This window comes from Salmonella sp. 5800 (assembly GCF_046558195.1).
In the GTDB taxonomy this organism is placed as follows: Bacteria; Pseudomonadota; Gammaproteobacteria; order Enterobacterales; family Enterobacteriaceae; genus Salmonella; species Salmonella enterica.
Window position 1 is genome coordinate 1 of the sequence record NZ_JBGDOX010000011.1, and the last position, 56,664, is coordinate 56,664.

Sequence of the window (56,664 nt, forward strand, 5' to 3'; positions counted from 1 at the left end):
CCTGTTAGGGCGCGGCTGGTAAGAGAGCCTTACAGGCGCATCTGAAAAACCTCCGGCTATGCCGGAGGATATTTATTTGCATTGTACTTTTAAATCATCAGGGCGAAAGTACCGGCCCAAACGATGACCATAAATGAAATGCCCATAAAGAAATATTTCACGTTTCATCTCTCCGCGTACCTGTCGTACGCCTAAATGAACTTACACTTACCTGATTATAGAGAGTTGATGCCGGACAATACGAAATTGAGAATTATTCGTGTTTCGACCGCCTGCATCACCTCAGAATTCTGCGCGTTATCGCTCCAGACGGCGCTAATGTACGCCTAAAAATGAGGTGAAACAAGAGGCATTTTCTTATTTACTTTTAGTAACTTACAAGTGTCGGGAATCGGCGACAGTTTAATTTCTGACAGTGATGAATCGCTATTGAGCGACGCCGCCGACACAGTAAAAAATTGCCTGTAAACAGGAGACTTATCGCTAAAAGCAGGAATGAGTAATTTATGATATGAATATTATGGCAATGCGAAATGACAAAATAAAAGGCCTTGCGGCCTTTTTCAGATGTAGAGTGACGCTTCCCCCAACGGGCGAGTCTTGAAACGGCGATGGATCCAGAGATATTGCTCCGGGGCGCGCATGATCTCTTTCTCAATAATTTTATTCATATAGGCAGCGGCTTGATTTTCATCTGCCGGGTAACCTTCCATTTCAGGGGTAATATACAGACGATAACCCGAGTTATCGGATTTCCTGACCATTGTAACGGTCAACATGGCGGCACCAGACAGCCTGGACAGTACATAGGTGCCGTTGGTGGTGGCGACGTTTTCAACCGCGAAAAATGGCGCAAAGGAGCTGCCTTTAGGGCCGTAGTCCTGGTCGGGAGCAAACCAAACGGCTTCCCCTTTTTTTAGCGCGCCCACAATGCCGCGCAGATTGTTTCTGCCGATCATCGCTTTATTTGAGCGCATACGACCGCGCGTCTGCACCCACTCCATGAGCGGATTGTTATGCGGACGATAGGTCGCCATCATCGGCTGGCAGAGACCCATTACCCGGCCTCCCAATTCCAGCGACATAAAATGCACGCCAACGACCATTACGCCGCGATTTTGCGCCTGCGCACGGGTAAGGTTGTCCAGCCCGTCCACATCAAACCATTTGCGAACCCGGCTATCAGGCCAGAACCAGGCCATACCCGTTTCAAGCAGCGCCATGCCAAGAGAGTGGAAATTCTCGGCGATCAGTTTTTCCCTTTCTTCCCGGGAGAGGGTCGGAAAACAGAGTTCAATATTTTTCTGGGCGATCGACTCACGTCGCTTCAGGAAGGGGCGCGCCAGTTTACCGGTGCGGGTGCCCAGAAAACGCAAAACCGGGTAGGGAAGCTGCACCAGTAACCAGAGGACGCCAACGCCAAACCACGTCAGCCAGTAGCGCGGGTGCAAAAACGCGCGTGAAAATTTGCTTTGAGAAAACATAAAATACCTTCTGTAGATACGAAAATAATGTATCGCAGAAGAGTCATTATCCGCAGCGGTACACTCTGAAATACGCATCATCCTTCAAGTTGCGTTCGCTTATCCGAAGCACTTACTTGAGTAAGCCCATCAGGGTAACTTGAATGATTTGCGTATAGTTAGGCCATCATGTACGACAATGGTTCCCGTAAGGAGTGTAAAACTAAGTCAGTACTAAACCACGAGGGCATGAACGCCAGGCAGGCTAATGTACCACCAGTTATTTACTCGCGCCCAGAAATTCTTTATCAAGAAGCGTAAATATTTCTTCCGTAGCAAAAATAAGCTAATCATTATTTTTAATGCATTGTTTTTACAGTAATAATTTTATTTCAGACGAAGGTTATTGAAAAATGATTAGAAAAATAAAATGTGAGATAAATGTTATGGAAATGACGTGCTGATAAGGTTTATCTTAAAGGAGAAGTGAGAGGGACTGTAAGGCTATATGGAAGCCTTGCCATAGACAGGAGGTATTATAGATGATCTATTTATGGACATTTCTTGCAATAAGTATACTTGCCGTGAGTGGCTATATCGGTCAGGTGATGGGGGCTTTTTCTGCGGTTTCTTCTTTTACGGGAATGGTTATCCTTGCCGCGCTGATTTATTTACTCAATGTATGGCTGCAGGATGGCGATGACATCGTTAGCGGATTATTGCTTTTTCTCGCACCGGCATGTGGGTTAATTATTCGCTTTATGGTGGGATACGGTAAGCGTTAGTCAGTAGATACCCTTCATACTTCAAGTTGCTTATGTGTTGGCTACGGATTACTCGACCCATCCATGGGCCTCGCCCTGACGGGCCGTCGCACGCGACATTCAAATCTGCTCCCGGCAGATTTGTCGCTCACCCCAGTCACATCGTTATCTATGCTCCCGGGGACTCACTCCCTTGCCGCCTTTAAGCAACTCGAATTATTTTGGGTATATACGATGTCAGCGAATAGATAGCGCCGACAATGTCGGCGCTTCTGTTCCCCGGGAAGGCTAATCGTTTATTGCGCGTCCGCAAGCTGCAGTGAGTTCTGATTATGTAACGCATTCTGGCGCTGGCGTTCCAGTTCCAGCGCGCCGCGATGGGAGAGGTAACAGAATAGAATGCAGCACACGATGCCGCCCATCAGAAGATAAAATCCGCCGTACCAGCCCAGTTTATCCACCATGACGCCAAACAGGCTGGTGCCCAACGAGGCGCCGAAAATATAGCTCATGAACCCACGTAATCCGACGGCGGAACCTACGGCAAAGCTGGGGACTATCTCCATTGTCTGTACGGACGCGAGGAATTGCGGGACGTAAATCAGACAACCTACAATGGCGGCGAAAATCGTTACCATCAGCAAAGATTCACTTTTCCAGTATCCGATCAGACAGACAAAAATCAGCGCCATGCAAATCATGGCTAACGGCATTCTGCGGCCCTTAAACAGTTTATCTGACAGCCAGCCTGCCAGTAGCGTGGAAGGAATCGCCGCCCATTCGAAAAAGAGAAACGCGACGCTCATCTGTTCTTTTGAAAAGTGTTTTACTGTCAACAGATAGATAGGCAACCAGCTAATCATGCCAAACCGCACCATATAGACGAAGACATCCACCAGCGAAATATACCAGGCATTTTTATTGCGCAGCACATAAGTACAGAAGATTTGCCATGCGCTCATATTTTCCGGCGCTTTTGCCATATTCTTCGTTTTCAGTACGACTTTTTCTTCCGGCATCATCTGTTCCAGGGAGGGAAGACCTTCTTCGCGCGGCGAACCTTTTCCCAATACCAGAACAATTAAGGCAAAAATGACGGCGACGCAGGCCGGAACGATATAACTGGCGCTTTGCCAGTGTTCGCTGCCCAATATCGCAAAAGCCGCACCGACGATAGGCGCGACGATCCCGCCGCCAACGTTATGCGAGATATTCCAGAAGGCGCCTACGCGTCCGCGCTCCCGACGAGGGAACCAGTTTGCAATAGTAATAAACGAGGGGCCGACGCCCATGCCCTGAAAAAGGCCATTGAAGACCACCAGAGCGGCAAATATCCAGAATGCGCTACTGAATCCCAGCCCAACATTAACAATCGCGCAGAGTACCAGACCGCACGCCATGAAGACTTTTGGGCTGGCTTTATCCGCCAGACTGCTCATTACGCCTTTACTGATTCCGTAAGCAATAAGCATACAGCTACTCAGCAGGCCGATTTGCGTAGCGCTGAGATCCAATTGCTCTTTTAAATAAGGCGTCGATAATGTGAAGTTGTTTCTGACTATATAGTAAGCGAGATATCCCAGAAATACGCTTAACAATGCCTGTATACGATATCGACCATACGTAGCCTGGACTTTTTCCGGTGGGACTTTATGCGCCGATTGCCCTGTTTTTAATATTGTTAACATGGAGTCACCTGTATTTTATAGTGAGATGAACATCAGGAGGTTTTGTCGGTAGAGTGAAAGGAGTGACAATAAAATTCAAGTCGAAGAAATGTGTCAAAATTGACTCAATTGGGTGAATTTAAAGGTTATTTTTGACCCATCCTGAAGGGTGTGGTGAAACTTTAATTATTGGCATGGCCGTTTTATCGTTAGCATGTGCGGATATTAACAAATTTTCTGCCAGTGATCTGATACGCTTTATTGATGTTTTCGGGCGACGGACCCGTTATTATTCAAATAACGTTGTTCTGGATGCTAACAGAAATAAAAGGGTAAGTTTTGTCTCAATATTTTCTTTATGTGATATCGATATTTATGAACGGGATCACAAATCGACTTTTCTCATGCTGTAGTCGTTTCGCCAGAGTGGGCGCTTTTACGCTATGGCTGGCGGCGATGTTCGGTTCTTGCCAGGCGTACAGCCGCGAGCTGGTGATGGCAACGACCTTTTCACCCAGCGCGACCGCCTGGATTATCCAGCGCTGGCAGACGGAGCCGGGTTCCGTCATGATTCGTACGCTCAATCGTACCAGCGGTTCTTTAGAGCAATTACTTGATACGGCGAATGCGGAAAATGTCGATCTGATCCTGACGTCATCCCCCATGCTGTTGCAACACCTTCTGGAGCACCAAAAGCTGGCGCTATTGGATAGCGCGCCTGCCGCCAGCCAGAAGCTGGTGCCGCGTTCTATCCGCTCAACTTCAGTGGCAGTAGCGGTATCCGGATTTGGGCTATTGATCAATCGTTCAGCGCTCGCTGCGCGCCATCTTCCGCCGCCTGCCGACTGGCAGGATATGGGCCTGCCCAGTTACCAGGGCGCTCTATTAATGAGCAGTCCGTCACGCTCAGACACCAATCATTTGATGGTGGAGTCGCTGTTGCAGCAAAAAGGCTGGACGGCAGGGTGGGCGACGCTGCTGGCAATCTCGGGTAATCTGGTCACGATTTCCTCTCGCAGTTTCGGCGTAGCGGATAAAATCAAAAGCGGGCTTGGCGTTGCCGGGCCGGTCATTGATAACTATGCTAATTTGCTACTCAACGATCCTAATCTTGCTTTTACCTATTTCCCGTATTCTGCGGTGTCGCCCACTTACGTCGCGGTGTTGAAAAACAGCCGTCATGCAGACGAAGCGCGTGCTTTTATTCATTACTTATTAAGTCCGAAAGGGCAAAGGATACTGGCTGACGCGAATACCGGTAAGTATCCCGTCGCACCGCTTAGCGCCGATAATCCTCGCGCCGCGCAACAACAGCGTTTGATGGCCCAGCCGCCGTTGAACTATCGTCTGATCCTGAAGCGTCAGCAACTGGTACAACGCATGTTTGATACCGCGATCAGTTTTCGTCTCGCGCAGCTTAAAGATGCATGGCGAGCGTTGCACAGCGCAGAAACGCGGCTTAAACGCCCCTTACCTGAAATCAGAGCCTTATTGACCAGCGTCCCGGTGGATGCGGCAAGCAGCGAAGATGAAACCTGGCTGGCGCAGTTTGATAATAAAAGCTTTGCCGAACAAAAAATGATGGAGTGGCAGATCTGGTTTCTGAACAATCAGCGGCTGGCGATTCACAAACTGGAAGAGCTGAAATGAAGGGGAGATTATTGCAACGGCTTCGTCAGCTCAGTATCAGCAACAGTTTACGGGGCGCATTTTTAACTGGCGCATTACTGACGCTGATTGTCAGTATGGTCAGCCTTTATTCCTGGCATGAGCAAAGTTCGCAGGTTCGCTATTCGCTTGATGAATATTTTCCTCGCATCCACTCCGCTTTTTTAATTGAGGGGAACCTGAATCTGGCCGTGGATCAGCTCAATGAATTTTTGCTGGCGCCGAACACGACGGTACGTTTGCAGTTACGTACGCAGATTATTCAGCATCTGGATAAGATTGAGCGTCTGAGTCAGGGGCTTCAGCTTGCTGAGCGCCGGCAACTGGCCGTCATTTTACAGGATAGCCGGACCTTGCTGGCGGAGCTGGACAACGCCCTCTACAACATGTTTTTGGTGCGGGAGAAAGTCAGCGAGCTTTCCGCTCGTATTGACTGGCTCCATGATGATTTCACCACGGAGTTAAATTCGCTGGTACAGGATTTTACCTGGCAGCAGGGGACACTGCTCGATCAAATTGAGGCGAATCAGGGTGATGCAGCGCAGTATTTGCAACGTTCGCGCGAGGTGCAGAACGAGCAGCAGCAGGTATATACCCTGGCGCGAATTGAAAATCAGATTGTTGACGACCTGCGCGACAGATTGAATGAGCTCAAGTCCGGCAATAATGACGGGATGCTGGTAGAGACCCATATTCGTTATCTGGAAAACCTAAAAAAAACGGCGGATGAGAATATTCGTGCGCTGGATGACTGGCCCAGTACGATCACGCTGCGGCAAACCATCGACGAACTATTGGAAATCGGGATGGTAAAAAATAAGATGCCCGATACCATGCGCGATTATGTTGCGGCGCAAAAAGCCTTACTGGACGCCAGCCGCGCCAGAGAGGCTACGCTAGGGCGCTTTCGCACGCTGCTTGAGGCGCAGTTAGGTAGTAGTCACCAGCAAATGCAGACGTTCAATCAACGCCTGGAACAGATTGTCCGCGTTAGCGGTGGGCTTATTTTAGTGGCAACGCTCCTGGCGTTGCTGCTGGCCTGGGGACTCAACCACTATTTTATCCGTTCCCGGCTGGTAAAGCGTTTTACCGCGCTTAATCAGGCTGTGGTACAGATAGGGCTGGGGAGAACCGACTCGACTATCCCGGTTTACGGGCGCGATGAGCTAGGACGGATAGCCCGTTTGCTACGTCATACGCTGGGCCAGCTCAATATGCAACGCAGGCAGCTTGAACAAGAGGTCGCCGAGCGCAAAGAGATAGAAGCCGACCTGCGCGCCATGCAGGATGAGTTGATTCAGACGGCGAAACTGGCGGTAGTCGGCCAGACCATGACCACGCTGGCGCATGAAATTAACCAGCCGCTGAATGCGCTTTCAATGTATTTATTTACGGCGGGACGCGCGATTGAACAAGGTCAGAGCGGACAGGCGAGAAATACGCTCACCAAAGCGGAAGGGCTCATTAACCGGATTGACGCCATTATCCGTTCGCTGCGGCAGTTTACCCGTCGGGCGGAGCTGGAAACGCCATTGTATCCCGTTGATCTGCGCCAAACCTTCGTGGCGGCATGGGAGTTATTAGCCATGCGCCACCAATCCCGGCAGGGAGCGCTTTTACTGCCAACCGACACCGTATGGGTTAGCGGTGATGAAGTGCGTATTCAGCAGGTTCTGGTGAATGTGCTGGCGAATGCGCTTGACGCCTGTTCGCATGATGCGGCGATCGCGGTGACGTGGCAGACGCAGGGAGAGGCGCTGGAGGTTTATATTGCAGATAACGGCCCTGGCTGGCCTGTGGCGCTGTTGCCCTCTTTACTCAAGCCGTTTACCACCAGTAAAGCTGTCGGGTTGGGTATTGGGCTGTCGATTAGCGTGTCGCTGATGGCGCAAATGAAGGGCGACCTGCGTCTGGCGTCGACGCTGACGCGTAACGCTTGCGTGGTGCTGCAATTCTCGGTAACGGATGTCGATGATGTTGAATGATGAATGTTCTATTTTGCTGATTGATGATGACGTTGATGTACTTGACGCCTATACCCAAATGCTTGAGCAGGCAGGCTACCGCGTGCGTGGCTTTACCCATCCTTTCGAGGCCAAAGAGTGGGTAAAAGCGGATTGGGAGGGGATCGTTTTGAGCGATGTATGTATGCCGGGGTGTTCCGGTATCGATCTTATGACGCTGTTTCATCAGGATGACGATCAACTGCCAATCTTATTGATTACCGGACATGGCGATGTACCGATGGCGGTTGATGCGGTGAAAAAGGGCGCCTGGGATTTTCTGCAAAAACCCGTCGATCCGGGCAAGCTGTTGATATTAATTGAAGACGCGCTACGCCAGCGCCGGTCGGTCATTGCACGGCGGCAATATTGCCAGCAGACGTTACAGGTTGAACTGATTGGGCGCAGCGAGTGGATGAATCAGTTTCGACAACGGTTACAACAACTGGCGGAAACGGACATTGCCGTATGGTTTTACGGTGAGCATGGCACTGGACGTATGACTGGCGCCCGTTATCTCCATCAACTGGGGCGTAACGCGAAAGGGCCGTTTGTACGCTATGAACTCACGCCGGAGAATGCCGGGCAGTTGGAGACATTCATCGACCAGGCGCAAGGAGGCACGCTGGTGTTGAGTCATCCCGAATATCTGACACGCGAACAGCAGCACCATTTGGCGCGTTTACAAAGCCTGGAGCATCGGCCTTTTCGTTTGGTGGGCGTTGGCAGCGCTTCGCTGGTGGAGCAGGCGGCAGCTAACCAGATTGCGGCCGAGCTTTACTACTGTTTCGCCATGACCCAAATCGCCTGCCAGTCTCTTTCTCAGCGACCGGATGATATCGAGCCGTTATTTCGCCATTATCTTCGAAAAGCCTGCCTGCGACTCAATCATCCAGTGCCGGAAATAGCGGGGGAATTACTGAAAGGAATAATGCGACGCGCCTGGCCAAGCAATGTGCGCGAACTGGCTAATGCGGCAGAGCTTTTTGCTGTTGGCGTGCTGCCGCTGGCGGAAACGGTCAACCCGCAGTTGCTTCTTCAGGAGCCGACCCCGCTTGACCGGCGCGTTGAAGAGTATGAGCGACAAATTATTACCGAAGCATTAAATATTCATCAGGGACGAATTAATGAAGTGGCGGAGTACCTGCAAATTCCCCGTAAAAAACTTTATCTGCGCATGAAAAAATATGGTCTAAGTAAAGAGCATTATAAATTCTGATATTACAGTTACTTTCAATCTGGCTGACAACATCAGCAACGATGTCGTTAGCCAGATAACGTCACATCACCGTAATGGTAAATCATTCCATCATGATTATAGATTGCTTATTATTCACCTGAGCATCAAATTCTATTTCTTAACTTCAATATAAGGTAAAAATGCGTCAAGTTCTCTGGCGTAATAAATGTACTCTTGTCCGACGATTTGACAAGATGAAAACTTCATCACCTCTCCAGATTACATCTGAATATGAGGACAAGAGAAATGAAAAAACATGCTATTGCAGTAATGATGATCGCCGTATTTTCTGAGTCGGTTTATGCGGAGTCTACCTTATTTATTCCGGACGTCTCTCCTGATAGCGTCACGACATCCCTTTCCGTGGGAGTGTTAAATGGTAAATCCAGGGAGCTAGTTTATGATACCGACACCGGGCGGAAGCTGAGTCAACTGGACTGGAAAATAAAAAATGTCGCCACGTTGCAGGGGGATTTATCATGGGAGCCCTATTCGTTCATGACGCTGGACGCCCGCGGCTGGACGTCTTTGGCGTCGGGATCGGGTCATATGGTTGACCATGACTGGATGAGCAGTGAGCAGCCAGGCTGGACCGATCGTTCAATTCATCCGGACACCAGCGTCAACTATGCTAATGAATACGATTTGAACGTGAAAGGTTGGTTATTGCAGGGCGATAACTACAAGGCGGGCGTAACAGCGGGCTATCAGGAAACCCGTTTTAGCTGGACGGCAAGAGGCGGGTCTTATATTTATGATAATGGTCGATATATTGGTAATTTTCCTCATGGCGTGCGCGGCATAGGTTATAGCCAGCGTTTCGAAATGCCCTATATCGGGCTGGCGGGTGATTATCGTATTAATGACTTTGAGTGTAATGTACTGTTTAAATACAGCGACTGGGTAAATGCGCATGATAATGACGAACACTACATGCGCAAACTTACCTTCCGTGAAAAAACGGAAAATTCACGATATTATGGCGCTTCTATTGACGCCGGATATTATATTACCAGTAATGCAAAAATCTTTGCTGAGTTCGCTTACAGTAAATATGAAGAAGGTAAGGGCGGTACGCAAATCATAGATAAAACCAGCGGTGATACGGCGTATTTTGGTGGCGATGCCGCAGGTATAGCTAATAATAACTATACGGTTACCGCGGGGTTGCAGTACCGCTTCTAGACCACATCAGCATGTCATCGGTCATAACCGGCCGATGACGACTTTTTGCTGAACGTATGGCATGTCCGGTGATATTGCATAGGGGCAATAAAAGCAACATGAAAGGGGAACCGCTCGAAAGGCTATGCAGCAAGAAGAGAATGTCCTGGGTATCAATGGTGTCCCCTGCAGGAATCGAACCTGCAACTAGCCCTTAGGAGGGGCTCGTTATATCCATTTAACTAAGGGGACAACGCGGCGCCAGTATAGCGTTTTTTATTCGCCGGAGTAAGTGTAGCGCCGCCTGACTGGTTAAAGCGTCGCCACTCAGCGCTGTTTTTCCGCTTTTTTCCGCTCCCGTTCCAGGCGTTCGCCGCGTAGCCTCGCTTCTTCCTTACGCTTATTGCTCATATCGTTGCGGATCTGCGCGTGGCTCATCAATGCGAAAATAAAGGTGCCGCCGCAGATATTTCCGGCTAGTGTGGGAAGGGCGAAGGGCCAGAGAAAGTCGCTCCAGGGCAGCGTGCCGTTGAAAACCAAATACAAAATTTCAACGGAACCGACGACAATATGGGTGGTATCGCCCAGCGCGATAAGCCAGGTCATCAAAATAATGACCACAATTTTTGCCCCGCCTGCTGCAGGAAACATCCATACCATTGTGGCGATGATCCAGCCAGAGATAATCGCGTTGGCAAACATCTCCGTTGGGCTATTTTTCATGACCTCCATACCAATTTTGACAAAGGCGTCGCGGGTCTCTTCATCAAATATAGGCATATATTCAAATGCCCACGCCGCAACCCCGGTGCCAATAAGGTTGCCCAATAAGACTACGCCCCATAAGCGCATCAGCAGGCCAACGTTACTCAGAGTGGGATTTTGCATTACCGGCAATACGGCAGTAACGGTATTTTCAGTAAATAATTGCTGGCGGGCCATGATGACAATGATAAAACCAAAGGTATAGCCGAGATTTTCCAGTAAAAAGCCGCCGGGAACGCCTTCAAGCTGCACGTGGAAAATCCCTTTCGCCAGGAGTGATGCCCCCATAGAAAGTCCTGCGGCAATGGCTGACCAGAGCAAAGCCATCGCATCGCGTTCCATCTCTTTTTCACCATCCTGGCGAATATGTTCATGAATCGCCATGGCGCGGGAAGGAAGACGATCTTCATCCACCTCAATCTCTTTACCGCTTTGTTTTTCTTCGCTTTCAACTTCCAGGTCACTGCTGTGCCGGTTAATTTTATCGTCGTTAAGGCTATCCATGATGATCCCTGCTGATTAACACATATTAATAAAGCGTAGCGGTTTTTCATTTACCCAGGCCGGGGCATTCTCCGAAAAAATAAAAATGATCACGCTCGTTTTTATCTGTTTCGTTAGAATAGGGCCGTCACGTTGTTGCGTTACCAGGCTATGCTCAGAGCAATGAGATCGCGCATATAGACATCGTTTGACGTGCTGTTAAAATCGCTCACACCTAAACAGGCGGATACGGTAGCGTTCCGTCATGGATGGCAATCAGCGATAGCCATAATTCACAGGGAGACATCTATGAAGCTTCGCCTGTCGGCGCTGGCGCTGGGAACCACACTGCTGGTCGGGTGTGCGAGTTCCGGTACAGAACAGCAGGGGCGTTCAGACCCATTTGAAGGGTTTAACCGCACCATGTACAACTTCAACTTTAATGTGCTGGACCCGTATGTTGTTCGGCCGGTCGCGGTCGCCTGGCGTGATTATGTTCCACAGCCTGCGCGTAACGGTTTAAGTAATTTCACCGGCAACCTCGAAGAACCGGCGATCATGGTGAACTATTTCCTGCAGGGCGATCCTTATCAGGGTATGGTGCATTTCACTCGTTTCTTCCTGAACACCTTATTAGGGATGGGCGGCTTTATTGACGTCGCGGGAATGGCGAATCCTAAGCTGCAGCGCGTTGAACCGCATCGCTTTGGCAGTACGCTGGGCCATTATGGCGTGGGGTATGGGCCTTATATGCAACTTCCGTTCTACGGCAGCTTCACGCTGCGTGAAGATGGCGGGGATATGGCGGATACCTTGTATCCGGTGCTCTCGTGGTTGACCTGGCCAATGTCCATAGGAAAATGGACTATCGAAGGGATAGAAACTCGTGCGCAGTTGCTGGACTCCGATGGTTTGCTGCGCCAGTCTTCCGATCCTTATATTATGGTGCGCGAGGCGTACTTCCAGCGTCATGACTTTATCGCCAATGGCGGAAAACTCAAGCCGCAGGAAAACCCGAACGCGCAGGCGATTCAGGACGAACTCAAAGAGATAGACTCAGAATAAACGGCAGTAAATAAAAAGGTGAGCGAAATGCTCACCTTTTTGATCCGTTTCAGAAAGAGATTAGAACGCGTAGTTAAAGTTAGTACCGAACAGCCAGGCTTTCCCTTCAGATTCAAACTGATAAGGGCCTTCATTAATTTTCACGCTCTGACCATGCATATAAGAGACGCCAACGTCGACAGACGCATCTTTATTAAAGGCGTAAGTCGTACCGGCGCTCAGCCAGAAACGGTCCTGGTCCGGAATAGAGATAGAACGGTTTTGCGCTGGTACCGGGCTGTCATCGAAGGCGATACCGGTACGGAACGTCCAGTTGTCATCGTAGTAATAGGTGGTACCCAACGCAATGCGGTAAGCGTCTTTAAAGCCTTCATGCTTCTCAAAGAGCGTATCGCCGGCGGTCGATTTTGCCTTCAATTCCTGGAACTGACTCCAGCTGGTATAGGCCAGGCTATAGTGGATGGCCCACTGTGGCGCCACACGGTTATAACCGGACACTTCCCACATTTCCGGCAGATTCAGTGTCAGGTAGCCTGACTGCGTCGCGCCGCCGGTTGCCGTTGGGATAGGCAGGTTAAATCGGTTTATAGCGATGGGAAGATCGCTACTGTAGTTGCCTTTAAAGTCAATTTTGACTTCCGAGCGGTAGGTCAGCGCGTAGCGGTTATTTTTATCCAGTTCATAAAGGATACCGGCATTCCAGCCAAAGCCCCACTGATTACCGTTCAGGTGGGCAATCTTGGTGTCGCTGGGAATCTGACCCGCGACCGGCGCCAGCGCCGGATTCTGTGCCGCGACCAACTGGCCTAAATCGCCCGCAAAACGTTCGATTTTCGCACGCGCGTATACCGCATCAAAGCCGAGGCCGAAGCTCCAGGCCTCATTTAAGCGATAAGCGCCGCTTAAATTCAGGTTCATGGTTTCAAGATCGGTCGTACCGCCTACCGAGCCGCCGGCGTATGTGTCGTTAAACTCTGTCGCCAGACCATAGTTAGAGGTAATAGAAGCCCCCCAGCCAAACTGATCGTTAATCGGGGCGACAAAATGGACGTTCGGCACCCAGGCCGTCGGCGCGATGTTATCCGCATCTAACGTCCGACGAGATGGCGATGTCCCGCTAATATTAACATCAGGATCAATATAAACCGCGCCCGCTGAAAACGTCGGGCGGTCAAACATAGTAATTAACGCCGGGTTGCGGCTAACGTTACCCGCATCATCTGCGATTGCGCCTTCACCCGAATAGGCCCGGCCAAGGCCAGAGGAAGAAAATTCGTTTAACTGAAAGCCTGCAGACCAGGCTTGGGTGGAGATGATTGCCACTGCGACTGCGAGAGCAGACTTTGTAAACAGGGTTTTCTGGCTCATGACCATAACCTCATTGATTATTTTTATACAAACTATGTTACATGCTGTAACAGGAGCGCGAAGTGTAGGGTCTGCGGTACGACTTAGAAATCAGACCAGTGGCGAGAGTATAGGTCTGACCAGCTAGAATGTTGCAAGTATGTTTATAAGTTTTTTCAATTGTGATCTTAGAAACGAGATCTGGCTGGCAAAATCGGCGGGCTTAACGGTCTCCCGATCGCGCGATTTTTGTTTTAGATCATTTTTAAGTGTGATTTCGGTCACTTAACGCGTTTCCCACCATTAACGACTGGAGAGGCGAATGCCGGGAGCGTAAAATATCCCCATCGTTTATCTGGCACCCTGGGTGCAAATACAGAGGAAATCTACAATGAGTAAATGCAGTGCTGATGAAACCCCGGTTTGCTGCTGTATGGACGTTGGAACCATCATGGACAACTCCGATTGCACCGCGTCATACAGCCGCGTATTCGCTATCCGCGCAGAGGCTGAAGAGACGCTGGCGGCGTTAACCGAAAAAGCGCGTAGCGTGGAGTCTGAACCTTGCCAAATTACGCCAACCTTTACCGAGGAATCCGAAGGCGTTCGTCTGGATATTGATTTTGTTTTCGCCTGCGAAGCAGAAACGCTGATCTTCCAGCTCGGCCTGCGTTAATCCGTTCATTCACGACGCCTCCGTCATCATCTGGCGGAGGCGTTTTCTTTTTTTGTCGCTTCCCTTCACTGTGCCTTAGCTCCCACTTTCTTTTCTCTCTGCTTGGCTAAATGTAAAAAATTGGTTAAGACTGTGATCAGGTCAGACCACTAATTTATTTTTTACAGGGGAGTACTATGCGTCAGGCTTTACCGTTGGTCACCCGCCAGGGCGATCGCATTGCTATTGTCAGTGGGTTACGAACCCCCTTCGCTCGTCAGGCCACTGCATTTCATGGTATTCCCGCTGTTGATCTCGGCAAGATGGTGGTAGGCGAGCTGCTGGCGCGCAGTGAAATTCCAGCCGATGCCATTGAGCAACTGGTTTTTGGTCAGGTAGTACAAATGCCGGAAGCGCCCAACATTGCGCGCGAAATTGTGCTGGGTACGGGGATGAATGTTCATACCGATGCCTATAGCGTAAGCCGCGCCTGCGCCACCAGTTTTCAGGCGGTAGCGAATGTGGCGGAAAGCCTGATGGCCGGCGCGATACGCGCCGGTATCGCTGGCGGCGCGGATTCGTCGTCGGTACTGCCAATAGGCGTGAGTAAAGCCCTGGCGCGGGTACTGGTTGATGTCAATAAAGCCCGGACGACCCGCCAACGGCTGACGCTTTTTTCTCGTCTGCGCTTACGCGACCTGCTGCCCGTTCCTCCCGCCGTTGCTGAGTATTCCACCGGTCTGCGCATGGGCGATACCGCCGAACAGATGGCGAAAACGTATGGTATTACGCGTGAACAGCAGGACGCGCTGGCGCATCGTTCACATCAGCGCGCCGCGCAGGCATGGGCGGAGGGCAAACTGGCGGAAGAAGTGATGACGACCTATGTGCCGCCGTATAAAAACCCCTTTGCAGAAGACAACAACATTCGCGGCACCTCCACGCTGGTGGACTACGCCAAACTGCGTCCCGCTTTTGACCGAAAACATGGCTCTGTGACCGCCGCCAATAGTACACCGCTGACCGACGGCGCTGCCGCCGTTATTCTGATGACCGAATCCCGCGCTAAAGAGCTGGGGCTGCGCCCGCTTGGTTATCTGCGCAGCTACGCCTTTACCGCTATTGATGTCTGGCAGGACATGCTATTGGGGCCGGCCTGGTCAACGCCGCTGGCGCTGGAGCGGGCCGGGTTGACGATGGCCGATCTGACGCTTTTTGACATGCATGAAGCGTTTGCCGCTCAGACTCTGGCGAACTTACAACTGCTGGGCAGCGAACGATTTGCCCGTGAGGTGCTTGGTCGTGCGCAGGCGACAGGGGAGGTGGATGACGCTAAATTCAACGTGCTCGGCGGCTCAATCGCCTACGGGCATCCTTTTGCCGCAACGGGCGCACGGATGATAACCCAAACGTTGCATGAGTTACGGCGTCGGGGCGGAGGTTTTGGCCTGGTCACAGCCTGCGCGGCTGGCGGTCTTGGCGCGGCGATGGTTCTGGAGGCGGAATAATGACTACCACATCAGCTTTTATGCTTAACGTGCGTCTGGATAATGTCGCGGTTGTCGCTATTGATGTCCCTGGAGAAAAGGTGAACACCCTGAAAGCGGAGTTTGCCGCGCAGGTACGCGCCATTCTGAAGCAAATCCGGGAAAACAAAGCGTTGCAGGGCGTTGTTTTTATCTCAGCCAAAGCAGATAACTTTATTGCTGGCGCTGATATCAACATGATAGGTCACTGCCAAAACGCGCAGGAAGCGGAAACGCTGGCGCGTCAGGGGCAACAACTGATGGCGGAGATCCAGGCGTTGCCTGTTCCGGTTATCGCCGCCATTCATGGCGCCTGTCTGGGGGGCGGTCTTGAAATGGCGCTGGCCTGCCATCGGCGTATCTGTACCGACGACGTTAAAACCGTTCTCGGACTGCCGGAGGTACAGTTAGGGCTTTTACCGGGATCGGGCGGAACGCAGCGACTTCCACGGCTGGTGGGGGTCAGTACCGCGCTGGATATGATCCTGACAGGTAAACAGCTTCGCGCCAGACAGGCGCTTAAAGCCGGGCTGGTTGATGATGTGGTGCCGCAAACTATTTTACTGGAAGCGGCTGTCGAGCTGGCTAAAAAAGAACGCCTGGCGCAACGGACATTGCCGGTCCGGGAACGTATCCTGGCGGGGCCGCTGGGGCGCGCGCTGTTATTTCGCCTGGTGCGTAAAAAGACAGCGCAAAAAACGCAGGGTAATTATCCGGCGACGGAGCGGATCATTGATGTGATTGAAACCGGACTGGCGCAGGGCAGCAGTAGCGGCTATGACGCGGAAGCGCGCGCTTTCGGCGAGCTGGCGATGACGCCTCAATCGCAGGCGCTGCGCGCTGTTTTCTTTGCCAGTACCGAGGTGAAAAAAGATCCCGGTAGCGATGCGCCGCCCGGCCCGCTGAACAGCGTGGGCATCTTAGGCGGCGGGTTAATGGGCGGCGGTATCGCCTGGGTTACGGCCTGTAAAGGCGGTTTGCCAGTACGAATTAAGGATATAAATACTCAGGGGATCAATCATGCTCTGAAATACAGCTGGGATCTGCTTGAAACAAAAGTACGCCGCCGCCATATCAAAGCCAGCGAACGCGATAAACAGTTGGCGTTGATATCAGGTTCTACCGATTACCGTGGTTTCAGTCATCGTGATCTGGTCATTGAAGCGGTGTTTGAAGATCTGCCGTTAAAACAACAGATGGTGGCGGAAGTGGAGCAAAATTGCGCTGCTCACACCATTTTTGCCTCCAATACTTCTTCCCTGCCGATTGGCGATATTGCGGCGAATGCGGCCAGACCGGAACAGGTGATTGGATTGCACTTTTTTAGCCCGGTCGAAAAAATGCCGCTGGTTGAGGTTATTCCTCATGCGTCTACTTCCGCGCAGACCATCGCCACGACCGTTAAGCTGGCGAAAAAACAGGGTAAAACCCCGATAGTCGTCAGTGATAAAGCCGGGTTTTATGTTAACCGAATTCTTGCGCCGTATATCAATGAGGCGATTCGGATGCTGACTGAAGGCGAACGCGTCGAACATATTGACGCCGCCCTGGTAAAATTTGGTTTTCCGGTGGGGCCAATCCAACTTTTGGATGAGGTAGGAATCGACACGGGCACTAAAATTATTCCTGTGCTTGAGGCGGCGTATGGAGAACGTTTTAGCGCGCCTGCAAATGTTGTCGCTTCAATTTTGAATGACGATCGCAAAGGTAGAAAAAATGGTCGCGGTTTCTATCTTTATGGCGAAAAAGGGCGTAAAAGCAAAAAACAGGTTGACCCTGCTATTTATAAGCTTATTGGCGTGCAAGGGCAGAGTCGACTGTCTGCGCAGCAGGTGGCAGAGCGCTGTGTCATGTTAATGCTTAACGAAGCGGCGCGCTGTTTCGACGAAAAAGTGATTCGCAGCGCGCGCGATGGCGATATTGGTGCCGTGTTTGGTATCGGTTTTCCGCCGTTTCTCGGTGGCCCGTTCCGCTATATGGATGCTCTCGGGCCGGGTGAAATGGTGGCGACATTACAGCGCCTGGCCGCACTTTACGGTCCTCGTTACGCGCCTTGTGAACAATTAGTGCGCATGGCGGAGCGCAGGGAGCATTTCTGGACGAATGGGGAAACTGACCAGGGAAATTGAGGTCAAAGAGAATATGAATCCGCACTGAATGCCTCCTTAGTGGCGAAATAATAATCAAGGATTGACTATACTTACGCCATTGAGGTAAAAAACAGCGTTTCATTCAGTGAATGGATAAGGCACAATGCCGGCCACCGCATTTTTGCCGCAGCCAATAGGGGCATGTGGTAAGCGTGTTGGTGAAACTGGTTAACAAAAGCGGTGCAATATGCAAGTTTTTATCATGCGTCACGGCGACGCAGCCCTCGATGCCGCCAGTGATTCGGTTCGTCCCTTGACCCCTTGTGGGTGTGACGAGTCTCGCCTGATGGCGAACTGGCTGAAAGGTCAAAAAGTGGATATCGAACGTGTTCTGGTGAGTCCGTTTCTTCGGGCCGAACAGACGTTAGATGTGGTCGGCAATTGTATGAATCTGCCGGCTCAGGTGGATGTCCTGCCGGAGCTAACGCCCTGTGGCGATGTCGGTCTGGTCAGCGCCTACCTCCAGGCGCTGGCCAATGAAGAGATCGGATCGGTGCTGGTGATTTCTCACTTACCTCTGGTCGGATACCTGGTATCTGAGCTTTGTCCGGGCGAAACGCCGCCGATGTTCACGACGTCCGCAATTGCCAACGTTACGCTTGATGAAAGCGGCAAGGGGACATTCAACTGGCAAATGAGTCCCTGCAATCTGAAAATGGCGAAAGCGATTTAATCTTTGCTGCCTGATGGCGCTTCGCTTATCAGGCCTACGACAGCGTTGGCTGTTCGTAGGCTGGATAAGGCGCTTGCGCCGCCATCCGGCAATTCCGCATCAGGGTAATTCGGGCGGTTGCCACTCTTCCACTTCAATCAACACCAGCAGCGCGGCGTCGCCGCCGTACTCTTTCGGCGCCTGATGAAAGGCCATCACATGCGGATGCTGCGCCAGCCATAACGGCGTTTGCTGTTTCAGAATATGTTTACCGTGTCCATGCATGACGCAGGCGCAAAAAATATGTTCCCGACGGCAGGCGGCAATCAGCGCCCCCAGTTCCTGCTTGGCCTGAAGCTGCGTTAAGCCGTGTAGATCCAGAAACAGTTCCGGCGAATAGTCGCCGCGGCGCATTTTTTTTAGCTCGAAATGGCTGACATCTTCACGGACATACTTTACCGGCCCTTCCGTATTGAGCAGCGGCTGGAACTCATCGGAAAAATAGTGGCTGGCGTCCGCCTGTTCCTGAATTAACCTTCGGGTAGGGACTTCCGTGATTTTCTTGCGCAGCGGCCGATGGACGATAGTATCCTGTTTAATCTTTCGGGTGCCGACCATCAGCTGACGGAACAGCGCCTGGTCCTCCTCGCTGAGCGATGTTTTCTTTTTCATTCGTGGGTCTCGTCTGATCTTTTGCCTTAGTTTACCCGACCCGGAGGATATCCGAACGGTCAAAACGGATTTTTCGTATTCTCCCGCCGCGTCAATGCTGATTTATCCCTGTCTTCGTGGCAAACTAGCCGCCGAATTTAATGCGAGCATGCCCTGGAGGAATATGTGGATAAAATTTTCGTCGATGAAGCAGTAAGTGAACTGCATACCATTCAGGACATGTTGCGCTGGGCGGTAAGCCGCTTTAGCGCGGCGAATATCTGGTATGGACACGGTACCGATAACCCGTGGGATGAAGCGGTACAACTGGTGTTGCCGTCTCTTTATCTGCCGCTGGATATTCCGGAAGATATGCGGACCGCGCGGCTGACGTCCAGCGAAAAACACCGCATTGTCGAGCGAGTGATTCGTCGCATTAACGAGCGTATCCCGGTCGCCTACCTGACCAATAAAGCCTGGTTCTGCGGCCACGAATTTTATGTCGATGAGCGCGTGCTGGTGCCGCGTTCGCCCATTGGCGAGCTGATTAATAACCACTTCGCCGGCCTTATTAGCCAACAGCCGAAATATATTCTGGATATGTGTACCGGTAGTGGCTGCATCGCCATCGCCTGTGCTTATGCTTTCCCGGACGCAGAGGTTGATGCGGTCGATATTTCGCCGGATGCGCTGGCTGTCGCCGAGCATAACATTGAAGAACACGGTCTTATCCATCACGTGACGCCAATCCGTTCCGATCTGTTCCGCGATCTGCCGAAAGTTCAGTACGATCTGATTGTCACTAACCCGCCTTATGTCGATGCGGAGGATATGTCCGATCTGCCGAACGAATATCGCCACGAACCTGAGCTGGGGCTGGCGTCCGGCACTGACGGCCTCAAATTGACCCGTCGTATCCTGGGAAATGCGCCGGATTATCTGTCCGATGACGGCGTTCTGATTTGTGAAGTCGGAAACAGCATGGTACATCTGATGGAGCAGTATCCGGATGTGCCGTTCACCTGGCTGGAGTTTGACAACGGCGGCGATGGCGTCTTTATGTTGACCAAAGCGCAGTTGCTCGCGGCCCGTGAACATTTCAATATTTATAAAGATTAAAACACGCAAACGACAACAACGATAACGGAGCCGTGATGGCAGGAAACACAATTGGACAACTCTTTCGCGTAACCACTTTCGGCGAATCACACGGGCTGGCGCTTGGGTGTATCGTCGATGGCGTGCCGCCCGGCATCCCGTTGACGGAGGCCGATCTGCAGCACGATCTCGACAGACGCCGCCCCGGCACCTCGCGCTATACTACCCAGCGCCGCGAACCGGATCAGGTAAAAATTCTCTCCGGCGTGTTTGATGGCGTGACGACCGGCACCAGCATTGGCCTGCTGATTGAAAACACCGATCAGCGCTCGCAGGACTACAGCGCGATTAAAGATGTTTTTCGTCCGGGACACGCGGATTACACCTATGAGCAGAAATACGGCCTGCGCGATTACCGTGGCGGTGGACGTTCTTCCGCGCGTGAAACCGCGATGCGCGTAGCGGCAGGGGCGATCGCCAAGAAATACCTGGCGGAAAAGTTCGGTATCGAAATCCGCGGCTGCCTGACCCAGATGGGCGACATTCCGCTGGAGATTAAAGACTGGCGTCAGGTTGAGCTTAATCCGTTCTTTTGTCCCGATGCGGACAAACTTGACGCGCTGGACGAACTGATGCGCGCGCTGAAAAAAGAGGGCGACTCCATCGGCGCGAAAGTGACGGTGATGGCGAGCGGCGTGCCGGCAGGGCTTGGCGAACCGGTGTTTGACCGACTGGATGCGGACATCGCCCATGCGCTGATGAGCATCAATGCGGTGAAAGGCGTGGAGATCGGCGAAGGATTTAACGTGGTGGCGCTGCGCGGCAGCCAGAATCGCGATGAAATCACGGCGCAGGGTTTTCAGAGCAACCACGCTGGCGGCATCCTCGGTGGCATCAGTAGCGGGCAACACATTGTGGCGCATATGGCGCTGAAACCTACCTCCAGCATTACCGTGCCGGGACGTACGATCAACCGGATGGGTGAAGAAGTCGAGATGATCACCAAAGGGCGCCACGATCCGTGTGTGGGGATTCGCGCAGTGCCGATCGCAGAAGCCATGCTGGCGATCGTGCTGATGGATCACCTGCTGCGCCATCGGGCACAGAATGCGGATGTAAAGACAGAGATTCCACGCTGGTAAGAAATGAAAAAAACCGCGATTGCGCTGCTGGCATGGTTTGTCAGTAGCGCCAGCCTGGCGGCGACGCCGTGGCAGAAAATAACCCATCCTGTCCCCGGCGCCGCCCAGTCTATCGGTAGCTTTGCCAACGGATGCATCATTGGCGCCGACACGTTGCCGGTACAGTCCGATAATTATCAGGTGATGCGCACCGATCAGCGCCGTTATTTCGGCCACCCGGATCTGGTCATGTTTATCCAGCGGTTGAGTCATCAGGTGCAGCAACGGGGGCTCGGAACCGTCCTGATAGGCGACATGGGGATGCCTGCCGGAGGCCGCTTTAATGGCGGACACGCCAGTCATCAGACCGGGCTTGATGTGGATATTTTCTTGCAGTTGCCGAAAACGCGCTGGAGCCAGGCGCAGCTATTGCGCCCGCAGGCGTTAGATCTGGTGTCCCGCGACGGTAAACATGTCGTGCCATCGCGCTGGTCGTCGGATATCGCCAGTCTGATCAAACTGGCGGCACAAGACAATGACGTCACCCGTATTTTCGTCAATCCGGCTATTAAACAACAGCTTTGCCTCGATGCCGGAAACGATCGTGACTGGCTACGTAAAGTACGCCCCTGGTTCCAGCATCGCGCGCATATGCACGTGCGTTTACGCTGCCCTGCCGACAGCCTGGAGTGCGAAGATCAACCTTTACCCCCGCCGGGCGATGGATGCGGCGCTGAACTGCAAAGCTGGTTCGAACCGCCAAAACCTGGCACCACAAAGCCTGAGAAGAAGACACCGCCGCCGCTGCCGCCTTCCTGCCAGGCGCTACTGGATGAGCATGTACTCTGATGGACAATTTTTATGATCTGTTTATGGTCTCCCCGCTGCTGCTGGTGGTGCTGTTTTTTGTCGCCGTACTGGCAGGATTTATTGATTCTATCGCCGGGGGCGGAGGGCTGCTCACTATCCCTGCGCTGATGGCCGCCGGGATGTCGCCGGCAAATGCGCTGGCGACCAATAAATTACAGGCGTGCGGCGGCTCCCTCTCGTCTTCGCTCTATTTTATTCGCCGTAAAGTGGTAAACCTGGCCGAGCAAAAGCTCAATATTCTGATGACGTTCATTGGCTCGATGAGCGGCGCGCTGCTGGTGCAGCACGTGCAGGCGGATATTTTGCGCCAGATCTTGCCCATCCTGGTGATTTTCATCGGCCTCTATTTTTTATTGATGCCGAAGCTGGGCGAGGAAGATCGCCAGCGCCGCCTGTATGGATTACCGTTCGCGCTGATAGCCGGGGGATGCGTCGGGTTTTACGACGGTTTTTTCGGGCCTGCCGCCGGGTCGTTTTACGCTCTGGCGTTTGTCACCTTATGTGGCTATAACCTGGCGAAATCCACGGCACATGCCAAAGTGCTTAACGCTACCTCCAACGTTGGCGGCCTGCTGTTATTTATCATCGGCGGCAAAGTGATCTGGGCGACGGGCTTTGTGATGCTGGTTGGTCAGTTTTTAGGGGCGCGAATGGGGTCGCGTCTAGTGTTGAGCAAAGGCCAAAAGCTTATCAGACCGATGATCGTTATTGTCTCGGCGGTAATGAGCGCCAGGTTACTTTATGATAGCCACGGACAGGAGATCCTCCACTGGTTGGGGATGAATTAATGAACAGTACGCACCATTACGAACAGTTAATTGAGATTTTTAACGGCTGCTTTGCCGAAGAATTTAATACCCGTCTGATTAAAGGCGACGACGAACCGATCTATCTTCCTGCTGACGCGCAGGTACCGTACCACCGCATCGTCTTTGCGCATGGGTTTTACGCCAGCGCGCTGCATGAGATTTCTCACTGGTGTATCGCCGGCAAGGCGCGCCGTGAACTGGTTGACTTTGGTTACTGGTACTGCCCGGACGGACGCGACGCGCAGACCCAAAGTCAATTTGAAGACGTGGAGGTGAAGCCACAGGCTTTCGACTGGTTGTTTTGCGTGGCGGCGGGGTATCCCTTTAACGTCAGTTGCGACAATCTGGAAGGCGATATTGAGCCGGATCGCGTGGCGTTTCAGCGCCGGGTTCATGCGCAGGTAATGGCGTATCTGGAGCAGGGCATTCCTGAACGTCCGGCCCGCTTCATCAAAGCGCTACAGAATTACTATCACACGCCCGAACTTAAGGCGGAACAGTTCCCGTGGCCGGAAGCGCTTAATTAAAGCCAGCGCCACGTTTACAATGAGGAAAGAAGATGATCGCGGAGTTTGAATCACGCATTCTGGCATTAATTGACGATATGGTAGAGCACGCCAGCGACGATGAGCTTTTTGCCAGTGGATACCTGCGTGGCCACCTGACGTTAGCCATTGCCGAGCTGGAGAGCGGTGATGACCACTCCGTCGAGGCGGTCTATGCCAACGTTAGCCAAAGTCTGGAAAAAGCGATCGGCGCCGGTGAACTGTCGCCGCGCGATCAGGCGTTAGTCAAAGCCATGTGGGACAATTTGTTCGACAAGGCAAAACAATAACGCCGTGGGCCGGAAGGCGACGCTTGCCGCCTTCCGCTATTGACTGGCCCATTACTTCACCGCTTTTCCCTTCAATAACTTTCTCACCCATAACCGATTCGGATTTAACGCCGCCAGCGTACTGGCATCCAGTGGAATCGGCTCGTTACTCATCTGCGCCGCCAGAATTTCTGCGCATAATGGCGCTGAGCACAAACCGCGCGATCCCAGCGCGCCGAGCATAAATAAACCCGGATACACAGGCGCAGACGCCGCCGACGTTTTATTATCGGCTAAATCGGCGTAATGCGTCAGCGTGGCGTGGTAATCCGGGACATTGCCCACCATCGGCAGATGATCGCGGGTGGCGCAACGCACGCCGCAACGGGCGCTGTTGCCGCTAACGTCAACCTCTGTGGCCCATTTCGCATCCGGAAAACAGTCAAGCAGACGCTGTCGGTTCTGACGCTGATCTTCTTCGCGCCAGACGGTGCTTTCGTCGCCCCGGTGATAGCTGGCGCCAATACAGTGCTGCTGATTATGCGGATTTTGCGGCGTCAGATAGCCGTCGTAGCATAACACCTGACGCAACGCCGAGAGGGCGGGGGTGGTGGGAATATGACTGACCTGCCCCCCGACGGCATACACCGGCAGCGGCCGGGTCTGATCAAAACGGTTAATCTGATGGCCGTTCGCCAGGACGACGGTCTCATGGCTGGCGGTTTCACCTGACGTAAAGCGCAGTTGCCAGCGCGACTCCTGCGCAACGAGCGACGTGAGCGTATGGCGAAAGCGCGTTTGTAAACCCTGTTCGGTCGCCAGTGCGATGACTGCGCGAGTTAATTGTTCCGGGCACAGCCAGCCGCCTGCCGGATAGGTAATTCCTCCGCAGCGTGTCGTCACGCCAACCGCCTGTTCCGCCTCTTCGGCATTGAGCGCCGAGGCCAGTCCGGCGGGCAGCGCCAGGGACAGCATCTGGGCAATTTTCTGCTGGCTTTTCTCATCCCATCCGAGCTGCGTCACGCCGCACCAGTCATGATCAAAAGAGACGGGCAGGGCATCATACAGGCGACGGGCAAAGGTGAATGCGGTCGGGAAAAAGCGATTAATGGCGGCGTCATGTTTGCTAAGGAGCGGATAAAGCGCGCCCTGTCGATTACCGGAGGCGCCCTGGGCGGGCTGGTCGTCCGCGCAATAGAGCGTCACCTGCCAGCCGCGACGCAGTAACGCCAGTGATAACAGCGCGCTGGCGATGCCGCCGCCAATGATTGCCGTTTCACGTTTTTCGCTTCCGCTGCGGTAAAACCAGGGCGCGGAAAGGGTCGGCATGAGGTGTTGTTCCATCACTCCGCAAAGCATCTCGCGTTTACGTCCGAAGCCTTTGCGTTTTTGCATGGTAAAACCGGCTTCCTGTAATCCCCGACGAACGAAACCCGCCGAGGTAAACGTCGCCAGCGTTGCGCCGGGCCGCGCCAGCCGCGCCATCGCGTTAAACAGGTTTGGCGTCCACATATCCGGATTTTTCGCCGGGGCAAAACCGTCGAGGAACCAGGCGTCGACTGTTTGATTCAGCGTGGCGTCCAGTTGGTCGGTCAATTCATTAATATCGCCAAACCACAAATCCAGCGTCACCCGGCCCCGATCCAGCAATAGGCGATGGCATCCCGGGAGCGGCAGCGGCCATTGCGCCTGCAGCTGCTCTGCCCAGGGCGCGAGCTCCGGCCAGTGTTGGTGCGCCAGCGCCAGATCGCCGCGCGTTAACGGGAATTTCTCAAAACTGATGAAATGTAACCTTTGCAACGTCGCCTGTGGGTGCGCAGAACGAAAGCTGTCAAACGCCTGCCACAGCGTCAGGAAGTTGAGTCCGGTGCCAAAACCGCTTTCCGCGACTATAAATAATGGATGTGAATGTACGGGAAATCGCTCCGCAAGACGATTGCCGCCAAGAAAAACGTAGCGTGTCTCTTCGAGTCCATTGTCATTAGAAAAATAGACATCATCAAAATCTCGGGAAACAGGTGTACCCTCAGCGTTAAATTCGAGTGTGGCGGGTTGTATGGCGTATTGTTTCACGTAAGTTACTCGTCTGACGGGCGGTATCGCGATCTTAACGATGTGTGCCTGACGGCGCAAATTTCCGTACTAAATGGCTGATCGGACTTGTTCGGCGTACAAGTGTACGCTATTGTGCCAATCGAAACTTAAAAATAGTGCGAATTACAGAGGTATTGAATGAAACGTGCAGTGATTACTGGCCTGGGCATCGTTTCCAGCATCGGTAATAACCAGCAGGAAGTCCTGGCATCTCTGCGTGAAGGACGTTCAGGGATCACTTTCTCTCAGGAGCTGAAGGACGCCGGCATGCGTAGCCAGGTATGGGGCAACGTAAAACTGGATACCACTGGCCTCATTGACCGCAAAGTCGTGCGCTTTATGAGCGACGCCTCCATCTATGCTTATCTGTCTATGGAGCAGGCAGTGGCCGACGCCGGTCTGGCGCCGGAAGTTTATCAGAATAACCCGCGTGTCGGCCTGATTGCAGGTTCCGGCGGCGGCTCCCCGAAATTCCAGGTCTTTGGCGCAGACGCCATGCGTAGCCCGCGTGGTCTGAAAGCCGTGGGCCCGTATGTGGTGACGAAAGCAATGGCATCCGGCGTTTCCGCCTGCCTCGCTACGCCGTTTAAAATTTATGGCGTGAACTACTCCATTAGCTCCGCTTGCGCGACCTCCGCACACTGTATCGGCAATGCGGTTGAACAGATCCAACTGGGCAAACAGGACATCGTTTTTGCTGGCGGCGGCGAAGAGCTGTGCTGGGAAATGGCCTGTGAGTTCGATGCGATGGGCGCACTGTCCACCAAATATAACGATACGCCTGAAAAAGCGTCCCGTACCTATGATGCGCACCGTGATGGGTTTGTCATCGCAGGCGGTGGCGGTATGGTTGTTGTCGAAGAGCTGGAACACGCTCTGGCGCGCGGCGCGCATATCTATGCGGAAATCGTCGGTTACGGCGCAACATCCGATGGCGCAGACATGGTTGCTCCGTCTGGTGAAGGCGCAGTACGTTGCATGCAGATGGCGATGCACGGCGTAGACACGCCGATCGACTACCTGAACTCTCACGGTACCTCTACTCCGGTAGGCGACGTGAAAGAACTGGGTGCAATCCGTGAAGTGTTTGGCAATAACAGCCCGGCAATTTCTGCAACCAAAGCGATGACCGGCCACTCGCTGGGTGCCGCAGGCGTGCAGGAAGCTATCTATTCTCTGCTGATGCTGGAGCACGGTTTTATCGCGCCGAGTATCAACATCGAAGAGCTGGATGAGCAGGCTGCGGGCCTGAACATCGTGACCGAAACGACCGAGCGTGAACTGACCACCGTAATGTCTAACAGCTTCGGTTTTGGCGGCACCAACGCCACGCTGGTGATGCGTAAGTTGTAAGCCTGACTATTACGTTGTAGTATCAATAATGAAACAGGTCGCTAATGCGACCTGTTTTTTCATTCAGGGAACAACAAAATATATGGATATTCTATAAATGCCAACTAATACATTAGATAAAATTAGGCATAGTTTGAGTTGCGTGGCTGTTTTATTTGGTTTGCTTGGCATTTTTGTTTTTGCCTCATTTTCGCCTTCCTATGCCTGGCTTTATTTGGCAGGTCTGGCTGCGCCTTTTATATATAGTATTGTTTTTGTCTATGCGATTGCCGCCTGGAGTATTTATTCAAAGTATTATCCATTTTTATCATTGGGCCGCTTATCATTTGTGGAATGTTTTGTTCCGGCGCTGGCCCTGGTGTGCCTTACCGTTCTCTACAATGCTTTTAGTGGCCCGGAACCCTGGATGGCCGAGTTATCAAGGCAATTTTTTCTTCATAAATTTCTTAACACGCTGGCGATGTGCTTTCTGGCTCCTGTGGCGGAGGAAATTATATTCAGAGGGTTTTTATTAAACAGCAGTATCGGTTGGGGTCGGTACTCAAGAGTTTCCGGTATTATTATTACCTCACTCGCTTTTGCATTTATGCATACACAATATCTCTTTGCGGTGACTTTTGTTTATCTGTTTGTTTTCTCATCTATATTATGCGTTGTTCGAATGAGAAGTCGTGGGTTAATGATACCGATAATACTTCATGTTTTAAATAATGCCTGGGTTATTTTCGGCTTACTGTTTTCAGCGACGGAATAAGCGCCTGATGCAAGAGGCGCTTTGACCTCTCCGGTACGAACAAGAGACCGATGGCGGTTCCCTTTTTTAATGCTTCTTATATTCCGGCGCGACTTTCGCTGACCAGGCCTCAGCTTGGGTGATGGCGCCTGCGTCATAAATCGGCTGTTCATAACCCTTATCAGCATCCCGAACGCGGTAAATTTTCCAGCGTCCCTCTTCCCAACGGGTATAAACTTCCAGGTGGATGGGCGTTGACTCTGTAGCCAACAGAATATCCACTTTTTCTCCGCCGAGGAAAGGGTGTGCCTTCCCAACCCGTAACTGTGGAATCCACTCTGGCGCATAGTCCTGCGCATACATAAAATAATCAGCCCCCACAATCTCCTGTTCATAAAGGGACTGTATTAGCGCCAGGCGATGAATAACCTCTTTAGCGACGTAACGTTGCATTAAGGCGGTGGTGTCGTCAGGGGGATTCACATCGTTCGTGAACGTCGTCATCCATGAGGTATAGAACTGCTTCACGGCCTGCGTACTGTCGTGTTGAGGCGCAGAGCAACTACAAAGCAACAGGATAAGCGCGACAAGGGAGAACGTTTTCATTAATTCTTCCTGTAGATGGTATATGAGGGCCTGGCTGCCCGGTAGCCCGGGCCGGCCCACATATCGCGTTGTTTAAAATCTGAATACCACTCTGTGCCATCATATATCGCCATGTGACCACTCGGGTTTCCGCCAGCGTAAGGTTGAATAATGATGACGTCACCCTCGCGCGGCATTTCATAGGTACCAATAGCGGTGAATCCGGCGCTTCTTAACATTGGGCCATAATCTTTCGCATGATATGTATGCCCCAGCGTGATACCGCCCGCCTGAATTGCCTTTCGGGTAAATTCCGCACACCGGCCTTGAGAATGAGAACCTGCATGCGTTTTGGCATAATTAACCGCCATTCTTTTATCCCAACTCATAATGATTCCTGTTAATAAAATACGTAATAGCAACGACGTAATGCTTTAACAGTATTTGATTCGGGAAGCATGACAAATAGTGCTATTACTATTTCCAATAGAATAAGTTTAAATATTTATTAATTGTTGAGGTTGATAAGTTAGGGCCAATTTATTCAACATTAATTATTATTCTGCGGTATTGGCATCATTTTTTATTTGCATATCGCCATAGCGCGACGGCCAGATCTCCTGCGGCGTGATGCCAAGCGCGTCCGCAATAATCCGTTCGGCTCTCGGCCAGGAGCGGGTAAAGACATTGCGCAGTGAATCAGGTGATAAACCGGCCTGACGAGAAAGATCTCTGAGCGTAATACCTCTTTTTTCCAGTGCACTTTTAATATCTGCACGATGCCAGTCTTGGCTTTTTGGTTCCATTCTGTAATCCTAAGAAGATGTGTTATCGGCACCGATATTTTTAAAGTGAAAATTAGCGTGAGAAAAAGAAAGTTACTTTCTTTTTCACTCTAAGAATAGTGCCAGAAAGAAAGCAAAATTTCGCGCAAAAGAAGAAATATTTTTATTTCATCAAAGGAAAGGAAAGAAACCGATGGCAAAGGAATGGTTCACGGTTAAGGAATGTCTTGGCTTGCCGGGGTTTCCGGGAAGCGAGCCTGCGGTTCGCGAACGTTTGTATAAGTACAGCGAAGGGAAAGAGGGTGTCAGGCGTAAGCGTGTTAAATCAAAGGCCGAGGAGTTTCATATATCTGTTTTCCCTCTTTATGTTCATCGTTATCTTGACGACAGCGGAGAGGAACCGACGCCAGAACCCATTTCCTTACAGGAAGCGGAGCCTGAAGATATCTGGGAGATGATGTTCAGGTTACTGACGCCAGAACAGCGCAAGCAGGTGACCGGACGGTTTAAGGTGAGAGGGATGAAAGCGGTCTTTCCCTTTCTGTTTGATGACACGCCGCCACGTTGATAGCCTGGCTGCAATTTCAAGGTTGACAAGTTTCGCGTCTCACAGGCAGACTTCACTTTCTACATTATCCTTCCGATAATGCGTAAGCGTTTAACGTTATCCAACGCACCTTAATCCTGACGTTCAGGTAGAGGGGGCGTGGCCTTTCCCCGCCTTACTCTGCATTCTGGAGTAATGCATGACAGCAGTTAGCCAAAAAACAACGACCCCGTCTGCGAATTTTTCGCTGTTCCGCATCGCCTTTGCGGTTTTCCTGACCTATATGACGGTCGGCCTGCCGTTACCCGTCATCCCGCTTTTTGTCCATCACGAACTGGGCTATAGCAATACGATGGTTGGGATCGCCGTGGGCATTCAGTTTTTTGCGACGGTACTGACGCGCGGCTATGCCGGACGGCTGGCGGATCAATATGGCGCTAAACGATCGGCGTTACAGGGGATGTTTGCCTGCGGGCTGGCGGGCGCCGCCTGGCTCCTGGCCGCGCTGTTGCCGGTTTCCGCGCCGGTAAAATTCGCGCTGCTTATTGTCGGGCGTTTGATCCTCGGATTTGGCGAAAGCCAGCTGCTGACCGGAACCCTGACCTGGGGACTGGGGCTGGTTGGCCCAACGCGTTCCGGTAAGGTGATGTCGTGGAACGGAATGGCGATTTACGGCGCGCTGGCGGCCGGTGCGCCGTTGGGCTTGCTGATCCATAGCCACTTTGGCTTCGCGGCGCTGGCGGGGACGACGATGGTTTTACCGCTGCTGGCCTGGGCATTCAACGGCACCGTGCGTAAAGTGCCTGCGTATACGGGGGAGCGACCTTCACTGTGGAGCGTGGTCGGGCTTATCTGGAAACCGGGTCTGGGTCTGGCATTGCAGGGCGTGGGCTTTGCCGTCATCGGTACGTTTATTTCACTTTATTTTGTCAGCAATGGCTGGACGATGGCGGGATTCACCCTGACCGCGTTTGGCGGTGCGTTTGTACTGATGCGCATATTGTTCGGTTGGATGCCGGACCGCTTTGGCGGCGTGAAGGTCGCCGTTGTCTCATTGCTGGTTGAGACGGCAGGACTGCTGCTCTTGTGGCTGGCGCCGACGGCCTGGATAGCGCTGGTAGGCGCGGCGCTCACCGGGGCAGGGTGTTCATTGATTTTCCCGGCGCTGGGCGTGGAGGTTGTGAAACGCGTACCTTCTCAGGTACGCGGTACGGCGCTCGGCGGTTACGCCGCATTTCAGGATATCTCCTACGGCGTTACCGGCCCGCTGGCGGGCGTGCTGGCCACGTCATGCGGCTATCCTTCCGTATTCCTCGCGGGAGCGATCTCCGCGGTGGTTGGCATCCTGGTGACGATATTATCGTTCCGGCGTGGTTAAGAAACCAGCCAGAAAAGCGCCAGTACAATTATTAGCGCGATAAACAACAGGCCTGGCCGCGCAGACAGATTTTTCACGGTTTCAATCATCGGCGCGAACGGGCGGTAGATGGGTTGAATAGAGAGCGGTTCAAGCTCATCCGCCTCTCGCTCTACGCGACGCAGGAAAATATGGTTAAGTAAATCCTGCACCTGGGCGGTGGTCAGCACCGTTTGCGGCTGAATTTGATAGGTGTGTTGGGCATACTCTTTGATCGCTGTGAGTTCGTCCGGTTCCAGCGGTTGTTTTAACGCAGCTTGCAGCGTATGTAGCGTAGGCGCGTGTTGTAGTGACAGCGTCTGCCGCGCCTGTAGCCATGTTGCCAGATGGGTAAACTGTTTTGCCGGAATGAGCTCGCCGCTTTTCACGCCGGAGAGTTCCAGCATTGATTGCCAGATAAGTTTGTTTGACTCGCCGGTCGCGGCCGCCAGCTTCGTCACCAACTGATTCAACGTATTATGTTCAGCAGGCAATAATGGCCGATCCGTTGCCGGACGTTGCTGCGGCTGCGGAATGGAAAGCTGCCCCTGTTGCAGGAGCGTCAGCACGTTTTTGAGTTGATCGGGCGTAAGCTGGCTAAGCGCGGTTTGACCGTATTGCTGACGGATAAAATCGCTGACGGCCTGACGATTATTCCCGACGCCAAGCAGCTCTGTTAGCTGTGAAAGTACCTGACGATTGGCGTGATTTTGCTGCGCTACGCCCAGACGCTGGGTAAGATTCTGTTCAGCGGCGGGGAAGTGGCGCGACAGTAGCGGCGCGTCATTTTTTATCCCCAGATCGTGTTTCATTCCGGCCCATACTTCCGCGCTTTGCTGCTGGGTCAGTGAAATCAGGCGCGTGATCAGCCTTTCCAGTACCGTACGCTGTTGCATGGAAAGCGGCTGCTCGCTCGCAGCGGAAAGAGGATTACGCCCTTCGCCTGGAGGCTGTGCAGGGGCGCCGGAGATGGGATGCATAATTAATTATCCTTTAACCATAAATCTGAGCAATATATGCCTGGCGGCCAGATTATGGCACACTTGTCCGGTTAACTCTCGTTCTCAAACAGGTACGACAGTCGTGAAAATTCTCGTTGATGAAAATATGCCTTACGCCCGCGAATTATTTAGCCGCCTGGGTGAGGTAAAGGCAGTGCCGGGTCGCCCGATCCCCGTTGAAGAATTGAACCATGCCGATGCGTTAATGGTGCGTTCGGTCACGAAAGTGAATGAATCGCTGCTGAGCGGCACGCCGATTAACTTCGTTGGTACTGCTACGGCAGGCACCGATCATGTGGATGAGGCATGGCTGAAGCAGGCGGGCATCGGTTTTTCAGCCGCGCCCGGCTGTAATGCTATCGCCGTGGTGGAGTATGTGTTTTCCGCGCTGTTGATGCTGGCCGAACGTGACGGCTTTTCGTTACGCGATCGCACTATAGGGATTGTCGGCGTGGGTAACGTCGGAAGCCGGCTACAGACCAGGCTTGAAGCGTTGGGTATCCGCACGTTGCTGTGCGATCCGCCACGCGCCGCACGCGGGGACGAGGGTGATTTTCGTACGCTGGATGAGCTGGTGCAGGAAGCGGATGTCCTGACTTTCCATACGCCGCTCTATAAAGACGGACCGTACAAAACGCTGCATCTGGCCGATGAGACGCTGATCCGTCGACTGAAACCCGGCGCCATTCTCATTAACGCCTGCCGCGGTCCGGTGGTGGATAACGCCGCGTTGCTGGCGCGACTTAATGCCGGGCAGCCGCTGAGCGTGGTGCTTGATGTGTGGGAGGGCGAACCGGATCTTAACGTCGCGCTACTGGAAGCCGTGGATATCGGCACGTCGCATATTGCCGGCTATACGCTGGAAGGCAAAGCGCGCGGCACCACCCAGGTCTTTGAGGCGTATAGCGCGTTTATCGGTCGCGAGCAGCGTGTCGCGCTGGAGACATTACTGCCTGCGCCTGAGTTTGGTCGTATTACGCTTCACGGCCCGCTGGATCAACCGACGCTGAAAAGACTGGCGCATTTGGTGTATGATGTGCGCCGCGACGATGCGCCGCTGCGTAAAGTCGCTGGAATTCCGGGTGAATTTGATAAATTGCGTAAAAATTATCTTGAGCGCCGTGAATGGTCGTCTTTATACGTGATGTGTGACGACGAAACGGCAGCCGCCTTGCTGTGTAAGCTAGGTTTTAACGCTGTTCATCACCCGGCACATTAATGTCTTCTTAATGCTCCCTGTCGAATAATGCGACAGGGACGCTTATGTATTTCTGGAGTAAATCACCATGTCTGAAGGCTGGAACATTGCCATTCTGGGCGCAACGGGCGCCGTAGGCGAAGCCCTGCTTGAAACACTGGCTGAACGCCAGTTCCCGGTCGGTGAAATTTATGCGTTGGCGCGTCATGAAAGCGCGGGCGAGCACCTCCGTTTTGGTGGCAAGTCGGTCATTGTCCAGGATGCGGCGGACTTTGACTGGACGCAGGCGCAGTTGGCGTTTTTCGTTGCCGGCGCAGAGGCATCGGCTGCCTGGATAGACGACGCGACCAATGCAGGCTGCCTGGTGATAGATTCCAGCGGTCTGTTCGCGCTGGAGCCTGATGTGCCGCTGGTCGTGCCGGAAGTTAACCCGTATGTACTGGCGGATTACCGTAACCGTAACGTGATTGCGGTCGCCGATAGTCTGACCAGTCAACTGCTCGCGGCGCTCAAGCCGTTAATCGATCAGGGGGGACTGTCGCGCATCGCCGTCACCAGTATGTTATCAGCGTCCGCACAGGGGAAAAAAGCGGTCGATGCGCTGGCCGGACAGAGTGCGAAGCTGCTTAACGGCATACCGATTGATGAAGATGATTTCTTTGGCCGCCAGTTGGCGTTCAATATGCTGCCGCTGCTGCCGGATCGTGAAGGCAGCGTGCGCCAGGAACGTCGTATCGTCGATGAAGTGCGTAAAATTTTGCAGGACGATGGCGTGATGATCTCCGCCAGTGTCGTGCAGTCGCCGGTGTTCTATGGCCATGCGCAGATGGTGAGCTTTGAAGCGCTCCGTCCGCTGGCGGCGGAAGAGGCGCGCGAGGCGTTTTCCCGCGGTGAAGATATCGTACTGTCAGAAGAGACGGATTACCCGACGCAGGTGGGCGACGCTTCCGGCAATCCACAGCTCTCTATTGGCTGTGTGCATAATGATTACGGTATGCCGGAACAAATTCAGTTCTGGTCAGTGGCGGACAACGTGCGTTTCGGCGGCGCGCTGATGGCCGTTAAAATTGCGGAGAAGCTGGTGCAGGAGTATCTGTACTGATGTCCGGACAGCAATTATCGCCGGTCTATAAAATTGCGCTGGGTATTGAGTACGACGGCAGCAAGTATTATGGCTGGCAGCGTCAGAATGAAGTGCGCAGCGTGCAGGAAAAGCTGGAAAAAGCGCTCTCGCAGGTGGCAAATGAACCTATTAACGTGTTCTGCGCCGGGCGCACCGATGCCGGCGTTCACGGCACCGGGCAGGTTGTCCATTTCGAAACGACCGCATTGCGCAAAGATGCGGCATGGACGCTGGGGGTAAATGCGAATTTGCCTGGTGACATTGCCGTGCGCTGGGTGAAAACTGTACCGGATGATTTTCACGCGCGATTTAGCGCTACGGCTCGCCGTTATCGCTATATCATCTACAATCATCGACTGCGTCCTGCGGTATTAGCAAAAGGCGTGACGCATTACTATGAGCCGCTGGATGCAGAGCGGATGCATCGCGCGGCGCAGAGTCTGCTTGGCGAAAATGATTTTACCTCGTTTCGCGCGGTGCAGTGCCAGTCGCGCACGCCGTGGCGTAATGTGATGCACATCAACGTTACCCGCCACGGCCCTTATGTGGTGGTCGATATCAAAGCGAATGCCTTTGTTCATCATATGGTCAGGAATATTGTCGGCAGCCTGCTGGAAGTAGGCGCTCACAACCAGCCGGAGAGCTGGATCGCAGAGCTGTTAGCGGCCAGGGACAGAACGCTGGCGGCGGCAACGGCGAAGGCGGAGGGGCTATATTTGGTTGCGGTGGATTACCCTGACCGGTTTGACCTTCCAAAACCGCCAATGGGCCCGCTATTTCTGGCGGACTAATCCGAATCGTACACCCGAAACGTGTCGGGTAGAAAGGCAAAGACAAATATGGACCTGATCTACTTTATTATTGATTTTATTCTGCACATCGATGTGCATCTGGCGGAGCTGGTCGCGGAGTACGGCGTCTGGGTGTACGCTATTTTGTTTTTGATTCTGTTTTGTGAAACCGGCCTGGTCGTCACGCCGTTCCTGCCGGGCGACTCGCTGCTGTTTGTCGCCGGGGCGCTGGCTTCGCTGGAAACCAACGATCTCAATGTGCATGTCATGGTGGCGTTAATGCTGATCGCCGCGATTGTCGGCGATGCGGTAAATTACACGATTGGTCGACTGTTCGGCGAAAAACTGTTCAGTAATCCGAATTCGAAAATTTTCCGCCGCAGTTATCTGGATAAAACCCACCAGTTTTATGAAAAACACGGCGGTAAAACTATCATTCTCGCTCGCTTCGTGCCGATCGTCAGAACCTTTGCGCCGTTTGTGGCAGGGATGGGGCACATGTCCTATCGGCATTTTGCCGCTTATAACGTCATCGGCGCGCTGCTGTGGGTACTGCTCTTTACCTACGCCGGTTATTTCTTCGGTACGATACCGTTGATTCAGGATAACCTTAAGCTGCTGATTGTGGGGATTATCGTGGTTTCGATATTACCTGGCGTCATTGAGATTGTCCGGCATAAGCGCGCTGCGTCGCGTGCCGCAAAATAGAAAGTAACTCAGCGGTTCGACCACTTTTTTATCCAAAGTTTCGGGCTGTTATGTTTTAATGTGCAACATTCATGGTCTGTTGGGGGCAAAAATGGCATTATGCGCCCCTTATAATAAAGCTGACTAAGGTTCAGGCAGAAAGGTCACCAATGAGCTGGATTGAACGAATTAAAAGCAACATTACTCCCACCCGCAAGGCAAGCATTCCTGAAGGGGTGTGGACCAAGTGTGATAGCTGCGGTCAGGTTTTATACCGCGCTGAGCTGGAACGTAATCTTGAGGTCTGTCCTAAGTGTGACCATCATATGCGCATGTCGGCGCGCAATCGCCTGCATAGCCTGTTAGATGAAGGTTCCCTTGTGGAGTTGGGTAGCGAGCTGGAGCCGAAAGACGTGCTCAAGTTCCGCGACTCCAAAAAATATAAAGACAGACTGGCGTCCGCGCAGAAAGAAACCGGCGAGAAAGACGCGCTGGTGGTCATGAAAGGGACGCTTCACGGTATGCCGGTTGTCGCCGCCGCGTTTGAATTCGCGTTCATGGGCGGCTCAATGGGGTCTGTCGTTGGCGCACGCTTCGTTCGCGCCGTTGAACAGGCGCTGGAAGACAACTGTCCGTTAGTGTGTTTCTCTGCTTCCGGCGGCGCGCGTATGCAAGAAGCGCTGATGTCGCTGATGCAGATGGCGAAAACCTCGGCGGCGCTGGCTAAAATGCAGGAACGTGGTCTGCCCTACATTTCGGTATTGACCGATCCGACAATGGGCGGCGTTTCCGCCAGTTTTGCGATGCTGGGCGATCTCAACATCGCCGAGCCAAAAGCCCTGATTGGCTTCGCCGGCCCGCGCGTTATCGAACAAACCGTTCGTGAGAAGCTCCCGCCAGGATTCCAGCGCAGTGAGTTCCTGATCGAAAAAGGCGCTATTGATATGATCGTCCGCCGCCCGGAAATGCGCCTGAAGCTGGCGAGCATTCTGGCGAAGCTGATGAATCTGCCCGCGCCGAACCCGGACGCCCCGCGTGAAGGCGTGGTGGTGCCTCCGGCGCCGGATCAGGAGTCTGAGGCCTGATAACTGAAAAGGGCAGGGCCGCAGGCTCTGCCCTTTTGCTTTTCACCGTAAAGAAGCAGCGGAATCAATGAAAAACAAATCTATACCTCAAGCTGCGTCGCCCCTGGCCTCGTGGCTTTCTTATCTGGAAAACCTGCACAGCAAGAGTATCGATTTAGGCCTTGAGCGCGTAAGCCAGGTGGCAGCGCGTCTGGACATCCTCAAGCCTGCGCCGTTCGTTTTTACCGTTGCGGGAACCAACGGCAAAGGTACGACCTGTCGCACGCTGGAGTCGGTGTTAATCGCGGCGGGATACCGTGTGGGCGTCTATAGTTCGCCTCATCTGGTACGTTACACCGAGCGCGTGCGCGTGCAGGGGAAAGAATTAGCGGAATCCGCGCATACCGCGTCCTTTGCGGAAATAGAAGCGGCGCGCGGCGATATTTCATTGACCTATTTTGAATATGGCACGTTGTCGGCATTGTGGCTGTTTAAACAGGCTAACCTTGACGTGGTGATTCTGGAGGTCGGGTTGGGCGGACGCCTGGACGCCACGAACATTGTGGATGCCGATGTAGCGGTAATTACCAGCATCGCGCTTGACCATACTGACTGGCTGGGGCCGGATCGCGAAAGTATCGGCCGCGAGAAGGCCGGGATTTTTCGTGCGGAAAAACCCGCTATCGTCGGCGAACCGGAAATGCCGGCAACCATCGCGGATGTCGCTCAGGAGACCGGCGCGCTGTTGCGGCGTCGCGGCGTTGACTGGCGTTATGAGGTGACAGCGACCCACTGGGCGTTTACCGATGGCGACGGTACGCTTGCCGGACTGCCGTTGCCGCAGGTTCCCCAGCCGAATGCCGCCACCGCCCTGGCCGCGCTGCGCGCCAGCAGGTTGAACATTGACGAGCAGGCGATTCGCGACGGTATTGCGCAGGCTACCTTGCCGGGACGTTTTCAAATCGTGAGTGAGTCGCCGCGCGTTATCTTTGATGTCGCCCATAATCCCCACGCGGCGGAATACCTGACGGGTCGTCTGAAAATGTTGCCGAAACGCGGGCGCGTGCTTGCGGTGATTGGTATGCTGCATGATAAAGATATCGCCGGCACGTTAGCCTGGTTGAAAAGCGTGGTTGACGACTGGTATTGTGCTCCGTTAGAGGGGCCGCGCGGCGCGACGGCGGAACAACTTCTGGAACATCTGGGGAAAGGGAATGTCTATGATAGCGTCGCGCAGGCATGGCAGGCCGCTATCGACGCGGCGCAGCCAGAAGATACCGTGCTGGTGTGCGGATCGTTCCACACCGTCGCACATGTTATGGAAGTGATAGACGCGGGGAGAATCGGTGGCGAGTAAGTTTCAGAATCGTTTAGTCGGCACGATTGTGTTAGTCGCGCTGGGGGTTATTGTGCTTCCCGGTCTGCTGGACGGACAGAAAAAGCATTATCAGGATGAATTTGCTGCGATTCCACTGGTACCGAAGCCTGGCGACCGCGATGAGCCGGATATGATGCCTGCCGCAACGCAGGCGCTGCCGACACAACCGCCGGAAGGGGCGGCTGAAGAGGTGCGGGCGGGAGATGCGGCAGCGCCATCGCTGGACCCGTCGCGCATGGTGTCTAACAATATTGAGCTTGATCCGATACCGGCGGAGACGCCTAAACCGAAGCCGGTTGAAAAGCCGAAACCGCAGCCTAAACCGCAACAGCCGGTTGTCGCCGCTTCCACGCCGACGCCCGCGCCGCAACCAGTCGCCGACGATAAACCTGCGCCGACCGGCAAAGCCTATGTCGTACAGTTGGGCGCGCTGAAAAACGCGGATAAAGTCAACGAGATAGTCGGCAAGCTTCGTTCCGCCGGGTTCCGGGTTTATACTTCCCCATCAACGCCGGTACAGGGTAAAATAACCCGTATTCTCGTCGGGCCGGATGCGTCGAAAGATAAGATGAAAGGATCGCTTGGCGAGCTCAAGCAGATTTCCGGGTTAAGCGGCGTGGTGATGGGATATAGCCCGAACTAAGGCGCGTTTTGCCTGAGCGCGCAGCGTTAAGGCCTACGGTGTTCACCTGGTAATAGCCGAAGTTCTGTAGGCTGGATAAGGCGTTTACGCCGCCATCCGGCAGAAGGAATAAACCTGGTATCCTGCGCTTATCAGGCCGATGGCAGCTCTTCTGGTCGTGCCCGAAGAGATAAAAAGTGTGATGGCGTTGAATATTTTTTCAGCGCCATTTTTATTTACGCGTGGGAAGGAAATCCCTACGCAAACGTTTTCTTTTTCTGTTAGAATGCGCCCCGAACAGGACGACAGGGCGTAAAATCGTGGGACATCTATGGTCTGGATTGATTACGCCATTATCGCGGTGATTGCTTTTTCCTGTCTGGTTAGCCTGATCCGCGGCTTTGTTCGTGAAGCGTTATCGCTGGTGACGTGGGGCTGTGCTTTCTTTGTCGCCAGTCACTACTACACTTACCTGTCTGTCTGGTTTACGGGCTTTGAAGACGAACTGGTTCGTAATGGGATTGCTATCGCGGTACTGTTTATCGCGACGCTTATCGTCGGCGCTATCGTGAATTTTGTGATAGGTCAGCTAGTAGAGAAGACCGGCCTGTCGGGAACTGACCGGGTGTTGGGGATCTGTTTCGGCGCACTGCGAGGCGCGCTGATTGTCGCCGCCATTCTGTTCTTCCTTGATACCTTTACCGGCTTGTCGAAAAGCGAAGACTGGAGCAAATCGCAGCTCATCCCGCAGTTCAGCTTCATCATCAGATGGTTCTTTGACTATCTGCAAAGCTCGTCGAGTTTCTTGCCCAGGACGTAACAGGTTCTGAGATGTGGCTTAACGAGGAAAATGACGTATGTGCGGTATTGTCGGTATCGCCGGTGTTATGCCGGTCAACCAGTCGATTTATGACGCGTTAACAGTGCTCCAGCATCGTGGTCAGGATGCTGCCGGTATCATCACCATTGATGCGAATAACTGCTTCCGCTTGCGTAAGGCAAACGGGCTGGTGAACGATATTTTTGAAGCTCGCCACATGCAGCGTTTGCAGGGCAACATGGGGATCGGCCATGTGCGCTACCCTACCGCAGGCAGCTCCAGCGCTTCCGAAGCGCAACCTTTTTACGTTAACTCGCCGTATGGCATCACGTTGGCCCATAATGGCAACCTGACTAACGCGCACGAGCTACGTAAAAAGCTGTTTGAAGAAAAGCGCCGTCATATCAACACCACCTCCGATTCCGAAATCCTGCTCAATATTTTCGCCAGCGAGCTCGACAACTTCCGTCACTATCCGCTGGAAGCCGACAATATTTTTGCCGCGATTGCCGCGACTAACCGTCAAATCCGCGGCGCCTATGCCTGCGTGGCGATGATTATCGGCCACGGCATGGTGGCTTTTCGCGATCCGCACGGCATTCGCCCGTTAGTGCTGGGCAAGCGTGACGTTGGCGATGGACGTACGGAGTATATGGTCGCTTCTGAAAGCGTGGCGCTGGATACGCTGGGCTTTGAGTTTCTGCGCGATGTCGCGCCGGGCGAAGCTATCTATATTACCGAAAAGGGGCAACTGTTCACGCGCCAGTGCGCGGATAATCCGGTCAGTAATCCCTGTCTGTTCGAGTACGTTTACTTTGCTCGCCCGGACTCCTTTATCGACAAGATCTCCGTCTACAGCGCTCGTGTGAATATGGGCACCAAACTTGGCGAAAAAATCGCTCGTGAATGGGAAGATCTGGACATCGACGTCGTGATCCCTATCCCGGAAACCTCCTGCGATATCGCACTGGAAATTGCCCGTATTCTCGGCAAGCCATACCGCCAGGGATTTGTCAAAAATCGTTACGTGGGACGTACCTTTATCATGCCGGGCCAACAGCTACGCCGTAAATCCGTGCGCCGTAAGCTCAATGCTAATCGCGCGGAATTCCGCGATAAGAACGTCCTGCTGGTGGATGATTCCATCGTGCGTGGCACCACATCAGAGCAGATCATTGAGATGGCCCGGGAGGCCGGTGCGAAGAAGGTTTATCTGGCGTCCGCCGCGCCGGAAATTCGTTTCCCCAACGTCTATGGCATTGATATGCCGACCGCCAATGAGCTGATCGCGCATGGTCGCGAGGTGGATGAGATTCGTCAGATCATCGGCGCAGACGGGCTTATCTTCCAGGATCTGAACGATCTGATCGAAGCCGTACGCGCGGAAAATCCGGATATCCAGCAGTTTGAATGTTCGGTATTTAACGGGGTATATGTCACCAAAGACGTAGACCAGCAATACCTCGACTTCCTGGATTCATTACGTAATGACGACGCCAAAGCGGTGCTGTTCCAGAACGAAATGGAAAACCTGGAAATGCATAACGAAGGCTAATGGCTTTGCCAGCGGCGCGATGCCGCTGGCCGATGTCAATTACGCACCACGCCGAAGCGAATAGCGTATTTTTGTACTTTGTACTGTAACGTGGTGCGCGATACGTTAAGGCTGCGGGCCGCGGCGGCAATATTCCCCTGATGCGTATCCAGCGCGGTTTCTATTAAATGCCTTTCGTAGTTGGCAACCCGTACCTCCAGCGACCCTTCATACTGCGGATCGGGTGACGAGGGAAGGGGATTTTCCGGCGCGGTTTCCGGTACGCCTAAATTTAACTCGTCCTGTTCAAAAATGATGTGTTTGAGCAGCCCGTCTTTTTCCTGCATGATCATGCTGCGTACAATCGCGTTTTCCAGCATCCTGACATTACCCGGCCAGGCGTGATTGAGCAGATCAGCACGCGCCGTCTCGCTTAATCCGTGAATATCCTGCGGCACGTCATTACGGTATTTATCAATAAAATAATTCGCCAGTAAGGGAATATCTTCCGGGCGGGCGCGCAGCGGCGGTAACGTCAACATTCCGACGCTCAACCGATAAAAAAGATCTGCCCGCAGACGTTCTTGTTGAATTAATTTGACGGGCGCTTCGTTCATGGCGGCAACGATCCTGACATCAGAGTGGAGTTGCTGTTGTCCGCCGAGCCGCCAGAAGGTTTTATCCTGCAAGAATCGCAGCAGCTTACTTTGCATCTCTATCGGCATGGCGTTCAGCTCATCAAGAAAGAGCGTTCCCCCGTTTGCCAGTTCCAGATAGCCTTGGCTATTTTCCGCGCCGGTATAGGCGCCGCGCACGGTGCCGAAAAGCGTACTTTCGATAAGCGTAGGCGGTAGAGCGCCGCAGTTCAGGGCGATAAATGGTTTATTCGCCCGCTTGCTGCATTGATGGATCAGGCGGGAAAATAGCTCCTTACCCGTACCCGTCTCCCCGACAATCGTCACCGGAATATTACTGGCGGCCAGCCGTTTGGCTTTGGCGATATTACTGAGCATTTCCGGGTTTTCGGTAATAATGGCATGGTGCTTCTCATGGTGATCGGCATACAGCAGTTGGTTCAGTTCTACCACCTGCTCCTGGAGCCGCCTGACGCCGGACATATTCCTGCCGATTTCGATAACGCCGACCATGCCGCCATCGCTTGCATAGAGCGGCGCGGTGGTGTGCTGATAGTCAACGGCCTGGCCTCGCGCATTGTAATAAATTTGATAATGGCCAATGTATTCCACGCCTTTTTTTAACGATGAAAGCATCGTACTTTGGGTCTCTTTCATGCCCGGATAGACATCCAGCATATGTTTTCCCATTGCCCGTTCAATACTGTAGCCGTCCAGATCCGCGCTTTCCTGATTGTAGTAAACGTATTCACCACGCTCATTAATGACGGCCAACGGCTGATGAATCAAATCGAAAAAGCGGGAAAACATCCTGAGCGCCGAGGCCAGTTCCTGATTGGTGGATGCCATACATGCATTCCTCATATCTATTGTTCATGTTGCCATTATAAAAGTGACGAATTTTCGTCGTTGTGATGAATAGCAAACTCAATGACGAAAATGAGAAACAGCTTATTTTTATAAATAATTGATTATTTTGATAAAAAATAGTGGCATGCCTTTTGCTTTATCCCTGTAAAGAATGAGGATTTTTACCATAAACATTAAGCAGAGGGCGTTATGACTGACTCGATTATGCAGAATTACAACCAGCTACGTGAGCAGGTAATCAACGGCGATCGCCGTTTCCAGCACAAAGACGGTCATTTGTGTTTTGAAGGGGTCGATCTGGACGCTCTGGCGCGCCAGTACCCCACGCCGTTCTATGTGTTTTCTGAGCCGGAGATTATTCGTAACATTCATGAAATCCAGCAGGCATTTGCGGCGCATAAAAATACCAAAACCTTCTTTGCGTCAAAAACCTGCTCGGTCATGGGGGTGTTGAAAGCCATTCGTGACGCCGGAATTTGCGCGGAGGCAAACTCACAATATGAGGTTCGCAAGTGTCTGGAGATAGGCTTTCGCGGCGATCAGATCGTCTTCAACGGCGTGGTGAAAAAGCCTGCCGATCTGGAATATGCCATCGCTAACGATCTGTATCTTATTAATGTTGATAGCCTGTATGAGCTGGAACATATTGATGCCATCTCTCGCAAGCTGAAGAAAGTCGCCAATGTTTGCGTCCGTGTAGAGCCGAATGTTCCCTCGGCGACGCATGCGGAACTGGTTACCGCTTTCCATGCGAAGTCAGGTCTCGACCTGGAACAGGCGGAAGAAACCTGCCGCCGCATTCTGGCGATGCCTTATGTGCATTTGCGCGGCTTGCATATGCATGTGGGTGATCAGGTGCCGGAGTCAGAGCCTTTCGCAAAAGCGACTAAAGTGCTGGTGGATGAATCCCGTCGCCTGGAAGAGGTGCTCGGTATTAAATTTGATTTGATCAACGTGGGCGGCGGAATTCCGGTTCCCTATAAATATGACGACGAGAATGGCGACCCGTTAAAAGATAATATGTATGCCGGTATTACCGCCCAGGATTTTGCCGATGCGGTCATTCGCGAAGTGCATAAATGGCGTACCGATGTGGAAATATGTATTGAACCGGGACGTAAAGTGACCGGGTCGGCGGCGGTGTTACTGACGGAAGTCTCCTGCGAAAAACGTAAAACAAATTACGATCTTAACGGCAATGTGGAATGCCACGTTGAATGGAAATTTGTCGACGCTGGTTACAGCGTACTCTCTGACAGCCAGCATTTTGACTGGTTCTTTTATGTCTATAACGCATCTCGCATGACGGCAGCGCACGACGCCTGGATAAAATTAGCCGGGCCGCTGTGTGATGGCGGAGATTATTTCCACATGGGAGTGAAAGGTGAAGAGTTTTTACTGCCGAAGGAGACTCATGTTGGCGATATTGTCGCGTTTCTTGATGCCGGGGCATACACCATTGAAAGTCAAACCGTTTATAACAACCGTCCGCGCACGGGCGTGGTGATGATCGATAAAAATGGTGAAACGCGTCTGATTCGTCGGGAAGACAGTTACGAAGATATGGTCAAGTACGACATTTATTAATACTGTTTTGGGCTTCAGTTTTATGCTGAAGCCCGTCGTCAGATGATAAGAAGAGGGCAGTGATGCCTGAATGCATAACAGGAGATGGCCATGAGTAACACGAATTCTGGCTTACTTGGCATCAAAGACATTGTCTTTATGAATGTCATCGCTATTCTGAGTTTGCGGCAAATCCCTAACGTGGCGCCTTACGGGGCATCGGCCATGTTGTTATGGGTGATAGCCGCATTCTGCTTGTTTTTTCCTTTAGCGATGGTATGCGGCGAGCTGTCAACCGGCTGGCCGAAAGATGGTGGGATATTTGTCTGGATTAAAGAGGCATTTGGTAAACGTATTGCATGGATTGTCGTGGTTTGTTTTCTCTTTTCCTGCGTACTGTTTTTCCCATTAATGCTGCAATTCGGCTTTACCGCGTTGGGCTATATGATCGGCGGCGGCCTGGCGGAAAATAAAGCGTTTATCGGTATTGGTTCCGCGGTAATTTTTTGGCTATTAACGCTGATGAATATCCGCGGGATGGAATGGACAAAAATTATTAATAGCATCAGCGCCTGGTGCGGCGTATTTATTCCCTCCGCCATCCTCATTTTGCTGGCGGTAGTATGGCTATGTACCGGACACCAGATGCAGACGGACTACACTACAGCGAAAAACTGGATTCCGGATCTCGGACACTGGGATACGATCGTTTTCTTATCCAGCATGATGTTTGCGTTTGCCGGACTGGAGGTCGCCCCGATGATTGCCGGGCGTACCCGTAATCCACAGCGTGATTTTCCGCGAGCGATGGCCGTCTCCGCCGCCGTTATCGTTGGGATCTATATGGTCGGCACCTGGGCGCTAAACACGCTTTTACCCGCCGGGAAAACCGACATCGTGGCAGGCGTCATGCAGGCTATGCATGCTGCTGCGGACACGCTGCATATGCCGTGGTTAATTCCTGTTATGGCCATCTGTATGTTTTTTGGCGCTCTCGGGCAGATTAACTCCTGGCTGGTGGGGCCGATTTATATGCTCCAGGAAGCCTCGCGTGAAGATAATCTGCTGGGGGACCGAATCGGCAAATTACATCCGGTGTGGAAAACGCCCGCCTTTGCCTTGACTGTACAGGCGATTATTGTCACGGTCCTGTGTTTTTCGACTTTTATTTCGCCAAGCGTTGCGGCGGCTTACTGGATGTTAACGGCGCTAACGACCATCACCTATTTTATTCCTTATCTGGTGATGTTCCCGGCGTTCTGGCGTTTACGTAAGACTCAGCCGGATACGCCAAGAAGTTTTAAAATTCCGGGCAAGGTTTTACCGGCTATTTTACCCGCGCTGGGCTTTCTTTCTATCGCCTTTGCCGTTGCGCTGTTATTTATTCCGCCTTCTCAAATTGATATGGGCGGATATTTCCAGTACGCCGGGAAAATTATTGGCGGAGCCGTGCTGGCGGTTGTCGTCGCGGAGTACATTTACCATCGGGCGCAGAAACGTAATGCCCGTTTAAGCATGGCGGGAGGAAAATAAAATGTATATGCCAGTTCTGGAAATAAATCTACGCAAGCTGGAAGAAAACGCCCGCACGGAAAAAGCTCTGCTGGCAAGTAGCGGTATTGACGTGATGGCTGTCAATAAAGTTTTTGACGGCTGCGTGGAAACCGCGCAGGCGGTGTTCAACGGCGGAATTACCGTTATTGCTGAATCACGAACCTATAATTTGAAAAAAATACGCGAGACAGGATGTACGACTTGCCTGTTACGCAGCCCGTGTCTGAGTGAAATCGAAGATGTGGTGCGCTACGCGGATATTAGTTTAAATAGCGAGCCGGTGGTATTACGGGCATTATCGCAAGAAGCCCAACGCCAGGGGAAAACGCATCAGGTATTACTGATGGTGGATATGGGCGATTTACGCGAGGGTATCTGGTTTGGTGAATATCAACGCATTCTTGAGACCGTGACTCTGATTACTGGTCTGCCCGGTCTGGAATTATATGGACTGGGCACCAACTTTAATTGTTACGGCACCGTGTTGCCAACGGTAAAAAATGGCGAGGATTTTCTGGCGCTGGCCGCCCGGCTGGAAGCCGACAGCGGTATTCCTGTCCGGCGGCTTTCTGCGGGAAATTGCACCAGCTATCACCTGCTGGATAAAGGTATCTGGCCGCAGGGACTGAATCATCTGCGCATCGGCGGACTGCATGAATTCGGCATTGAATATGTGGACATGAAATACCTGAATGAATTTCACCACTCCGCAAAACCGGTCGATAAAGCCTGTTCCGATATGTATATCCTGGAAGCGGAAATCATCGAACTGAACAGTAAACCGACCGTCCCGGTCGGGGAGCTGGGCGTCGATGCCTTTTTGCAAAGTAAAACCTTTGTCGATCGTGGCATACGCCGACGCGCATTGCTGGCGTTTGGGCGCCAGGATGTGCCGTCGGATAACTGTGTGCCATGCGACGACGCTATCACTATCTTAGGGCAAACCAGCGATCATACGCTGGTGGATATTGAAGATTGTCGTCAGTCGCTAAAAGTAGGCGATGTGGTTCGCTTTGAGCTGGATTATACGGGCCTGTTAATGGCCTGCCAGACCAAAGGCGTCGCCTGGAGGTTTACGCGTTAACGCATAACCGCCGCGGCTATGTCGCGGCGGCATCTTTGACCTCACGAAAGACAGGGAGTAACGATGGATACCCTGCAACAATCACCGCCAGCAGAGCCTGAAGGCGGTCTGCGGCGTAACCTGAAGAAACGGCATCTGCTGATGATGTCGCTGGGCGGCACGATTGGCACCGGCTTATTTATCGGCATTGCCGAGCCGTTAAGCAGCGTCGGGCCGGCGGGAACCTTACTGGCCTATCTGTTTGCCGGAACCATTATGCTGGCGACGATGATGTGTCTTGGCGAATTATCATGCGCCTTTCCTCACTCCGGTTCATTTCAACATTACGCGCTGATGTTTATGCCGTCACCTTGCTGGAGCTATACCATTGGCTGGCTTTACTGGTTTAGCTGGGTCTTTTCCCTGGCAGCCGACCTCACTGCCGCAGGGTTTATTGCTCACCAGTTTTTCCCCGCGGTTCCGGTATATATGTTCTGCCTGGCGATTCTGCTCATCCTGACGGCCATCAATCTTACCTCCGCAAAAAGTTTTGGCGAATGCGAATACTGGCTTTCGGCCATTAAGGTCTTCGCGATCGTGCTGTTTATCTGCGCGGGCGGAGTCATGATCTACTCGCTAATGGGCCATAGTGACTGGCACCCGACGTTAAAAACAGACGGAATGTGGTTTCCACACGGTTGGGAGCAAATTGTGGTCTGTATGACGATCGTGATTTACTCCTTCCAGGGGGTGGAACTGGTAGGAAATGCGGCAGGAGAGACCGAATCGCCGCACATTATTTTACCGAAAGTGATCCTGGGGATCGGTCTCAGAATCATTTTGTTTTACGGCCTGGCGATTGCGGTGCTGGCGCTGGTCTATCCGCATGAACTGACGCCAAATGGACAAAGTCCCTTTGTATGGGTATTCTCCCACGCGGGCATTCCGGGGGCGGATACGCTGATGACGCTGGTGATCTTTTCCGCCGCGGTTTCTGCCGCTAACTCGGCCATTTACGCCAGTTCGCGTATGCTGTGGTCTATGGCGGGCGATCGCTTTGCGCCAGCCTGCTTTGGTAAAACGAACGGCGGCGGCGTGCCGGTGTATGCTATTTTAATCACGGCCTTGCTGGCGTTGGTGTCGTTGCTGACCCGCTATATTCCCGCACAGCAATTTTATTTATATCTGATCGCCAGTACCGGGCAGGTGGGTTGCCTGGCATGGATAACCATCGGATGGTGCCAGTATCGTTTCCGACAATCGGTGCGTAATGGAACGTACGCCAGCGATTTGCTACGCTATCGATCGCCGCTTTTCCCCTGGACGGCCCGATTTGTCATTATCACCAATTTTGCCATTATGGTCGGCACCTGGTTTAGTGAGCAAGGGGTAGTGATAATGTTGGTTGAGCTGGCTTTTATGATAGGGATTCTTTTGTCATGGTATCTCTTCAGACCCACTTTGAGCCGATTACGTAACACAGTGGGATGAACGGCGCTCGTAAACGGTAAGAGAACATGAAACGACTCATTGTAGGAATTAGCGGCGCCAGCGGAGCGATTTATGGCGTGCGCTTATTACAAATTTTGCGCGATGTCGATAGCGTGGAAACGCATCTGGTGATGAGCCAGGCGGCCCGGCAAACGCTGGCGCTGGAGACCGATTTTTCGCTGCGCGAGGTGCAGGCGCTGGCCGATGTGACGCACGATGCGCGCGACATTGCCGCCAGCATTTCCTCGGGCTCTTACCCGACGGCGGGAATGGTTATCTTGCCCTGTTCGATTAAAACGCTGTCGGGGATTGTCCACAGTTATACTGACGGACTGCTTACCCGCGCGGCGGATGTGATATTAAAAGAGCGGCGACCTCTGGTGCTGTGTGTGCGTGAAACGCCGCTGCATATCGGGCATTTGCGTTTAATGACTCAGGCCGCTGAGATAGGCGCGGTGATTATGCCGCCGGTTCCGGCTTTTTACCATCTTCCTCAGACGTTAGATGATGTTATAAATCAAACGGTTAACCGAGTTTTGGATCAGTTTGATATCCCCCTTCCGCACGATCTTTTTGTTCGCTGGCAGGGCGCATAGCGTTGTCTGTTTAGCGTGCATTATTGTCCCTGTTGCCCTGTTTCAGGGCAATTTTGTAACCGCGATCATATCCTCAACATTTAATTCGTTAAAAGCCGCCGAAACGCTGCGGTTCAACCGTCATACCTGCTATCTTCAACATCAGGACAATATTGCAACGTTTTATTAACAAATTTAACGTCGAATCGTTTTGCTGACGTGAAAATGGCATAAGACCTGCATGAAAAAGTCTGCAAACACACAACACCACGTAAAACATAAGAAAATGACGCCACTTGAGGGGTATGTATGAAGAAGACCGTTCTCGCTTTGTCTTTGCTGATAGGTTTGGGTGCGACGGCGGCCAGTTACGCCGCGCTCCCGCAAACGGTTCGTATTGGAACAGATACCACCTACGCGCCTTTCTCATCAAAAGATTCCAAAGGCGAGTTTATTGGCTTTGATATCGATCTCGGTAATGAAATGTGTAAGCGTATGCAGGTGAAATGTACCTGGGTCGCCAGCGACTTTGATGCGCTTATTCCCTCACTAAAAGCAAAAAAAATTGATGCCATTATTTCATCGCTCTCTATCACCGATAAACGCCAGCAAGAAATTGCGTTTTCCGACAAACTTTACGCTGCGGATTCACGCCTGATTGCGGCAAAAGGGTCTCCCATTCAGCCGACGCTGGAATCGCTGAAAGGCAAGCATGTCGGCGTGCTGCAAGGGTCCACGCAAGAGGCTTACGCCAATGATAACTGGCGCACAAAAGGTGTGGATGTGGTGGCTTATGCCAACCAGGATCTTATCTATTCCGATTTAACTGCCGGTCGTCTGGATGCCGCATTACAGGATGAAGTCGCCGCCAGCGAAGGTTTCCTGAAGCAGCCTGCGGGCAAAGAGTATGCGTTTGCCGGTCCTTCCGTGAAGGATAAAAAATATTTTGGCGACGGGACGGGGGTTGGGCTGCGCAAAGACGATACCGAGCTAAAAGCCGCGTTTGATAAAGCGCTGACCGAACTGCGCCAGGACGGAACTTACGACAAAATGGCCAAAAAGTACTTCGATTTTAATGTCTACGGCGATTGAGAAAAGGGGATAACGCGCCGCGATGGGGAACTATCACGGTGCAAAATAGATGTTTTGCACCTTTTTGGTGCATAAGCCGTTGCGGAACAGGCACATAAATGCATACTTAATCGATTTTTATGCAAAATAAACCGGCTGACAAGGTAGAATGCTTTGCCTTGTCGGCCTGATTAATGGCACGATAGTCGCATCGGATCTGTAAAGATCTCCTGGAAAGACAGTCTGTTGAGGATAGTTATGAAAAAACTGGCGTTATCCCTTTCTCTGGTGCTGGCATTTTCCAGCGCTACCGCAGCATTTGCCGCTATTCCACAAAAGATTCGTATCGGTACCGATCCTACATACGCGCCGTTTGAATCCAAAAATGCACAAGGTGAATTGGTCGGCTTTGATATCGATCTGGCCAAAGAGCTGTGCAAACGTATCAACACACAGTGTACGTTCGTGGAAAACCCGCTGGATGCGCTGATTCCGTCTTTAAAAGCGAAGAAAATTGATGCCATCATGTCCTCGCTGTCCATCACTGAAAAGCGCCAGCAGGAAATCGCGTTTACCGACAAGCTTTACGCCGCTGATTCCCGTCTGGTGGTGGCGAAGAACTCTGATATTCAGCCGACCGTCGCGTCGCTGAAAGGCAAGCGCGTCGGCGTGCTACAGGGGACGACGCAGGAGACCTTCGGCAATGAGCACTGGGCGCCGAAAGGGATTGAGATCGTCTCTTACCAGGGGCAGGACAACATTTATTCCGATCTGACGGCGGGTCGTATTGATGCAGCGTTCCAGGACGAGGTCGCGGCCAGCGAAGGTTTCCTTAAACAGCCCGTCGGAAAAGACTATAAATTCGGCGGCCCGGCGGTGAAAGATGAGAAGTTATTCGGCGTAGGAACCGGTATGGGGCTGCGCAAAGAGGATAACGAGCTGCGCGAAGCGCTGAACAAAGCCTTTGCTGAAATGCGTGCTGACGGTACTTACGAAAAGCTGGCGAAAAAGTACTTTGATTTTGATGTTTATGGCGGTTAATCACCGTCGGTGCAGATAAAGCCCAAAGAATGTTGACTGTCTGCATTGCCTGATGGCGCTGTGCGTGTCAGGCCTACGGGGAGCATCGTAGGCCGGGCAAGGCACAGCCGCCATCCGGCGTGATGTGAGGCAAAAATGCAAAAGAGGCTTCTTACTTCACCACACACAACAGGACAGGCTGCATGTTGTACGGGTTTTCAGGCGTAATTTTACAGGGCGCGATCGTCACGCTGGAACTGGCGCTCAGTTCCGTGGTGCTGGCCGTGCTTATCGGTCTTGTCGGCGCGGGGGCGAAGCTTTCGCAAAACCGGGTAACGGGGCTTATTTTTGAAGGATACACCACCCTGATTCGCGGGGTGCCGGATCTGGTCTTAATGCTGCTGATATTTTACGGATTGCAAATCGCGCTTAACGTGGTGACCGATTCGCTGGGTATCGACCAGATAGATATTGATCCGATGGTGGCCGGTATTATCACCCTTGGTTTCATCTACGGCGCCTATTTTACCGAAACCTTTCGCGGCGCGTTTATGGCGGTGCCGAAAGGCCATATCGAGGCGGCGACGGCTTTTGGTTTTACCCACGGGCAAACCTTCCGGCGGATTATGTTCCCGGCGATGATGCGTTACGCCCTGCCGGGGATCGGCAATAACTGGCAGGTGATACTCAAAGCGACGGCGCTGGTGTCGCTGCTGGGCCTGGAAGATGTCGTCAAAGCCACGCAGCTTGCCGGTAAAAGCACCTGGGAGCCTTTCTATTTTGCCGTGGTCTGTGGACTTATCTACCTGGTATTTACCACCGTTTCCAATGGTGTGCTGCTCTTACTTGAGCGTCGCTATTCCGTGGGCGTGAAGAGGGCCGATTTGTGATTGAGATCATTGAGGAGTACTGGAAATCCCTGCTGTGGACGGATGGCTATCGTTTTACCGGCGTGGCGATTACGCTGTGGTTGTTAATTTCATCGGTGGTGATGGGCGGTCTTCTGGCGGTGGTTCTGGCGGTAGGTCGCGTTTCCAGTAATAAATTCATCCGTTTTCCCATCTGGCTGTTTACGTATATTTTTCGCGGTACGCCGCTGTACGTACAGCTACTGGTGTTCTATTCGGGGATGTATACGCTGGAGATAGTCAAAGGCACCGATCTTCTTAACGCGTTTTTCCGCAGCGGACTGAACTGTACCGTACTGGCGCTGACGCTGAATACCTGCGCGTACACCACGGAAATTTTCGCCGGGGCGATTCGCTCGGTGCCGCACGGTGAAATTGAAGCGGCACGGGCCTATGGCTTCTCGTCATTTAAAATGTATCGCTGCATTATTTTGCCGTCGGCATTACGCATCGCCTTGCCTGCCTACAGCAACGAAGTGATTTTAATGCTGCACTCTACGGCGCTGGCGTTTACCGCGACGGTGCCGGATTTGTTGAAAATCGCCCGCGATATTAACTCAGCGACTTACCAGCCGTTTACCGCGTTTGGCATTGCCGCCGTGTTGTATTTACTCATTTCGTATGTCCTGATAAGCCTGTTCCGTCGGGCGGAAAGACGCTGGTTGCAGCACGTGTCCTCTAAATAATTCGAGTAACATGATGTCAGAAAATAAATTACACGTTATCGATTTGCACAAACGCTACGGCGGTCATGAAGTGCTGAAAGGGGTATCGCTGCAGGCCCGCGCCGGAGATGTGATTAGCATCATCGGCTCGTCCGGCTCCGGTAAAAGCACTTTTTTGCGCTGTATTAACTTCCTCGAAAAACCGAGCGAAGGCGCGATTATCGTGAACGGTCAGAACATTAATCTGGTGCGCGACAAAGACGGGCAGCTCAAAGTGGCGGATAAAAATCAGCTACGCTTGTTGCGTACCCGCCTGACGATGGTGTTTCAGCACTTTAACCTCTGGAGCCACATGACGGTGCTGGAAAATGTGATGGAAGCGCCGATTCAGGTACTGGGATTAAGCAAGCACGACGCGCGCGAGCGGGCGTTGAAATATCTGGCGAAGGTGGGGATTGATGAGCGCGCTCAGGGCAAATATCCCGTCCATCTCTCCGGCGGCCAACAGCAGCGCGTTTCTATTGCGCGCGCGCTGGCGATGGAACCTGACGTTTTACTGTTCGATGAACCTACTTCGGCGCTCGATCCTGAACTGGTCGGCGAAGTGTTGCGCATCATGCAACAACTGGCGGAAGAAGGCAAAACGATGGTGGTGGTCACGCATGAAATGGGCTTCGCTCGCCATGTCTCTTCGCACGTTATTTTTCTGCATCAGGGGAAAATTGAAGAAGAGGGCGATCCGGAGCAGGTGTTCGGCAATCCGCAAAGCCCGCGTTTACAGCAATTCCTGAAAGGCTCGCTGAAATAAAAGAAGCCCGGCGGCGCATCGCTTACCGGGCAGGATACGGCGCTTTGGGAACTAGCGAATCACATCCGCCAGCGCCTCTTCTAAATCATACCAGCGAAATGCGAATCCGGCGGCTTCAAGCCGTTTTGGCAGCGCCCGCTGTCCGCCCAGCACCAGCACTGACGACTCTCCCATCAATAAGCGAATTGCCGTCGCCGGAATGCGAATAATCGCCGGACGACGCAGCGCACGACCCAGCGCATGAGCAAAATGCTCATTATGGACGGGATAGGGCGAGACCATATTGAAGGGACCGCGAAGATCGTTATCCAGCAGCCACAGGATGCCGTTGACCATATCGTCGATGTGAATCCAGGCCAGATATTGCCGACCATTACCCACCGGACCGCCGAGTCCGAGGCGAAACGGCGGAACCATTTTCCCCAGAATCCCGCCTTGCGGCGCCAGGACAACGCCGGTACGCAGCAGGCAGACGCGGGTCTGGTCGCTCTGCGCACGACAGGCAATCTGTTCCCAGCGGGCGCAAAGTTTATGCGTAAATTCGTTGTGCGGCGGCTCATCTTCAGTGACGACAACGTCGCCCAGATCGCCGTAATAGCCCGTGGCGGAGCCGGATATCAACACCGAGGGCGGCGTTGCGCTGGCATGAATTAAATCCACCAACTTTTGCGTGATAGCCCAGCGGCTTTGGCACAACCGTTCTTTTTGTTGCGACGTCCAGCGCTTGTCGGCAATCGGTTCGCCCGCCAGATTGATGATGGCATCAATCTCATTGAGGTGCTCACGTTCCGCCAGCCCTTTCCATAATGTCACTCTGGAATCGAGAATCTGACGCGCGTTATCGGGATTGCGCGTAACGACCGTCACCTGGTGCCCCAGTGTTAACAGCCGGGGAATGAGATGACGCCCTATCAGGCCCGTACCGCCAGTAATCAGAATCTGCATATGACCTCCAGAGTAGGGAGGATTTCCTCTTCCCTAATGTCAGTTTTTTAATACGAATAAGGGTGCCGGACGCAGGTTTTTTCCGTGTATACACCTCTACATCATACATGATGTATGCTACCGCGTTACGCTTTCGTACTGTTACAGTGCAGTTGCGCTTGTAACAGCGCGCGCGCTGTCGCAGGACGCGTGCGAATGCGTTCAAACCAGTTATACACCGCCGGGTAGGTATCAAGATCGATTCGCTGACGCTGATGTGCGTTAACCCACGGCCAACTGGCGATATCCGCAATACTGTAGTGGTCGCCGCCCAGCCACGGGGAGGTTTCCAGGCGTTTATTCAGGACGTTGTATAAGCGTTGCGTTTCAACCTGATAGCGTTCAATCGCATAGGGGATGGCCTGCGGCGCAAAGTGGTTAAAGTGGTGATTCTGGCCCAGCATCGGCCCTAACCCGCCGACCTGCCAGAACAGCCATTGCAGCGTGGTATGGCGTTCACGCAGCTCCCCGCTAAGCAGTTTGCCGCTTTTTTCCGCCAGGTAGAGAAGAATTTCGCCGGATTCAAAAAGACTAAGCGGTTGACCGCCGTCTGCCGGGGCGTGATCGACGATGGCAGGAATTTTATTATTGGGAGAGATAGCCAAAAAATCAGGGCGAAACTGATTGCCCTTGCTGATATCTACTTTTAGCAAACGATACGCCAGCTCCGCCTCTTCCAGAAACAGCGTTATTTTATGCCCGTTGGGCGTGGGGGCGTAGTAAAGGTCAATCATTTTGGCTCCTGCATATGCGTAAAGAGTCTGGGCTGAATTAAGTATAGAAAGCCTCCTGATGTGTGTTAGTTTTCATCAGGTGACAGCAGGCGAAAGACGCTATATTTTGGGAAGAAACCTAATACGCCCTCAAGAGGACATTATGAGTAAGCCTGTTATTGTGCTGTGGTCGGATGCGAACTTTTTCTCTCCCTACGTCTTGTCCGCTTGGGTGGCATTACAAGAAAAAGGGCTTTCCTTTACTCTGAAAACCCGCGATCTGGACCAGGGAGAACATCTGCAACCTGGCTGGCGGGGATATGCGCTGACGCAGCGCGTACCGGTGCTTGAGGCCGACAATTTTGAGCTGAGCGAGTCGTCCGCTATTGCGGAATACCTGGAGGAGCGTTTCGCGCCGCCGCAGTGGGAGCGTATCTACCCGCACGATTTACAAAAACGCGCCCGCGCGCGACAGATTCAGGCGTGGCTACGCAGCGATTTACTGCCGCTTCGCGAAGAACGGCCTACCGACGTGGTGTTTGCCGGGGCGAAAAAAGCGCCGCTAAGCGAGGCTGGAAAAGCCAGCGCGGCAAAACTGTTTGCGACGGCTGAAGCGCTATTGGGGCAGGGGACGCAAAATTTATTTGGTGAATGGTGCATTGCCGATACCGATCTGGCATTGATGATCAATCGTCTGGCGCTGCATGGCGATGACGTGCCGGCGTCGCTGGCGGCGTATGCGACATTCCAGTGGCAGCGTGCTTCCGTACAGCGTTTTATTGCGCTTTCCTCGAAGCGTTCAGGCTGAAAATCTATTCATATTCCAGTATCATAACGCCGTTTTTCACAACGAGGAGTGAGCGATGAAACTGATGTTCGCATCGGACATTCATGGTTCTTTACCCGCCACGGAACGCGTGCTTGAGCGGTTCGCGCAAAGCGGCGCGCGTTGGCTGGTGATATTAGGCGATGTCCTTAACCACGGGCCGCGAAATGCGCTGCCTGAAGGCTATGCGCCCGCTCAGGTCGCCGAACGCCTGAACGCGGTGGCGACG

Annotated in this window: 55 protein-coding genes and 1 tRNA gene (1 of these 56 only partly in view); 41 read left to right on the forward strand and 15 right to left on the reverse strand. The window is 52.7% G+C overall.

Annotated features, from left to right (window positions below; all coding sequences use genetic code 11):
• Positions 1-89: 89 nt before the first annotated feature.
• Both ypdK and lpxP read right to left on the reverse strand, forming a co-directional pair.
• Positions 90-161, reverse strand: coding sequence for a membrane protein YpdK (ypdK, locus tag ACLJZ5_RS18210; RefSeq protein ID WP_010723117.1), 72 nt, complete (start codon positions 159-161; stop codon positions 90-92).
• A gap of 402 nt (positions 162-563) precedes the next feature.
• Positions 564-1,484, reverse strand: coding sequence for a kdo(2)-lipid IV(A) palmitoleoyltransferase (lpxP, locus tag ACLJZ5_RS18215; RefSeq protein WP_000492778.1), 921 nt, complete (start codon positions 1,482-1,484; stop codon positions 564-566).
• Positions 1,485-2,005: 521 nt separating this feature from the next.
• On the opposite strand from lpxP, the gene ACLJZ5_RS18220 reads away from it, so the two are divergent.
• Positions 2,006-2,248 (forward strand): YfdY family protein, encoded by a 243-nt coding sequence (locus ACLJZ5_RS18220; RefSeq protein ID WP_000639889.1) that lies wholly within the window; start codon positions 2,006-2,008, stop codon positions 2,246-2,248.
• Between the two features lie 275 nt (positions 2,249-2,523).
• Here the strand turns inward: ACLJZ5_RS18220 and pgtP are convergent, their stop codons facing one another.
• Positions 2,524-3,915 carry a phosphoglycerate transporter PgtP gene (gene pgtP / locus ACLJZ5_RS18225; protein WP_024798134.1) on the reverse strand — a complete coding sequence of 464 codons (1,392 nt, stop codon included), beginning with the start codon at positions 3,913-3,915 and terminating at the stop codon, positions 2,524-2,526.
• A gap of 435 nt (positions 3,916-4,350) precedes the next feature.
• Here pgtP and pgtC point away from each other — a divergent pair, with 435 nt between their 5' ends.
• The 4 genes from pgtC to pgtE all read left to right on the forward strand — a co-directional run bounded on the left by pgtC (position 4,351) and on the right by pgtE (position 9,990).
• Positions 4,351-5,544: a phosphoglycerate transport regulator PgtC gene (gene pgtC / locus ACLJZ5_RS18230; protein ID WP_410959007.1), complete on the forward strand. Its 1,194-nt coding sequence runs from the start codon at positions 4,351-4,353 to the stop codon at positions 5,542-5,544.
• A complete protein-coding gene (pgtB, locus tag ACLJZ5_RS18235; protein WP_024798135.1) occupies positions 5,541-7,547 on the forward strand; it encodes a two-component system sensor histidine kinase PgtB in 2,007 nt (668 codons plus the stop codon). Before pgtC ends, pgtB begins: the two co-directional genes overlap by 4 nt.
• Complete coding sequence (gene pgtA, locus ACLJZ5_RS18240; protein ID WP_000930843.1) at positions 7,537-8,784, forward strand: two-component system response regulator PgtA; 1,248 nt, start codon at positions 7,537-7,539, stop codon at positions 8,782-8,784. The genes pgtB and pgtA overlap by 11 nt, the downstream gene beginning before the upstream one ends.
• A gap of 267 nt (positions 8,785-9,051) precedes the next feature.
• Complete coding sequence (pgtE, locus tag ACLJZ5_RS18245; RefSeq protein ID WP_000716014.1) at positions 9,052-9,990, forward strand: omptin family outer membrane protease PgtE; 939 nt, start codon at positions 9,052-9,054, stop codon at positions 9,988-9,990.
• A 156-nt stretch (positions 9,991-10,146) separates the two neighbouring features.
• On the opposite strand, the gene ACLJZ5_RS18250 is transcribed toward pgtE, so the two are convergent.
• Positions 10,147-10,221, reverse strand: a tRNA-Arg gene (locus ACLJZ5_RS18250).
• 75 nt (positions 10,222-10,296) lie between these two features.
• Positions 10,297-11,238: a formate/nitrite transporter family protein gene (locus ACLJZ5_RS18255; protein WP_000377772.1), complete on the reverse strand. Its 942-nt coding sequence runs from the start codon at positions 11,236-11,238 to the stop codon at positions 10,297-10,299.
• 288 nt (positions 11,239-11,526) lie between these two features.
• Here ACLJZ5_RS18255 and mlaA point away from each other — a divergent pair, with 288 nt between their 5' ends.
• Positions 11,527-12,282 carry a phospholipid-binding lipoprotein MlaA gene (mlaA, locus tag ACLJZ5_RS18260; RefSeq protein WP_000776787.1) on the forward strand — a complete coding sequence of 252 codons (756 nt, stop codon included), beginning with the start codon at positions 11,527-11,529 and terminating at the stop codon, positions 12,280-12,282.
• A gap of 60 nt (positions 12,283-12,342) precedes the next feature.
• Here the strand turns inward: mlaA and fadL are convergent, their stop codons facing one another.
• Positions 12,343-13,650: a long-chain fatty acid transporter FadL gene (fadL, locus tag ACLJZ5_RS18265; protein WP_001518618.1), complete on the reverse strand. Its 1,308-nt coding sequence runs from the start codon at positions 13,648-13,650 to the stop codon at positions 12,343-12,345.
• Positions 13,651-14,020: 370 nt separating this feature from the next.
• On the opposite strand from fadL, the gene ACLJZ5_RS18270 reads away from it, so the two are divergent.
• The 4 genes from ACLJZ5_RS18270 to sixA all read left to right on the forward strand — a co-directional run bounded on the left by ACLJZ5_RS18270 (position 14,021) and on the right by sixA (position 18,633).
• The gene (locus ACLJZ5_RS18270) at positions 14,021-14,305 is read left to right on the forward strand and encodes a YfcZ/YiiS family protein (protein WP_024798136.1); all 285 of its coding nucleotides are present in this window, start codon (positions 14,021-14,023) and stop codon (positions 14,303-14,305) included.
• 176 nt (positions 14,306-14,481) lie between these two features.
• The gene (fadI, locus tag ACLJZ5_RS18275) at positions 14,482-15,792 is read left to right on the forward strand and encodes an acetyl-CoA C-acyltransferase FadI (RefSeq protein WP_410958999.1); all 1,311 of its coding nucleotides are present in this window, start codon (positions 14,482-14,484) and stop codon (positions 15,790-15,792) included.
• Positions 15,792-17,939 carry a fatty acid oxidation complex subunit alpha FadJ gene (gene fadJ / locus ACLJZ5_RS18280; RefSeq protein WP_000214145.1) on the forward strand — a complete coding sequence of 716 codons (2,148 nt, stop codon included), beginning with the start codon at positions 15,792-15,794 and terminating at the stop codon, positions 17,937-17,939. The genes fadI and fadJ overlap by 1 nt, the downstream gene beginning before the upstream one ends.
• 208 nt (positions 17,940-18,147) lie before the next feature.
• Positions 18,148-18,633: a phosphohistidine phosphatase SixA gene (gene sixA / locus ACLJZ5_RS18285; RefSeq protein ID WP_410959000.1), complete on the forward strand. Its 486-nt coding sequence runs from the start codon at positions 18,148-18,150 to the stop codon at positions 18,631-18,633.
• 99 nt (positions 18,634-18,732) lie between these two features.
• Here sixA and smrB read toward each other — a convergent pair whose 3' ends face one another.
• Positions 18,733-19,284: an endonuclease SmrB gene (smrB, locus tag ACLJZ5_RS18290; protein ID WP_000730794.1), complete on the reverse strand. Its 552-nt coding sequence runs from the start codon at positions 19,282-19,284 to the stop codon at positions 18,733-18,735.
• A 165-nt stretch (positions 19,285-19,449) separates the two neighbouring features.
• Between smrB and prmB the strand changes: the two genes are divergently transcribed.
• The 6 genes from prmB to ACLJZ5_RS18320 are packed head-to-tail and all read left to right on the forward strand — an operon-like array spanning position 19,450 to position 23,996.
• Positions 19,450-20,382 (forward strand): 50S ribosomal protein L3 N(5)-glutamine methyltransferase, encoded by a 933-nt coding sequence (gene prmB / locus ACLJZ5_RS18295; RefSeq protein WP_001542329.1) that lies wholly within the window; start codon positions 19,450-19,452, stop codon positions 20,380-20,382.
• 35 nt (positions 20,383-20,417) lie between these two features.
• Positions 20,418-21,503, forward strand: a complete 1,086-nt coding sequence (gene aroC / locus ACLJZ5_RS18300) for a chorismate synthase (RefSeq protein ID WP_000918457.1) — start codon at positions 20,418-20,420, stop codon at positions 21,501-21,503.
• Positions 21,504-21,506: 3 nt separating this feature from the next.
• Positions 21,507-22,331, forward strand: a complete 825-nt coding sequence (mepA, locus tag ACLJZ5_RS18305; RefSeq protein ID WP_023206598.1) for a penicillin-insensitive murein endopeptidase — start codon at positions 21,507-21,509, stop codon at positions 22,329-22,331.
• Complete coding sequence (locus ACLJZ5_RS18310; RefSeq protein WP_000368599.1) at positions 22,331-23,140, forward strand: sulfite exporter TauE/SafE family protein; 810 nt, start codon at positions 22,331-22,333, stop codon at positions 23,138-23,140. The genes mepA and ACLJZ5_RS18310 overlap by 1 nt, the downstream gene beginning before the upstream one ends.
• Complete coding sequence (locus tag ACLJZ5_RS18315; protein WP_001089211.1) at positions 23,140-23,688, forward strand: elongation factor P hydroxylase; 549 nt, start codon at positions 23,140-23,142, stop codon at positions 23,686-23,688. The genes ACLJZ5_RS18310 and ACLJZ5_RS18315 overlap by 1 nt, the downstream gene beginning before the upstream one ends.
• Before the next feature lie 32 nt (positions 23,689-23,720).
• On the forward strand, positions 23,721-23,996 hold the full coding sequence (locus tag ACLJZ5_RS18320) for a YfcL family protein (RefSeq protein WP_000559749.1): 276 nt from the start codon (positions 23,721-23,723) through the stop codon (positions 23,994-23,996).
• Positions 23,997-24,047: 51 nt separating this feature from the next.
• On the opposite strand, the gene mnmC is transcribed toward ACLJZ5_RS18320, so the two are convergent.
• Entirely contained in the window at positions 24,048-26,048 is a 2,001-nt protein-coding gene (gene mnmC, locus ACLJZ5_RS18325) for a bifunctional tRNA (5-methylaminomethyl-2-thiouridine)(34)-methyltransferase MnmD/FAD-dependent 5-carboxymethylaminomethyl-2-thiouridine(34) oxidoreductase MnmC (protein WP_024798138.1), read from the reverse strand.
• Between the two features lie 159 nt (positions 26,049-26,207).
• Between mnmC and fabB the strand changes: the two genes are divergently transcribed.
• Both fabB and ACLJZ5_RS18335 read left to right on the forward strand, forming a co-directional pair.
• Positions 26,208-27,422 carry a beta-ketoacyl-ACP synthase I gene (gene fabB, locus ACLJZ5_RS18330; protein ID WP_024798139.1) on the forward strand — a complete coding sequence of 405 codons (1,215 nt, stop codon included), beginning with the start codon at positions 26,208-26,210 and terminating at the stop codon, positions 27,420-27,422.
• A gap of 97 nt (positions 27,423-27,519) precedes the next feature.
• Complete coding sequence (locus ACLJZ5_RS18335; RefSeq protein WP_024798140.1) at positions 27,520-28,176, forward strand: CPBP family intramembrane glutamic endopeptidase; 657 nt, start codon at positions 27,520-27,522, stop codon at positions 28,174-28,176.
• 66 nt (positions 28,177-28,242) lie between these two features.
• On the opposite strand, the gene ACLJZ5_RS18340 is transcribed toward ACLJZ5_RS18335, so the two are convergent.
• The 3 genes from ACLJZ5_RS18340 to ACLJZ5_RS18350 form a co-directional block, all read right to left on the reverse strand.
• Positions 28,243-28,761, reverse strand: a complete 519-nt coding sequence (locus ACLJZ5_RS18340) for a YbjP/YqhG family protein (RefSeq protein ID WP_410959001.1) — start codon at positions 28,759-28,761, stop codon at positions 28,243-28,245.
• The gene (locus ACLJZ5_RS18345; protein ID WP_000118256.1) at positions 28,761-29,129 is read right to left on the reverse strand and encodes an NlpC/P60 family protein; all 369 of its coding nucleotides are present in this window, start codon (positions 29,127-29,129) and stop codon (positions 28,761-28,763) included. The genes ACLJZ5_RS18340 and ACLJZ5_RS18345 overlap by 1 nt, the downstream gene beginning before the upstream one ends.
• A gap of 168 nt (positions 29,130-29,297) precedes the next feature.
• A complete protein-coding gene (locus ACLJZ5_RS18350; protein ID WP_000433429.1) occupies positions 29,298-29,546 on the reverse strand; it encodes a transcriptional regulator in 249 nt (82 codons plus the stop codon).
• Positions 29,547-29,718: 172 nt separating this feature from the next.
• On the opposite strand from ACLJZ5_RS18350, the gene ACLJZ5_RS18355 reads away from it, so the two are divergent.
• Both ACLJZ5_RS18355 and ACLJZ5_RS18360 read left to right on the forward strand, forming a co-directional pair.
• On the forward strand, positions 29,719-30,093 hold the full coding sequence (locus ACLJZ5_RS18355) for a hypothetical protein (RefSeq protein ID WP_001051266.1): 375 nt from the start codon (positions 29,719-29,721) through the stop codon (positions 30,091-30,093).
• A 178-nt stretch (positions 30,094-30,271) separates the two neighbouring features.
• Positions 30,272-31,450, forward strand: coding sequence for an MFS transporter (locus ACLJZ5_RS18360; RefSeq protein ID WP_000127730.1), 1,179 nt, complete (start codon positions 30,272-30,274; stop codon positions 31,448-31,450).
• Here the strand turns inward: ACLJZ5_RS18360 and flk are convergent.
• Positions 31,447-32,448 (reverse strand): flagella biosynthesis regulator Flk, encoded by a 1,002-nt coding sequence (gene flk, locus ACLJZ5_RS18365; protein ID WP_000553395.1) that lies wholly within the window; start codon positions 32,446-32,448, stop codon positions 31,447-31,449. The genes ACLJZ5_RS18360 and flk overlap by 4 nt on opposite strands.
• Positions 32,449-32,551: 103 nt before the next feature.
• Between flk and pdxB the strand changes: the two genes are divergently transcribed.
• The 9 genes from pdxB (at position 32,552) to purF (ending at position 41,707) form a co-directional block, all read left to right on the forward strand.
• Positions 32,552-33,688 (forward strand): 4-phosphoerythronate dehydrogenase PdxB, encoded by a 1,137-nt coding sequence (gene pdxB, locus ACLJZ5_RS18370; protein WP_000699178.1) that lies wholly within the window; start codon positions 32,552-32,554, stop codon positions 33,686-33,688.
• A 67-nt stretch (positions 33,689-33,755) separates the two neighbouring features.
• The gene (locus tag ACLJZ5_RS18375; protein WP_001289141.1) at positions 33,756-34,769 is read left to right on the forward strand and encodes an aspartate-semialdehyde dehydrogenase; all 1,014 of its coding nucleotides are present in this window, start codon (positions 33,756-33,758) and stop codon (positions 34,767-34,769) included.
• Positions 34,769-35,581, forward strand: coding sequence for a tRNA pseudouridine(38-40) synthase TruA (truA, locus tag ACLJZ5_RS18380; RefSeq protein WP_024798143.1), 813 nt, complete (start codon positions 34,769-34,771; stop codon positions 35,579-35,581). The genes ACLJZ5_RS18375 and truA overlap by 1 nt, the downstream gene beginning before the upstream one ends.
• Positions 35,582-35,629: 48 nt before the next feature.
• Complete coding sequence (locus tag ACLJZ5_RS18385) at positions 35,630-36,289, forward strand: DedA family protein (protein WP_000364318.1); 660 nt, start codon at positions 35,630-35,632, stop codon at positions 36,287-36,289.
• 149 nt (positions 36,290-36,438) lie between these two features.
• Complete coding sequence (gene accD / locus ACLJZ5_RS18390) at positions 36,439-37,353, forward strand: acetyl-CoA carboxylase, carboxyltransferase subunit beta (protein WP_000118383.1); 915 nt, start codon at positions 36,439-36,441, stop codon at positions 37,351-37,353.
• A gap of 67 nt (positions 37,354-37,420) precedes the next feature.
• Positions 37,421-38,689: a bifunctional tetrahydrofolate synthase/dihydrofolate synthase gene (folC, locus tag ACLJZ5_RS18395; protein WP_000792275.1), complete on the forward strand. Its 1,269-nt coding sequence runs from the start codon at positions 37,421-37,423 to the stop codon at positions 38,687-38,689.
• Positions 38,679-39,353 (forward strand): cell division protein DedD, encoded by a 675-nt coding sequence (gene dedD, locus ACLJZ5_RS18400; RefSeq protein ID WP_024798144.1) that lies wholly within the window; start codon positions 38,679-38,681, stop codon positions 39,351-39,353. The genes folC and dedD overlap by 11 nt, the downstream gene beginning before the upstream one ends.
• Positions 39,354-39,663: 310 nt before the next feature.
• The gene (cvpA, locus tag ACLJZ5_RS18405; protein ID WP_000262102.1) at positions 39,664-40,152 is read left to right on the forward strand and encodes a colicin V production protein; all 489 of its coding nucleotides are present in this window, start codon (positions 39,664-39,666) and stop codon (positions 40,150-40,152) included.
• Between the two features lie 37 nt (positions 40,153-40,189).
• Positions 40,190-41,707, forward strand: a complete 1,518-nt coding sequence (gene purF, locus ACLJZ5_RS18410) for an amidophosphoribosyltransferase (RefSeq protein ID WP_000334205.1) — start codon at positions 40,190-40,192, stop codon at positions 41,705-41,707.
• A gap of 35 nt (positions 41,708-41,742) precedes the next feature.
• Here purF and ACLJZ5_RS18415 read toward each other — a convergent pair whose 3' ends face one another.
• Entirely contained in the window at positions 41,743-43,170 is a 1,428-nt protein-coding gene (locus ACLJZ5_RS18415; protein WP_000168925.1) for a sigma-54 interaction domain-containing protein, read from the reverse strand.
• Between the two features lie 210 nt (positions 43,171-43,380).
• Here ACLJZ5_RS18415 and ACLJZ5_RS18420 point away from each other — a divergent pair, with 210 nt between their 5' ends.
• From ACLJZ5_RS18420 to hisP, 10 genes are all read left to right on the forward strand, one after another.
• Positions 43,381-44,778, forward strand: coding sequence for a diaminopimelate decarboxylase family protein (locus ACLJZ5_RS18420; protein WP_000132306.1), 1,398 nt, complete (start codon positions 43,381-43,383; stop codon positions 44,776-44,778).
• Positions 44,779-44,868: 90 nt separating this feature from the next.
• Entirely contained in the window at positions 44,869-46,290 is a 1,422-nt protein-coding gene (locus tag ACLJZ5_RS18425; RefSeq protein ID WP_000072512.1) for an APC family permease, read from the forward strand.
• A 1-nt stretch (position 46,291) separates the two neighbouring features.
• A complete protein-coding gene (locus tag ACLJZ5_RS18430; protein ID WP_000281907.1) occupies positions 46,292-47,395 on the forward strand; it encodes an alanine/ornithine racemase family PLP-dependent enzyme in 1,104 nt (367 codons plus the stop codon).
• 63 nt (positions 47,396-47,458) lie between these two features.
• Positions 47,459-48,865 carry an amino acid permease gene (locus ACLJZ5_RS18435; RefSeq protein WP_000380356.1) on the forward strand — a complete coding sequence of 469 codons (1,407 nt, stop codon included), beginning with the start codon at positions 47,459-47,461 and terminating at the stop codon, positions 48,863-48,865.
• A 26-nt stretch (positions 48,866-48,891) separates the two neighbouring features.
• Positions 48,892-49,461, forward strand: a complete 570-nt coding sequence (locus tag ACLJZ5_RS18440; RefSeq protein ID WP_000825677.1) for a UbiX family flavin prenyltransferase — start codon at positions 48,892-48,894, stop codon at positions 49,459-49,461.
• 288 nt (positions 49,462-49,749) lie between these two features.
• Positions 49,750-50,532 (forward strand): lysine/arginine/ornithine ABC transporter substrate-binding protein ArgT, encoded by a 783-nt coding sequence (argT, locus tag ACLJZ5_RS18445; RefSeq protein WP_024798433.1) that lies wholly within the window; start codon positions 49,750-49,752, stop codon positions 50,530-50,532.
• A gap of 237 nt (positions 50,533-50,769) precedes the next feature.
• Positions 50,770-51,552 (forward strand): histidine ABC transporter substrate-binding protein HisJ, encoded by a 783-nt coding sequence (gene hisJ, locus ACLJZ5_RS18450; protein ID WP_000731868.1) that lies wholly within the window; start codon positions 50,770-50,772, stop codon positions 51,550-51,552.
• A gap of 182 nt (positions 51,553-51,734) precedes the next feature.
• On the forward strand, positions 51,735-52,421 hold the full coding sequence (locus ACLJZ5_RS18455) for a histidine ABC transporter permease HisQ (RefSeq protein ID WP_000965498.1): 687 nt from the start codon (positions 51,735-51,737) through the stop codon (positions 52,419-52,421).
• The gene (gene hisM, locus ACLJZ5_RS18460) at positions 52,418-53,125 is read left to right on the forward strand and encodes a histidine ABC transporter permease HisM (RefSeq protein ID WP_000569757.1); all 708 of its coding nucleotides are present in this window, start codon (positions 52,418-52,420) and stop codon (positions 53,123-53,125) included. The genes ACLJZ5_RS18455 and hisM overlap by 4 nt, the downstream gene beginning before the upstream one ends.
• A gap of 13 nt (positions 53,126-53,138) precedes the next feature.
• Positions 53,139-53,912, forward strand: a complete 774-nt coding sequence (hisP, locus tag ACLJZ5_RS18465; protein WP_001293591.1) for a histidine ABC transporter ATP-binding protein HisP — start codon at positions 53,139-53,141, stop codon at positions 53,910-53,912.
• A gap of 51 nt (positions 53,913-53,963) precedes the next feature.
• On the opposite strand, the gene ACLJZ5_RS18470 is transcribed toward hisP, so the two are convergent.
• Both ACLJZ5_RS18470 and yfcG read right to left on the reverse strand, forming a co-directional pair.
• The gene (locus ACLJZ5_RS18470) at positions 53,964-54,857 is read right to left on the reverse strand and encodes a TIGR01777 family oxidoreductase (RefSeq protein ID WP_001166274.1); all 894 of its coding nucleotides are present in this window, start codon (positions 54,855-54,857) and stop codon (positions 53,964-53,966) included.
• A gap of 125 nt (positions 54,858-54,982) precedes the next feature.
• Positions 54,983-55,630 carry a GSH-dependent disulfide bond oxidoreductase gene (yfcG, locus tag ACLJZ5_RS18475; RefSeq protein ID WP_000566563.1) on the reverse strand — a complete coding sequence of 216 codons (648 nt, stop codon included), beginning with the start codon at positions 55,628-55,630 and terminating at the stop codon, positions 54,983-54,985.
• Positions 55,631-55,772: 142 nt separating this feature from the next.
• Here yfcG and yfcF point away from each other — a divergent pair, with 142 nt between their 5' ends.
• On the forward strand, positions 55,773-56,417 hold the full coding sequence (gene yfcF / locus ACLJZ5_RS18480) for a glutathione transferase (protein ID WP_000043010.1): 645 nt from the start codon (positions 55,773-55,775) through the stop codon (positions 56,415-56,417).
• A 55-nt stretch (positions 56,418-56,472) separates the two neighbouring features.
• Positions 56,473-56,664: the 5' end (the start) of a phosphodiesterase gene (gene yfcE / locus ACLJZ5_RS18485; RefSeq protein WP_000772458.1), read on the forward strand. The gene runs 360 nt beyond the window's last position; only the first 192 of its 552 coding nucleotides appear in the window; it begins with the start codon at positions 56,473-56,475; its stop codon lies off the right edge, out of view.

Excerpts from the sequence above, each read along its gene's own strand:
- ACLJZ5_RS18430 (WP_000281907.1), top strand. The coding sequence starts at position 46,292 with ATGTATATGCCAGTTCTGGAAATAAATCTACGCAAGCTGGAAGAAAAC.
- ACLJZ5_RS18350 (WP_000433429.1), bottom strand. The coding sequence starts at position 29,546 with ATGGAACCAAAAAGCCAAGACTGGCATCGTGCAGATATTAAAAGTGCA.
- flk (WP_000553395.1), bottom strand. The coding sequence starts at position 32,448 with ATGCATCCCATCTCCGGCGCCCCTGCACAGCCTCCAGGCGAAGGGCGT.
- mepA (WP_023206598.1), top strand. The coding sequence starts at position 21,507 with ATGAAAAAAACCGCGATTGCGCTGCTGGCATGGTTTGTCAGTAGCGCC.
- lpxP (WP_000492778.1), bottom strand. The coding sequence starts at position 1,484 with ATGTTTTCTCAAAGCAAATTTTCACGCGCGTTTTTGCACCCGCGCTAC.
- ACLJZ5_RS18270 (WP_024798136.1), top strand. The coding sequence starts at position 14,021 with ATGAGTAAATGCAGTGCTGATGAAACCCCGGTTTGCTGCTGTATGGAC.
- ACLJZ5_RS18375 (WP_001289141.1), top strand. The coding sequence starts at position 33,756 with ATGTCTGAAGGCTGGAACATTGCCATTCTGGGCGCAACGGGCGCCGTA.
- truA (WP_024798143.1), top strand. The coding sequence starts at position 34,769 with ATGTCCGGACAGCAATTATCGCCGGTCTATAAAATTGCGCTGGGTATT.
- fadJ (WP_000214145.1), top strand. The coding sequence starts at position 15,792 with ATGACTACCACATCAGCTTTTATGCTTAACGTGCGTCTGGATAATGTC.
- aroC (WP_000918457.1), top strand. The coding sequence starts at position 20,418 with ATGGCAGGAAACACAATTGGACAACTCTTTCGCGTAACCACTTTCGGC.
- accD (WP_000118383.1), top strand. The coding sequence starts at position 36,439 with ATGAGCTGGATTGAACGAATTAAAAGCAACATTACTCCCACCCGCAAG.
- ACLJZ5_RS18360 (WP_000127730.1), top strand. The coding sequence starts at position 30,272 with ATGACAGCAGTTAGCCAAAAAACAACGACCCCGTCTGCGAATTTTTCG.
- pgtA (WP_000930843.1), top strand. The coding sequence starts at position 7,537 with ATGTTGAATGATGAATGTTCTATTTTGCTGATTGATGATGACGTTGAT.
- ACLJZ5_RS18470 (WP_001166274.1), bottom strand. The coding sequence starts at position 54,857 with ATGCAGATTCTGATTACTGGCGGTACGGGCCTGATAGGGCGTCATCTC.
- ACLJZ5_RS18340 (WP_410959001.1), bottom strand. The coding sequence starts at position 28,761 with ATGAAAACGTTCTCCCTTGTCGCGCTTATCCTGTTGCTTTGTAGTTGC.
- smrB (WP_000730794.1), bottom strand. The coding sequence starts at position 19,284 with ATGAAAAAGAAAACATCGCTCAGCGAGGAGGACCAGGCGCTGTTCCGT.
- ACLJZ5_RS18335 (WP_024798140.1), top strand. The coding sequence starts at position 27,520 with ATGCCAACTAATACATTAGATAAAATTAGGCATAGTTTGAGTTGCGTG.
- ACLJZ5_RS18345 (WP_000118256.1), bottom strand. The coding sequence starts at position 29,129 with ATGAGTTGGGATAAAAGAATGGCGGTTAATTATGCCAAAACGCATGCA.
- folC (WP_000792275.1), top strand. The coding sequence starts at position 37,421 with ATGAAAAACAAATCTATACCTCAAGCTGCGTCGCCCCTGGCCTCGTGG.
- hisJ (WP_000731868.1), top strand. The coding sequence starts at position 50,770 with ATGAAAAAACTGGCGTTATCCCTTTCTCTGGTGCTGGCATTTTCCAGC.
- pgtE (WP_000716014.1), top strand. The coding sequence starts at position 9,052 with ATGAAAAAACATGCTATTGCAGTAATGATGATCGCCGTATTTTCTGAG.
- purF (WP_000334205.1), top strand. The coding sequence starts at position 40,190 with ATGTGCGGTATTGTCGGTATCGCCGGTGTTATGCCGGTCAACCAGTCG.
- ACLJZ5_RS18440 (WP_000825677.1), top strand. The coding sequence starts at position 48,892 with ATGAAACGACTCATTGTAGGAATTAGCGGCGCCAGCGGAGCGATTTAT.
- ACLJZ5_RS18320 (WP_000559749.1), top strand. The coding sequence starts at position 23,721 with ATGATCGCGGAGTTTGAATCACGCATTCTGGCATTAATTGACGATATG.
- cvpA (WP_000262102.1), top strand. The coding sequence starts at position 39,664 with ATGGTCTGGATTGATTACGCCATTATCGCGGTGATTGCTTTTTCCTGT.
- fadI (WP_410958999.1), top strand. The coding sequence starts at position 14,482 with ATGCGTCAGGCTTTACCGTTGGTCACCCGCCAGGGCGATCGCATTGCT.
- ACLJZ5_RS18385 (WP_000364318.1), top strand. The coding sequence starts at position 35,630 with ATGGACCTGATCTACTTTATTATTGATTTTATTCTGCACATCGATGTG.
- yfcG (WP_000566563.1), bottom strand. The coding sequence starts at position 55,630 with ATGATTGACCTTTACTACGCCCCCACGCCCAACGGGCATAAAATAACG.
- ACLJZ5_RS18220 (WP_000639889.1), top strand. The coding sequence starts at position 2,006 with ATGATCTATTTATGGACATTTCTTGCAATAAGTATACTTGCCGTGAGT.
- ACLJZ5_RS18310 (WP_000368599.1), top strand. The coding sequence starts at position 22,331 with ATGGACAATTTTTATGATCTGTTTATGGTCTCCCCGCTGCTGCTGGTG.
- ACLJZ5_RS18355 (WP_001051266.1), top strand. The coding sequence starts at position 29,719 with ATGGCAAAGGAATGGTTCACGGTTAAGGAATGTCTTGGCTTGCCGGGG.
- fabB (WP_024798139.1), top strand. The coding sequence starts at position 26,208 with ATGAAACGTGCAGTGATTACTGGCCTGGGCATCGTTTCCAGCATCGGT.
- pgtC (WP_410959007.1), top strand. The coding sequence starts at position 4,351 with ATGTTCGGTTCTTGCCAGGCGTACAGCCGCGAGCTGGTGATGGCAACG.
- pgtB (WP_024798135.1), top strand. The coding sequence starts at position 5,541 with ATGAAGGGGAGATTATTGCAACGGCTTCGTCAGCTCAGTATCAGCAAC.
- ACLJZ5_RS18425 (WP_000072512.1), top strand. The coding sequence starts at position 44,869 with ATGAGTAACACGAATTCTGGCTTACTTGGCATCAAAGACATTGTCTTT.
- ACLJZ5_RS18420 (WP_000132306.1), top strand. The coding sequence starts at position 43,381 with ATGACTGACTCGATTATGCAGAATTACAACCAGCTACGTGAGCAGGTA.
- ACLJZ5_RS18315 (WP_001089211.1), top strand. The coding sequence starts at position 23,140 with ATGAACAGTACGCACCATTACGAACAGTTAATTGAGATTTTTAACGGC.
- argT (WP_024798433.1), top strand. The coding sequence starts at position 49,750 with ATGAAGAAGACCGTTCTCGCTTTGTCTTTGCTGATAGGTTTGGGTGCG.
- mlaA (WP_000776787.1), top strand. The coding sequence starts at position 11,527 with ATGAAGCTTCGCCTGTCGGCGCTGGCGCTGGGAACCACACTGCTGGTC.
- fadL (WP_001518618.1), bottom strand. The coding sequence starts at position 13,650 with ATGAGCCAGAAAACCCTGTTTACAAAGTCTGCTCTCGCAGTCGCAGTG.
- hisP (WP_001293591.1), top strand. The coding sequence starts at position 53,139 with ATGTCAGAAAATAAATTACACGTTATCGATTTGCACAAACGCTACGGC.
- pgtP (WP_024798134.1), bottom strand. The coding sequence starts at position 3,915 with ATGTTAACAATATTAAAAACAGGGCAATCGGCGCATAAAGTCCCACCG.
- ACLJZ5_RS18255 (WP_000377772.1), bottom strand. The coding sequence starts at position 11,238 with ATGGATAGCCTTAACGACGATAAAATTAACCGGCACAGCAGTGACCTG.
- ACLJZ5_RS18415 (WP_000168925.1), bottom strand. The coding sequence starts at position 43,170 with ATGGCATCCACCAATCAGGAACTGGCCTCGGCGCTCAGGATGTTTTCC.
- sixA (WP_410959000.1), top strand. The coding sequence starts at position 18,148 with ATGCAAGTTTTTATCATGCGTCACGGCGACGCAGCCCTCGATGCCGCC.
- ACLJZ5_RS18455 (WP_000965498.1), top strand. The coding sequence starts at position 51,735 with ATGTTGTACGGGTTTTCAGGCGTAATTTTACAGGGCGCGATCGTCACG.
- ACLJZ5_RS18435 (WP_000380356.1), top strand. The coding sequence starts at position 47,459 with ATGGATACCCTGCAACAATCACCGCCAGCAGAGCCTGAAGGCGGTCTG.
- yfcF (WP_000043010.1), top strand. The coding sequence starts at position 55,773 with ATGAGTAAGCCTGTTATTGTGCTGTGGTCGGATGCGAACTTTTTCTCT.